This is a genomic window from Levilactobacillus humaensis, from assembly GCF_024345185.1.
In the GTDB taxonomy this organism is placed as follows: domain Bacteria; phylum Bacillota; class Bacilli; order Lactobacillales; family Lactobacillaceae; genus Levilactobacillus; species Levilactobacillus humaensis.
On sequence record NZ_BROB01000010.1, the window covers coordinates 57672 to 99614 of the forward strand.

Annotated in this window: 43 protein-coding genes and 1 tRNA gene; 10 read left to right on the forward strand and 34 right to left on the reverse strand. The window is 51.4% G+C overall.

The features are described 5' to 3' along the window. Positions 1-47 precede the first annotated feature (47 nt). Entirely contained in the window at positions 48-698 is a 651-nt protein-coding gene (gene rpoE / locus OCU14_RS04600; protein WP_261810001.1) for a DNA-directed RNA polymerase subunit delta, read from the reverse strand. 44 nt (positions 699-742) lie between these two features. Further along, positions 743-1183 (reverse strand): YwiB family protein, encoded by a 441-nt coding sequence (locus OCU14_RS04605; RefSeq protein WP_057878861.1) that lies wholly within the window; start codon positions 1181-1183, stop codon positions 743-745. Between the two features lie 515 nt (positions 1184-1698). Between OCU14_RS04605 and OCU14_RS04610 the strand changes: the two genes are divergently transcribed. Genes OCU14_RS04610 through yidA (OCU14_RS04625) form a run of 4 tightly spaced genes read left to right on the forward strand, consistent with a single transcriptional unit; the run spans position 1699 to position 5564 of the window. Next, complete coding sequence (locus OCU14_RS04610; protein ID WP_261810002.1) at positions 1699-2520, forward strand: lipoate--protein ligase family protein; 822 nt, start codon at positions 1699-1701, stop codon at positions 2518-2520. A gap of 28 nt (positions 2521-2548) precedes the next feature. Further along, on the forward strand, positions 2549-3928 hold the full coding sequence (locus OCU14_RS04615) for an HD domain-containing protein (protein ID WP_309296921.1): 1380 nt from the start codon (positions 2549-2551) through the stop codon (positions 3926-3928). Continuing rightward, positions 3918-4727: a sugar-phosphatase gene (gene yidA / locus OCU14_RS04620; protein ID WP_261810003.1), complete on the forward strand. Its 810-nt coding sequence runs from the start codon at positions 3918-3920 to the stop codon at positions 4725-4727. Before OCU14_RS04615 ends, yidA (OCU14_RS04620) begins: the two co-directional genes overlap by 11 nt. A gap of 27 nt (positions 4728-4754) precedes the next feature. Beyond that, a complete protein-coding gene (gene yidA, locus OCU14_RS04625; RefSeq protein ID WP_261810004.1) occupies positions 4755-5564 on the forward strand; it encodes a sugar-phosphatase in 810 nt (269 codons plus the stop codon). Between the two features lie 278 nt (positions 5565-5842). Here yidA (OCU14_RS04625) and OCU14_RS04630 read toward each other — a convergent pair whose 3' ends face one another. The 23 genes from OCU14_RS04630 to trpS all read right to left on the reverse strand — a co-directional run bounded on the left by OCU14_RS04630 (position 5843) and on the right by trpS (position 27932). Then, positions 5843-6580 (reverse strand): class I SAM-dependent methyltransferase, encoded by a 738-nt coding sequence (locus OCU14_RS04630; RefSeq protein WP_261810005.1) that lies wholly within the window; start codon positions 6578-6580, stop codon positions 5843-5845. Between the two features lie 25 nt (positions 6581-6605). Beyond that, complete coding sequence (locus tag OCU14_RS04635) at positions 6606-6965, reverse strand: DUF3899 domain-containing protein (protein WP_261810006.1); 360 nt, start codon at positions 6963-6965, stop codon at positions 6606-6608. Between the two features lie 607 nt (positions 6966-7572). Continuing rightward, positions 7573-8553, reverse strand: coding sequence for a ribose-phosphate diphosphokinase (locus OCU14_RS04640; RefSeq protein WP_057878868.1), 981 nt, complete (start codon positions 8551-8553; stop codon positions 7573-7575). Positions 8554-8636: 83 nt separating this feature from the next. Further along, positions 8637-10016, reverse strand: coding sequence for a bifunctional UDP-N-acetylglucosamine diphosphorylase/glucosamine-1-phosphate N-acetyltransferase GlmU (glmU, locus tag OCU14_RS04645; RefSeq protein WP_261810007.1), 1380 nt, complete (start codon positions 10014-10016; stop codon positions 8637-8639). 11 nt (positions 10017-10027) lie between these two features. Beyond that, positions 10028-10867, reverse strand: a complete 840-nt coding sequence (gene purR, locus OCU14_RS04650) for a pur operon repressor (protein ID WP_083488559.1) — start codon at positions 10865-10867, stop codon at positions 10028-10030. Positions 10868-11112: 245 nt separating this feature from the next. Then, the gene (locus OCU14_RS04655) at positions 11113-11910 is read right to left on the reverse strand and encodes a metal ABC transporter permease (protein ID WP_261810008.1); all 798 of its coding nucleotides are present in this window, start codon (positions 11908-11910) and stop codon (positions 11113-11115) included. Continuing rightward, positions 11903-12601, reverse strand: coding sequence for a metal ABC transporter ATP-binding protein (locus tag OCU14_RS04660; protein ID WP_261810009.1), 699 nt, complete (start codon positions 12599-12601; stop codon positions 11903-11905). Before OCU14_RS04660 ends, OCU14_RS04655 begins: the two co-directional genes overlap by 8 nt. Further along, complete coding sequence (locus OCU14_RS04665; RefSeq protein ID WP_261810010.1) at positions 12598-13533, reverse strand: metal ABC transporter solute-binding protein, Zn/Mn family; 936 nt, start codon at positions 13531-13533, stop codon at positions 12598-12600. The genes OCU14_RS04660 and OCU14_RS04665 overlap by 4 nt, the downstream gene beginning before the upstream one ends. Positions 13534-14291: 758 nt before the next feature. Continuing rightward, positions 14292-15230 carry an alpha/beta hydrolase gene (locus OCU14_RS04670; RefSeq protein ID WP_261810011.1) on the reverse strand — a complete coding sequence of 313 codons (939 nt, stop codon included), beginning with the start codon at positions 15228-15230 and terminating at the stop codon, positions 14292-14294. Positions 15231-15361: 131 nt separating this feature from the next. Continuing rightward, the gene (locus OCU14_RS04675) at positions 15362-15949 is read right to left on the reverse strand and encodes a uracil-DNA glycosylase family protein (RefSeq protein WP_261810012.1); all 588 of its coding nucleotides are present in this window, start codon (positions 15947-15949) and stop codon (positions 15362-15364) included. A 15-nt stretch (positions 15950-15964) separates the two neighbouring features. Continuing rightward, complete coding sequence (ispE, locus tag OCU14_RS04680; RefSeq protein WP_261810013.1) at positions 15965-16819, reverse strand: 4-(cytidine 5'-diphospho)-2-C-methyl-D-erythritol kinase; 855 nt, start codon at positions 16817-16819, stop codon at positions 15965-15967. Positions 16820-16928: 109 nt separating this feature from the next. Beyond that, positions 16929-17165, reverse strand: coding sequence for a Veg family protein (locus OCU14_RS04685; RefSeq protein WP_057878876.1), 237 nt, complete (start codon positions 17163-17165; stop codon positions 16929-16931). Between the two features lie 99 nt (positions 17166-17264). Then, complete coding sequence (gene rsmA / locus OCU14_RS04690; protein ID WP_261810014.1) at positions 17265-18155, reverse strand: 16S rRNA (adenine(1518)-N(6)/adenine(1519)-N(6))-dimethyltransferase RsmA; 891 nt, start codon at positions 18153-18155, stop codon at positions 17265-17267. Beyond that, positions 18145-18717: a ribonuclease M5 gene (gene rnmV / locus OCU14_RS04695; RefSeq protein ID WP_261810015.1), complete on the reverse strand. Its 573-nt coding sequence runs from the start codon at positions 18715-18717 to the stop codon at positions 18145-18147. The genes rsmA and rnmV overlap by 11 nt, the downstream gene beginning before the upstream one ends. Then, a complete protein-coding gene (locus OCU14_RS04700; protein WP_261810016.1) occupies positions 18704-19483 on the reverse strand; it encodes a TatD family hydrolase in 780 nt (259 codons plus the stop codon). The genes rnmV and OCU14_RS04700 overlap by 14 nt, the downstream gene beginning before the upstream one ends. 101 nt (positions 19484-19584) lie before the next feature. Next, on the reverse strand, positions 19585-21615 hold the full coding sequence (metG, locus tag OCU14_RS04705; RefSeq protein ID WP_261810017.1) for a methionine--tRNA ligase: 2031 nt from the start codon (positions 21613-21615) through the stop codon (positions 19585-19587). Positions 21616-21786: 171 nt separating this feature from the next. After that, a complete protein-coding gene (locus OCU14_RS04710) occupies positions 21787-22635 on the reverse strand; it encodes a DUF72 domain-containing protein (RefSeq protein ID WP_261810018.1) in 849 nt (282 codons plus the stop codon). 11 nt (positions 22636-22646) lie between these two features. Further along, complete coding sequence (locus OCU14_RS04715; RefSeq protein ID WP_057878882.1) at positions 22647-22973, reverse strand: hypothetical protein; 327 nt, start codon at positions 22971-22973, stop codon at positions 22647-22649. Positions 22974-22984: 11 nt separating this feature from the next. Further along, the gene (locus tag OCU14_RS04720; RefSeq protein ID WP_261810019.1) at positions 22985-23683 is read right to left on the reverse strand and encodes an NAD-dependent protein deacylase; all 699 of its coding nucleotides are present in this window, start codon (positions 23681-23683) and stop codon (positions 22985-22987) included. A gap of 23 nt (positions 23684-23706) precedes the next feature. Continuing rightward, complete coding sequence (locus OCU14_RS04725) at positions 23707-24672, reverse strand: IpaB/EvcA family protein (RefSeq protein ID WP_261810020.1); 966 nt, start codon at positions 24670-24672, stop codon at positions 23707-23709. 16 nt (positions 24673-24688) lie between these two features. Further along, positions 24689-25960: a hydroxymethylglutaryl-CoA reductase, degradative gene (locus OCU14_RS04730; protein WP_261810021.1), complete on the reverse strand. Its 1272-nt coding sequence runs from the start codon at positions 25958-25960 to the stop codon at positions 24689-24691. Positions 25961-25971: 11 nt separating this feature from the next. Beyond that, entirely contained in the window at positions 25972-26892 is a 921-nt protein-coding gene (locus tag OCU14_RS04735) for a Ppx/GppA family phosphatase (protein ID WP_057878886.1), read from the reverse strand. Between the two features lie 20 nt (positions 26893-26912). Further along, a complete protein-coding gene (trpS, locus tag OCU14_RS04740) occupies positions 26913-27932 on the reverse strand; it encodes a tryptophan--tRNA ligase (protein WP_057878887.1) in 1020 nt (339 codons plus the stop codon). A 418-nt stretch (positions 27933-28350) separates the two neighbouring features. On the opposite strand from trpS, the gene helD reads away from it, so the two are divergent. Together helD and OCU14_RS04750 are read left to right on the forward strand one after the other, a co-directional pair. After that, positions 28351-30657: an RNA polymerase recycling motor HelD gene (gene helD, locus OCU14_RS04745; RefSeq protein ID WP_261810022.1), complete on the forward strand. Its 2307-nt coding sequence runs from the start codon at positions 28351-28353 to the stop codon at positions 30655-30657. A gap of 178 nt (positions 30658-30835) precedes the next feature. Further along, a complete protein-coding gene (locus tag OCU14_RS04750) occupies positions 30836-31198 on the forward strand; it encodes a hypothetical protein (protein WP_261810023.1) in 363 nt (120 codons plus the stop codon). A 50-nt stretch (positions 31199-31248) separates the two neighbouring features. On the opposite strand, the gene OCU14_RS04755 is transcribed toward OCU14_RS04750, so the two are convergent. Next, positions 31249-31710: a hypothetical protein gene (locus OCU14_RS04755; RefSeq protein ID WP_261810024.1), complete on the reverse strand. Its 462-nt coding sequence runs from the start codon at positions 31708-31710 to the stop codon at positions 31249-31251. A gap of 587 nt (positions 31711-32297) precedes the next feature. Further along, positions 32298-33479 (reverse strand): cation:proton antiporter, encoded by a 1182-nt coding sequence (locus OCU14_RS04760; protein WP_261810025.1) that lies wholly within the window; start codon positions 33477-33479, stop codon positions 32298-32300. 205 nt (positions 33480-33684) lie between these two features. Between OCU14_RS04760 and OCU14_RS04765 the strand changes: the two genes are divergently transcribed. Further along, complete coding sequence (locus OCU14_RS04765; RefSeq protein ID WP_261810026.1) at positions 33685-33960, forward strand: hypothetical protein; 276 nt, start codon at positions 33685-33687, stop codon at positions 33958-33960. 297 nt (positions 33961-34257) lie between these two features. Beyond that, positions 34258-34533: a hypothetical protein gene (locus OCU14_RS04770; RefSeq protein WP_261810027.1), complete on the forward strand. Its 276-nt coding sequence runs from the start codon at positions 34258-34260 to the stop codon at positions 34531-34533. A 58-nt stretch (positions 34534-34591) separates the two neighbouring features. Here OCU14_RS04770 and OCU14_RS04775 read toward each other — a convergent pair whose 3' ends face one another. From OCU14_RS04775 to OCU14_RS04785, 3 genes are all read right to left on the reverse strand, one after another. Continuing rightward, positions 34592-34864, reverse strand: a complete 273-nt coding sequence (locus OCU14_RS04775) for a hypothetical protein (protein WP_261810028.1) — start codon at positions 34862-34864, stop codon at positions 34592-34594. Between the two features lie 411 nt (positions 34865-35275). Further along, complete coding sequence (locus OCU14_RS04780) at positions 35276-36610, reverse strand: dihydrolipoyl dehydrogenase family protein (RefSeq protein WP_261810029.1); 1335 nt, start codon at positions 36608-36610, stop codon at positions 35276-35278. Positions 36611-36767: 157 nt separating this feature from the next. Further along, positions 36768-37928 carry an MFS transporter gene (locus OCU14_RS04785; RefSeq protein WP_261810030.1) on the reverse strand — a complete coding sequence of 387 codons (1161 nt, stop codon included), beginning with the start codon at positions 37926-37928 and terminating at the stop codon, positions 36768-36770. Between the two features lie 151 nt (positions 37929-38079). Here OCU14_RS04785 and OCU14_RS04790 point away from each other — a divergent pair, with 151 nt between their 5' ends. Both OCU14_RS04790 and OCU14_RS04795 read left to right on the forward strand, forming a co-directional pair. Beyond that, positions 38080-38526 (forward strand): DUF3290 domain-containing protein, encoded by a 447-nt coding sequence (locus OCU14_RS04790; protein WP_261810031.1) that lies wholly within the window; start codon positions 38080-38082, stop codon positions 38524-38526. A 3-nt stretch (positions 38527-38529) separates the two neighbouring features. Further along, entirely contained in the window at positions 38530-39168 is a 639-nt protein-coding gene (locus OCU14_RS04795) for a DUF421 domain-containing protein (RefSeq protein WP_057879065.1), read from the forward strand. 58 nt (positions 39169-39226) lie between these two features. Here OCU14_RS04795 and OCU14_RS04800 read toward each other — a convergent pair whose 3' ends face one another. From OCU14_RS04800 to OCU14_RS04815, 4 genes are all read right to left on the reverse strand, one after another. Then, positions 39227-39376, reverse strand: a complete 150-nt coding sequence (locus OCU14_RS04800) for an LPXTG cell wall anchor domain-containing protein (protein WP_261810032.1) — start codon at positions 39374-39376, stop codon at positions 39227-39229. Between the two features lie 289 nt (positions 39377-39665). Next, entirely contained in the window at positions 39666-40535 is an 870-nt protein-coding gene (locus OCU14_RS04805; protein WP_261810033.1) for a C39 family peptidase, read from the reverse strand. A 19-nt stretch (positions 40536-40554) separates the two neighbouring features. Next, positions 40555-41469, reverse strand: a complete 915-nt coding sequence (locus tag OCU14_RS04810; RefSeq protein WP_261810034.1) for a C39 family peptidase — start codon at positions 41467-41469, stop codon at positions 40555-40557. 210 nt (positions 41470-41679) lie between these two features. Further along, positions 41680-41752, reverse strand: a tRNA-Thr gene (locus tag OCU14_RS04815). Positions 41753-41943: the final 191 nt, after the last annotated feature.

The following is a 41943-nucleotide window of genomic DNA, read 5'->3' on the forward strand; positions in this document are numbered from 1 at the left end:
AACATACTAACTGTTTTTCGACTGTAGGTCAAGCAAACATTTTCAATTTACTTTTGATCGCTGTCTTCTTCGTCATCGTCGGCTTCATCATCGTCATCAGAGAAGTCGAGATTGTCGGTGTCATCGTCGTCCGGGGCTTCCATCTGAGAAAGCTGGTCTTCGATACCATCTGGGATGTCTTCCGAAGCATCTTCTTCGTCATCGTCATCGATGCCTAAGCCGGTCTGTAACTTGCCCAGGTCTGGCGTTGAACCGGTTGAATCGTCATCATCGTCGTCATCACTGGCGTACGAGGTGTCGTCATCTTCTGGATCATCGTCATCGTAATCGATTACGTCGTCGTCATCGGTCGTGTCAGCGAGGAAGGCGTTAACCTTCTTACGCTTCTTACGCTTAGGTTGATCTTCATCTTCCTCAGCGTGAACCGTCGCTTCATCGATGGATTCAAACGGATACCAAGTTCGCAGTCCCCAGAGGTTATCACCCAGAGAAATGAAACTACCATCGACATTTAAATCCGTATAGAATTGGGACAGCCGGTTACGAACTTCTGCGTCACTGTCGCCCAAATAGGCTTGCACGGCGTTTGCTAAGTCGGCAAATGCCATCACGTCACCGTGTTGAGACAAAATGGCGTGAGCAACTTCGATCATTGATAATTCCTTTTTATTCTGGCCCTCAAAGACTTTTAATTCCAAACTGGTGCACGTCCTTTCCACAGTCTACGAAATATGATACTCGTTTATGCCGTAAATTGCAATCGAATCTTGTAGTTCCCGACTAATTCTTCACCAGCATAGAGCAGGTAGTCAATCTTAACGTTTCCGCTAAATGGTCGCTCCTGAAAACTGGTCTCCAGATATGGCGTCACGGTCTCGATTGGCATGATGCCATAAGGCGTCTTGTAGCGCGCCGTGACCCGTTTGCCACTGATGAAATGTAACCGAAGCTCGGCCTCCGCGTTTCGCGTCAGGTGGACCTCACCTTCTGGCGTGAACTTCATCGTCACGGGTGTTTCCTTCCCCGTCTCTTGATCGGGTTCCAGGTAGCGAAGATAGAGATTTAAGCCCATCTGAACGAGCTGACCCTCCACATCTAAGCGGTAGTCGGAAACGTCTCCATCCTGTTTAATATGCGTTTCCAAGTGAATCATCACGGGCACCCCCGTTGATAACTGATCCATCTGCACACTCCCTTTCCGTGAATTGTCTGCGTTAATTATAGTTCATTTTTCATGGAAAACCTATTCTTTATACTTTAATTCAAGGTGAATTATATGCGAAGAATCTCACCTTCGGTGGGCAGGGATGACACCCTGTGGGGAACGGGCGAAGCCAAAGAACGGTCTTCGCCCTCGCCTGCAAGCCCCACCAAACCCGTGGGTCTCGCAGACGTCCCGTGCTGTAAGGCCGGAAACCCACCGGCCAAAACACCACCGACACAGGGTGACATCCCCGCCCGCCTACGGCTACGATCCAGCACTCAAGGTAATCTTAAATACCCTACCGTAATCAGCAAACTAATATTAATCGCTAATGATATTGGTATTGATCATTCGTAGTAACTATCAAGTTTTCTCCAAACACACGGAGCACAAATCTAGTCTAACCCCACCCCTACATCCCCAACCATGACGGGGCCTAAGTTTTCTAGTATAATGAAAACATTGAACCTAGACGACTGAAAGGGGGATGTCTCTTGGCACCATTTAATTTAGCGACCAACCGGATTCAGACGCTGACGACAGCCATTGCGGCCGAACAGAAGAATCAGGCTTTCGGCTACACCAATGCCCTGCTGGATCTAATCCCCCGGCTTAAACAGCCCATATTGCACTTCTGGACCATGCCGCCAACTGTCATCATGGGGATTAAGGATAAGCGGCTACCATACCTTACAGACGCTGTCAGCGCCATTCACAGCTATGGCTACGACCATGTTCTCCGGAATTCCGGCGGATTAGCCGTGGTGGCCGACGGCGGCATTCTAAATGTCTCGTTGTTTCAGCCCTTAACGACTCCTGCCCTTAGCGTGGCTGGGGCCTATGACCAGATGCTGGACCTGATGGCAGCCGCCTGGCCGGAACTCGACCTGGCCCATCACGAGATCACCCGTTCCTATTGTCCGGGTGACTACGATCTCAGCGTCAACAACCGCAAGATTGCCGGGATTTCGCAACGTCGAAGTCCGCACGCCATGGTGACCATGCAGTACCTCAGTGTCACCGGTGACCAGCTCACCCGGGGAAGTCTGGTTCGCGATTTCTACCGTGCGGGTCTTGGGGACCATCCCAACAATTGGAACTTTCCCGACGTCGATCCCGATGTCATGACCACCGTGGCGGATCTCCTGGGTCTTCCATTCACCGTGGAAGACGCCCAGCAACGGATCCTTGGGGCCTGCACCACGGCTGGACTCGACATCGGCCAAGGCAAATTAACCGCGGCCATGGCGACCCCTTGGTTTCAGGATCGTTTAGCCCACGCGACCGCCCTCATGGCGCGCCGCCAACCCATTTAAACGTTTAAATCAAGAAGGAGGAATCACTGTGAGTTACGCAACTGCTCGGTTACCCCGAGAAAAGGTCTTTCGCGACCCCGTTCACAACTATATTTACGTTCAACATCAAGTTATTTTAGACTTAATCAACACCCGTGAATTTCAACGGCTACGGCGTATCAAACAACTCGGAACCGCTTCGCTTATCTTCCATGGGGCCGAGCACTCGCGTTTCACCCACTCGCTGGGGGTCTATGAAGTCACCCGACAGATCTGTGATAACTTCCAACGCAACTATCCCATGGAAATCCCTGGTGACGGCGGTTGGGACGACCGTTATCGGTTAACGGCCTTATGTGCCGCTCTCTTGCACGATATCGGCCACGGCCCTTATTCCCACACCTTTGAACACATCTTCCACACGGATCACGAAGCCATTACCGCCGAAATCTTGACGTCACCGACCACCGAGGTTAACCAGGTCTTACGGCGCGTCAGCCCGACCTTCCCCGAAGAGGTTGCAAGTGTTATTCAAAAGACCCATCCGAACCCCCAGGTGGTTCAGATGATCTCCAGTCAAATCGACGCTGACCGCATGGATTACCTCCTGCGTGACGCCTATTTCACGGGAACCGAATACGGAACCTTCGACATTACTCGAATTCTGCGGGTCATGCGCCCTTACAAGGACGGGATCGCCTTTGCCATGAACGGGATGCACGCCGTCGAAGACTACATCATCAGTCGGTTCCAGATGTATCAGCAAGTGTACTTCCACCCGGTTTCCCGGGCCATGGAAGTCATCTTGGATCACCTGCTGGCCAGAGCCAATGAGCTCTACCAAAACGGTAATGAGGATGAGAGCTTCGTGCCCCATTTACTCTTACCATTCTTCAATCACGAGTTCGATCTCAAGGACTACCTGAACCTCGATGACGGAGTACTGACCACCTATTTCATTCACTGGCGTGATTCCGATGACGAGATTCTGGCCGACCTGGCTCACCGTTTCCTTGATCGAAAACCCCTGAAGAGTGTGATCTTCTCTGAAGAGACACAGGACCTGATTCCGCATCTCCGCGACCTCATCGCCTCGGCTGGATTCAACATCGACTACTACACGGCTACCGACAACAGTTACGACCTGCCTTACGATGATGCCTACGACCCGCGGGTCACGCATCCCCTAACGCAGATCGAACTTCAGGAACCGGATGGATCACTGCGAGAACTCTCAACAGTATCGGACCTGGTCAACGCGATTCGGGGTAAATTCTCTGGGGACCAACGTTTCTTCTTCCCTAAGGAAATGCTTAGCCCGGATAGTCACGATCCCGAGTTGTTCCAACCCATTTACGATGAATTCAAACAATACATTCAAAACAACCAGTTGATTCAGCCGAAGGAGACTGATCACCATGACCATTAAACTCATCGCCGTGGATATTGACGGCACCCTCCTCAACGAAAATGACGAGCTGACGCCTGGTACCATTCAGGCAATTCAAACGGCCCGTGACCGGGGTATCAAGGTGGTCTTGTGTACCGGGCGGCCGCTCACCGGGGTCACGCCATATCTGGACGCCCTTGGCCTGAACGGTGATGACCAATACGTCATCACTTATAATGGATCGATAGCCGAAACTGTCTCTGGTAAAGTGCTGACGAAACATTCACTCAGCTATAACGATTACGTTGATTTGGAAGCTCTCGCCCGAAAATTTCAGGTTCACTTCCAAGTTTTGACCCCCGATCACATCTACACCGCCGATCAGGACATCAGTCCCCACACAGTCACCGAGAGTCACTTCGTCCATCTCCCCCTCCGCTATCGAGCGGCGTCGGACATGCCTCGCGACCTCTTGATGCCCACGGCCATCTTCATCGACGATGCCCCCGTCCTTGACCAAGTTGAGGACCAATTACCCCGCGAGATTTACGATCGGTTCTACGTGGTGCGCACCATGCCCTACTTTATCGAGGTGCTCAGCAAAAATGTCAGCAAGGGCAACACGCTGGCCGAGCTCGCTGCGACCCTAGGGTTCACCGCCGCCGAAGTCATGGCGATCGGTGATCAGAACAACGATCTCCCGATGCTGACCTACGCCGGCCTCGGGGTGGCCATGGGAAACGCCAACGATGCCGTGAAGGCCGTCGCCGATACAGTGACGACGCCCAACACCGCCGATGGCGTGGCCACCGCAATTCAACGTTACGCCCTACCCTAACGACATGAAGGAGAATTGACGACTAACATGACAATTAAAATGATCGCCATTGATATCGATGGCACCTTACTCAATGAAAAGAACGAACTGGCTCCCGCCACTATCGCCGCGGTTCAAGCCGCTACGGCCAAGGGCATTAAGGTTGTGCTATGTACTGGCCGGCCACTGACCGGAGTTCAACCCTACCTCGATGCATTGGAACTGAGTGGTGACGACCAATATGCCATCACCTACAACGGATCGGTTTCCCAGACTGTTTCTGGGAAGATGATGACCAACCACTCTCTCAGTTACAACGACTTCATCGACTTGGAAGCTCTCGCCCGGAAACTCCAGGTCCACTCCCAAATCGAAACGCCCGACTACATCTACACACCCAACAAGGATATCTCGGCCTATACGATCGCCGAAAGTATGCTAGTGAAGATGCTCATCCGTTACCGGGCCGTTGGTGAAATCAGCCGCGACCTAACGATTTCTAAGGCCATGTTTGTCGACCACAAGGACATCATTGACCGCGTCAATGCCGAGATTCCACAAGAATTCCGGGACCGGTTCTACGTCGTTCAAAGCACACCATTCTTCGTTGAAATCATGAACAAGCAAGCTAGCAAAGGGAACACGCTGGGTGAACTCGCAACCAAGCTGGGCTTTACCGCCGATGACGTCATGGCCATCGGGGACCAAGGTAACGATCTGACCATGATCGAATACGCTGGTCTCGGGGTTGCCATGGGTAACGCCATCGACGAAGTTAAGGAAGCAGCACAGGTCACGACGCTTACCAACGTTGAAGACGGTGTCGCAGCCGCCATCCATAAGTACGTCTTAGACTAAATTTGTTTGGGTGCCGCCTACGGTGGACAAGGTTCCGTCCTGTGGGGCCCGGAAGAAGCCAAAGTGCGGTCTTCTTCCTCGCTTTAAGCCCCACCAAAAACGTGGGTCTTAAAGTCGTCCCGTGCCGTAAGGCCGGAGGTTCACCGGCCAAACACCACTGACACAGGATTCCACCTTGTCCTCCTCCGGCTCAAACTTAATATGCTACATGTAAAATAAATAGACGCGTCACTATCAATTATTTCTGGTAGTGGCGCGTCTATTTTCTTGTCATCACTTTATTTGATTGTCGCCGTTTTTCCTTTAACCGCCCGAATCACGTAACTGCCCTGCCAAGGCCCGGTCCACCAGCCATCAAACCCAGCCGACTTGGACAGCAAGACCTGACAACCAGCAGCCTCCAAAAAATTTTGGTAGCCGCGGCGGTGATGTTCTGTATCAACAATGAGCAGTTCACCACCCGGTTTTAAGACCCGAACGGCTTCCTCTAACGCCTGATAACGTTTAGCTTTGGGTTTAATATTGTGCACCGCAAAGCTGGTAGTGACGACGTCAAAACGGTTGTGATCATAAGGCAAATCCACCATATCCGCCGTCACCAAGGTTACGCGATCGGCAACCCCCAAAGCTGCCATATTTGCCATCGTTGCCTGTTGGGAATTCTGTGATTGGTCTCGTGACCGCCAGAGATCGACGCCCACGGCCCGACCGGTTACCGACAACTCTTGGGCCACGCGGCCCAATACGGCACCATGCCCACACCCCAGATCCAGGACCTGAGCGTTCGGGTCAATCGGAATCTGACTCAATAACCGTTCCCAAATGCTTTTCTTTCCCCGTAGTGATGTGTGTAAGAAGATCCCGGTCCCAGCCACGAAAATTAAACCAACAACGATATCCCAAAACCGTCCTATCGCGCTTTGTTCCCAGAAAAAACTACTGAAGAAAAAAAGCGCCGCAACCAAATAAAACATTGGAATTACGGGCGCATCAATACCAGACGTCACTCTTTTCATTTTAATTCGCTCCCCTAAGTGAATTTTATAGCAGTGTTAAAATAATGCCGATAATCACGTACACCCCACCAGAAACCAATCCGTAACGGGCAAATCCATTCACCACGATCGGCGAGTTTTTCACCGTCGCCACGTGACGCACGTCGATTTTCTTTTCGCGTTCCTCTTTGGTTACCGGATCCCCTTTACGTCGTCGCCGACGCCACCCGGTAAACAAATGACCCTTGGCTAATACCCCAATCATCCCCAGGACCAGCAGTGCCAGCCCAATCATGAAGAGTAAGTTGCCAATGACCATTAAGGGTTGTTTCAAGATGCGCATTACTAACGCAACAATCAGTCCCACAGCTAAGGTGCCTGTGGTCCAGCGCTGCCAATTTGTCATGGCAGTTGCTCCCTTCAAATTTTAAATTTACACGTGACTTCCATTGTGTCGTCCGCCTACGGCAACCAGACGCCACCCTGTGAGGCAGACCTGAAGCCTGAGAAACGGTCTTCAGGACAACCTTGGCCCTCGAAAAACACGAGTTTCAAAGTTGGCCGTGCTCTAAGCCTCGGCTAAGACCACCGACACGGGGTTCTGTCTGGTTTTCTCCGGCTAGGAATAGTGTACATCCCAAAAACATCGGTGCCTTCTAACCACCCTGATCACGTAATACTGATAATTATCCAGCAATCGAAAGTCGAGTTTAAACGCATTCAGCTGGTCAGTCGATCTTAGCCGGAAGTGGACAGGGACGATACCCTGTGTCGGTGGTGTTAGGTCGGCGATTTATCCGGCCTTACACCACGGGACGTTCTCGAGACCCACGTTTTTTGTGGGGCTTGAGAGCGAGGTTGAAGACCGACCTTTGGCTTCGACCGTTCCCCATAGGGTATCGGTCCTGTCCACCGCAGGCGGCAAAAGATCACCACCACATGTAGTTAGTCTAACCTATTTTAGCAAAAAAACTTGAGCCGTGTGCACCACGACCCAAGTTTTTTCAGTTTCTTTATTGTTCTGCGGACCGGAAACGGTTCTTGAACAACGGGCTAACTGGCCGGTTTTCGTTAATCCGCTTGATGGCTTGGCCAATCAGGGGACCGACGGAGATTTGTTGAATCTTGTCAATTTGCTTGTCTGCCGTTAATTGAATGGAGTCCGTCACCACTAATTTCTTAATTGGGGACTTTTCGATTCGTTCAATGGCTGGACCCGAGAGAACGGGGTGGGTACAACTTGCGTAGACCTCGGTAGCGCCGGCATCCATCAGGGCTTGTGAACCCAATGTGATCGTTCCGGCGGTATCGATCATGTCATCAATCATGATGCATCGCTTACCCTTGACATCCCCGATAATATTCATGATCTCGGCAACGTTGGCTCTAGGCCGCCGCTTGTCGATAATGGCAATTGGGGCCTTCAAGAATTCTGCCAATGCCCGGGCACGGGTGACCCCACCATGGTCTGGTGAGACCACAACAGCGTCCTTGTCTAACCCGTTGGTCAGGAAATAATCGGCTAACAGTGGGGCACCCATCAAGTGGTCCACTGGAACGTCGAAGAATCCCTGAATTTGAGCGGCATGCAAGTCGAGAGCCAGTACCCGCGTTACGCCAGCCGTTTGTAGCATGTTTGCCACTAATTTGGCCGTAATTGGTTCGCGAGACCGGGCTTTTCTGTCCTGTCGGGCGTACCCGTAATATGGAATGACCACGTTGATAGTGGCCGCACTTGCCCGTCGTAAAGCATCAATCATGATCAATAATTCCATCAAATTATCGTTGACTGGTGCCGACGTGGATTGAATCACGTAGACGTGACAACCACGGACACTTTGCTCGATATTAATCCGAATTTCACCGTCACTAAACCGATCCACCGAAGTTTTCCCTAATTCAACACCAACCTCGCTAGCGATCTTTTCCGCTAACGGCTTGTTAGAGTTTAACGCAAAAATCTTTAGTTTAGGGTCAAAATATTGCGTAGCCATAATTTCCTCCAATAGCAACTAAACTGCCAGAATTTACTATAATAATTTTATGCTATCGTGTCGTGAAACACAAGACCCTCGCTCTAATCTTCACCGCGATACGGGAGTTTCTGGTAATAATTAGGCTTATTGGTCTGGCGTTGACGCGCGATGGCCATGTCATATTGCTTTAAGTCGTCTGTAATTGTTGATCCAGCAGCCACAAAACTGTGGTCCGCCACATTCAATGGGGCGATCAAGTTTGAGTTTGACCCGATGAAGGCGTCATCCCCCACGACCGTCTCGTGCTTGTGTTGCCCATCGTAGTTCACGAAGATGACCCCACAGCCGATGTTGATGTGCTTACCCAGCTTGGCATTACCCACGTAAGTCAGGTGACCCACCTTGGTGCCCTCGCCAATCGTGGCCTTCTTGACCTCGACGAAATTCCCCAAGTGAACCTTAGGCCCAATGTGTGATTCTGGGCGTAAATGACTGTTAGGGCCAATGTCACTGCCACTAGCCATCGTAGAATCTTCCAACAGAGAAGAAGTGACGGTGACATGGTCAGCTAACGTTGAGTTCCGGATCTCGGAGTGAGCGCCGATGTAGCAATCCTCGCCAATGACGGTAGATCCCTTCAGGACCACGCCGCCTTCAATAATGGTGTCGGAACCAATCTTGACACCGGCATCAATGTACGTCGTGTCGGGATCGATTAACGTGACCCCGTCGCGCATGTGTTGTCGGTTGATCCGGTTACGCATGATCTTCGTGGCGTTGGCCAAGGCAACACGGTCGTTAACCCCCATGGATTCATCGAAGTCCGCCATTTGGTAAGCGGCCACGATATCTCCCTGTTGCTTCAAGATTTCGATGACGTCGGTCAGGTAGTATTCACCCTGAGCGTTGTCGTTAGACGTTTGGTGTAAGGCCGCAAACAACTTTTGGTTGTCGAAGACGTAAACCCCAGTGTTAATTTCATGGATTTCCTGTTCCTCAGAACTGGCATCCTTTTGTTCCACGATCTTTTCAACGATACCAATGTTGTTCCGCACGATCCGACCGTAACCGGTTGGGTCTGGGGCAACAGAGGTTAAGACCGTTGCGGCCGCGTGCTTGGCTTCATGGTAGGCAAAGAGGTCTTCAAACGTTTGAGCCGTAAATAATGGCGTGTCCCCACTCACGATAAGCGTGGTGCCGGCTTCATCCTTCAAGAGTGGTTCGGCCTGTAAGACGGCATGGCCCGTTCCCATTTGTTTGGCCTGAAGTGCGTATGCCGTCCGGTCACCTAACGTGGCCTTGACGTCATCGGCACCGTAGCCCACGACCGTCACGATTTGATCCATCTGGGTCTTCTCTACCTGCGTGAGAACGTGGTCCACCATGGCTTTGCCGCAAACCTGATGTAAGACCTTGTATAACTTTGACTTCATCCGCGTGCCCTTACCAGCCGCGAGGATAATCGTATTTCTCGTGTTCATTCCGATATCTCCTAGTTTAATTGATTATTTTCGGCACCAAAAATTTGGGTCAAATAGTTCCCTGGTGTCACCCGGATCTGTTCGTCCTTTGTGTGGATCTTTAAGAGTGACGTGTACTTGGTCACGGTCCGTTGTCCCTCGAAGTCGCCTTCCGCAAACACGGCAACCCCGGCGAGCTGTGAATCGAATTCATCAACTAATGAACGCAACCCACCCACGGTACCGCCGCCCTTCATGTAGTCATCGACTAGCAGAACTTTGGAACCGGGCTTAACGCTACGCTTGGACAAGGCCATCCGTTCGATACGTTTCGTCGAACCGGAGACGTAGTTCACGCTGACCGTGGACCCTTCGGTAATCTGAGAATCATGCCGCACAATGACAAAAGGCACGTTCAGATAGCTGGCCACGCTCTGGGCCAAAGGAATTCCCTTGGTTGCCACCGTAACGACCACATCAACCGACTGGTTCAGGTACTGCGTCGCCAAGATACGGCCAATTTGCCGCAAGGCAGCTGGCCGGCCGAGGATGTCGGACATATAAACGTAGCCACCCGGCAGGTAACGATCGGCTTCGGACAGTTCCGTAATCATTTCGGATACGAATTGTTCGGCTTCTTCTTTTAAAATGTACGGAATAAACCGTGCACCACCGGCAGCTCCGGGAACGGTCTCCAGCAACCCGGTTCCCCGCGTCTGAAAAGCCCGTTTCAAGATCGTCAGATCTTCACTGATGGAAGACTTGGCCGACCCATATCGCTCTGCAAAAAAGGTCAAGGACACCAATTGATGCGGACGTTCTAACAAATACCGGGTCATATCGACCAGACGGTCACTTCTTCTGACTTTCAACCTCTTCACCTCAACTATTATTTAGTATTAATTGTACCGCCAATTTTAGCATAAATGTTCGGGTTTTTCGTTACATTTCGGTGAGAATTAGGAAAAAGAGCCAAATTTTAAAGAATGTATGGATATTTGGCAGCTTTCAACGTATTTTTTGCTTTTCACGATTCAATACAGGTGATTAACTAAAAATGACCCACCACAGGGGTGAGCCATCGATCTTTTCACATTCATTTTCTTAGATTGTCCCCTTATTCCGCCGTCTGAAGTCGTTGCCAACCCAGTGCGACAAAGTAGAAGATGGCCTCAATGGCCGCGATAAAGAAGGAAACCGGGTAATTCGTGAAGTAACTCAACGTCAGTCCGCTCCAGACACCGATCAGGGCCAAGGCAATGGCCAAGACCATCATCCCCCCCACGGTGTGGGCAAAGTACTTTGCCGTCGCGGCCGGTAAGGTCAACAGGATAAAGATCAACAATGACCCGACGATCTGGGCCGCGACACTCACACTCAGAGCCACTAAGACTAAGAACGTAATTGATAAGGCATTGGTCCACAAACCTTTAACCCGGGCCCCGGTATGGTCAAACGAATCAAACTTCAGAAACCGGTAGAGCACAAAGACTACAATCAGCACCACGAGAGACAACCAGAGCATCTGGCGCACGTCACTGACACTGATGCCAATGACACTCCCGAAGAGAATGCTGGTGGCATAACTGGCATTCTTGTTGGCCAGAGATAAGAACAGAATCCCCATCCCAATGAAGAGTGCCGAGATGGCGCTGGTGGCTGCCTCCCGACGTTCCGAACGAGCTGAGAGCTGGCCGACAATGACCGAACTCACCACGGTAAACAGCAACATCCCATTGAGCGGTGCCCAACCGGCGAAGACCCCGAAGGCCGCGCCAGAGAACCCAATTTCAGACAGGGTGTGCGTCAGAAAGGACATGTTCCGGGCGATCACGAAGACCCCCATAATGCCACAGATCACGGCAATAATGGTCCCGGCCGCGAAGGCGTTGCGCATAAATTCATAACTAAACATTTTCGCCCTCCCAAACCTTGTCGTCTGTCAGCTGAGAAATTGGCCCCTGTTCAACCTTGCCGGGGGTCATCATGAGATATTGATGCGTATATTTCTGAGCCATGGGAATATCGTGGGTCACGAAGAGCACGGTCAGATTCAACCGTTGATTCAATTCGGTCACGAGGTCCAACAGCTCCGTCTTGGTCACGGGATCCAAGCTAGCGGTCGACTCGTCCAAGATTAAGAGGTTAGGCGCCTCCACGAGGGCTTGTGCCAGGTAAGCCTTCTGCTTTTCCCCACCCGATGCCTGGCCAATGGGCCGGTTCGCTAATTCAGTTAAGCCAGTCTGTTCAATGATGCGTTGAACCTTGACCCGCTCCTTAGCCGACAGCCAAGGTAACTTCCAACCGGTCAGGTTAAGCCCGATAAAATCCCGAATCGTCAGCGGATAATCGGCATCGATGTTCCGAAATTGAGGAACATAGCCGATCCGCACGTCGTTGACGCTAGGCAGATAGGTCACCTTGCCTTGCGTTGGCCGTAATTGATGCAGTAAGGTCCGCATCAAGGTGGTCTTGCCGACCCCGTTCTTCCCGATAATACTCCACACCTCACCTTGGCGAATCGTCAGGTTCAGGTCGCTGAAGACGGGATTGTTCGGGAACGTCACGCCGAGATGGTCTAATTTTAAAATAGGTGCATTGGTCATGCGCGACCCTCCTGTTCTTGAATGCGTTGCACCTGGCGATACTGCTTGAGCATCCAGGTCCTATAACTCTGGTGAACCGGCATGGTCTCGGTCACCTTGACCACGGGAATGTGGTGTTTCTTGGCGAGTTGTACCATCGCCGTCACATTTTTACTGGTATTTTGCGTATTTTCAACGAAAAAGGCAATCCGATGATGCTTGATCTGATCCTGCAGTTGGGTGATATCTGCCGGTGTCGGGTCACTATCTTCCTCGATTGACTGGGCAAAATGCGAATCACTAACCCGGTAACCCATGGCACTCAGCGCCAAGTCAAAGACGGGTTCACTGACGGCCACGCGCTGATGATGGCTATTCTTAGAAATAGCGGTCGCCAACTTAGGCAGTTCATCTAGCTGAGCCTCATAAGCTCGTCCGCGCCGGCGGTAATCGGCGGCGTGCTTCGGATCAATCTTACTGAATTGGGTCACCAAGTGCCGGGTCACCTTCACCATCGTGGTTGGGTCGGTCCATAAGTGGGGATTATCCCCGAGTTTCTTACCCATCAGATGACCAATCGACAGGGACTTGGTCTGAGCGTCGTTATTAGCGGCTACAACCCGGTCCATCCAGCTATCGTAACCTAGGCCATTCTCAATGACCACATCGGCCTTAGCGACCGCCTTAGCCGTCTTCACGTCCGGCTCATAACTCTCGGCGTCGATGCTGGGACTGTTGATCACCGTGGTGACCTGACCCTGGTTGCCCAGGATCGCCTTGGCCGCCTCACCGTAGAAGCCCAGTGTGGCCACGACTCGAATTTTATTGCTTTTGTGTTGGACCGTCGGGGCTGCCGAGCAGCCACTCAGGGTGACCCCTACTAAAATCAGGGCCAATAAGACCATGATCCCGAACCCACTAAATTGTCGTTCCCTGCGTCGCAAACTCGTCATCTCTTTTCTCGCTCATTTATGTAAATGGTAATGATTACCGTTTAATATCTTACCAGATAATGTAAGCTTGTCAACCGGGTTTAAGACTTTCCTAATGTTACCTTAATCGTTTGAAATTGTTCACTATCATAGTTGCTATCATGGGTCGCCTGCGGCCACCAGACGCCACCCGGTGGGGCAGACCTGAAGCCTGAGAAGCGGTCTTCAGGGCAACCTTGGCCCTCGAAAACCACCAGTTTCAAAGTTGGCCCGTGCTCTAGGCCGGGACAGAACCCCGACCAAGACCACCGACACGGGGTTCTGTCTGGTGACCTCCGGCTGGAGATCATTAGCAAGCAATGAGATGTATTTCATGAAAAAATCCATAGCTGGCGGCGATCCGTCGATTCTGAAACCAAAACTACTCGTGACAACTTACAGTCATTAAAATCTGGAACTTTGCAAGATTAATCACACCATTCAGCACCCCCGAAAAACCATTCTGAATGTCGTTGAAGACTGCTCCCCTAGCCGGAGGAGGCCAGAGATGGAGCCGGCCGTGGTGAGAATGTTAGACCGAGCGGTTTATCTCGGCCTTACATTCTGGGCGACTTTGAAGACCCGCGCCTCTGGCGGGGCTTCAAATCGAGCGAGAAGCCCACCGGGCTGAAGCGTCCCCACAGCAGGCGGAATCCCTGGCAGCCGCAGGCGGCCAATTTACCGCCACATTAATAATCCCACTGACCAAATCAAAGTCAGTGGGACCATTTGTTTAACACTTAATCAACATACTTTTCCAGAAACGTCTTAACCAAGTCATCATACTTGGCCGGGTCCTTCGCACGCGTGGCAATGTGACCAGCCTCGTTATCGCGGTACCGTTCCTTAGGACCAGCCGCCGCTCGATACAACACATCCAGATTTTCCACCGGAACTGTCTCGTCATTAGCCCCCTGAATAAACAGAATTGGCAAATGCGTCTTCTGAAGTTGCTGGGCGATGTTTCCATCTGAAAGCCGATAACCCTCGGCTAAACGGGAATACTGATCAGCAATTGGCAGGATTGGGTAAACCGGCAGATGATATTTATTGCGAATCCGGTAGCGGGCTTCCGCCAATACGGACGCGTAACCAGAATCGGCCACGACGGCCTTCACGTTATGTGGCAGGTCTTCCCCGGCAGTCGCCAACACCGTGGCAGCCCCCATGGAAATCCCCAATAACACAATTTCACAGTCTTCACCATAGGTGGCAATGACTTGATTAATCCAACCATTATAGTCGAACCGGTCCGGCCAACCGTACCCGATTGTATGGCCCTCACTATCCCCGTGGGCCCGGGCATCGGGCATCAGAACGGTATATCCCCAGTCATGAAAGGTCTTAGCCCAGGGAATCATCTGTTCGCGGGCATGGCCCAAGCCGTGGGCCAAGATAGCCACCTTTTTGGTCGGTTGGGTGGCTTCGATACAGCTGGCCCGCAGAATCAGTCCGTCTAAACTCGTCTGGGTCCACTCCACGGGATTGTGTCGCAGATACCAGGCGTTGTCCGCCGCGGTATTTTCCGCGATCGCTCGTTGCTTCGTCTTGCGTCGGTTACGGCTAAATGATTTCGTTGCGGCCTGGTAGACCACGGCGGCACCACCGAGAACCCCAACTGTGCCAACCGCGGCGGCGATTGCCGTTGCCCCCAGCCACTTCTGCCAACTCTTTGCCATACTGCCTGCCCCATTCCTGACTCGCGTCAAATTTGTTACCTCCACTGTACCTAAAAATGTGGGTCGGTGCCACTATTTACCGTCTATTTGCGTACAAAAAAACTCGAGAACACCGTCTCGAGTTCGTTAAGTCAATTTAAATGGATCAGACGCCCCACGCGTTGTTGTAGTTCTGGCACCACGTCTGTCTCAAACCAAGGATGCTGATGAAGCCAGCCCAAGTTGAGCGGTGACGGGTGAACTAGCGGAAAGTATGCCGGCAGGTAATCCCTGAAGGCAGCTACCGTCGCCGTCAAATTCTTCTGACGCTGAGGCAGATAGGCCTTCTGTGCGTACTGGCCAATCAACAGGGTTAGTTGAATCTTGGGCATCAGCTCTAACAAGGGCGCATGCCACTTTTCCGCAAAGCCCTTGCGTGGGGGTAGATCACCACCATGTGCGTGCTTACCCGGATAATAAAAATCCAAAGGCAACACCGCAATCTTACCGGAATGGTAGAACTCATTCTTCGTGACGCCCATCCAATCTCGCAACCGATTGCCACTGGCATCATCCCAAAACGTCATCGACGCCTGGGCCTGCCGACTGGGCGCCTGGCTGACCAATAAGATTGTCGCATTGGGCTCCACGCGATATAAGGGCAACAGACCCTGTTGCGTCAATTCTGCGTTCTGTGGATCCTGTTGGATCGCGTTAAAAAGCTCCTCCGCTCTGCTCATTAACCACTTACCCCCTTATGGTAACGGCCGGACTAAATAGACTTCTCGACAGAAGCCTTTCATTCCGTTAAAGACGCGCTGTGCTCGGGACTGCTTACTACAAAGTCCAAACACGGTGGGACCAGTCCCACTCATTTGTGCCACGTCGGCCCCGAACTTCATCATCTGTTGCTTCAACTGCGTAATTTCGGGATAGCGATGGGCCGTCAACGGTTCCAAGACGTTACCCATCACCGCACACATGGCGTCAATGTCCTGATCACGAATCCCACGTAAGAGGCCGTCAATGTCGGGATGTTCCAAATTATCGTAACGAATCTGTTGCAGAATGCTGGGTGTCGACACGCTCACCTTGGGCTTGGCCAAAACCACCCAAGCCGCTGGTAACTTTGAGAGTGGCGTGATGCGCTCCCCGCGCCCACGAACATGTGCCGTCCGGCCATAAACACAGTACGGCACATCAGAATCAATTTCGAGTCCCAGCTTAGCCAGCTCTTGCCAGGAAAGTCCGAGGTCCCAGAGTTGGTTCAGTCCGCGCAAGACGGCGGCGGCATCCGAAGAGCCCCCACCGAGGCCAGCCGCCACGGGAATATTTTTTTTAATGCGAATATTGACCCCCTCATCGATATGAAAGCGAGTCTGTAGTAAGTGTGCGGCCTGGTATGCCAGGTTCCGCTGATCGTTAGGGAGGAAGCCGCTATCCGAGGCCACCCGAATTCGTTTATGCTTGGTTAGCGTTTGAATCTCTACGTAGTCCGCCAAGTCCACGGAAGTCATGACCATGTTCCACTCTTCCGCACCATCCTGATGATGATAGGGCGTATCGAGCCCGAGGTTAATCTTGGCAGGCGCCTTTTCAATCAGTTGCATGAGCTCACCTTAATTCCAGATAGACCGAGTCTACCGTTCTCGTGAATATAATTAAGCCCATTATACTATGGTTTTAGGCAAAATAAAAAGGCCTGACCGGCCCAATTATTTATTCATCGAAATCGACTTCGATGTTTTTGGTTAAAATATCGGTATAGCTGTACGAAACCCGCTTGAACGAATTTTCATCCTGGTCTAAATCCACAACGAAAACAGCCGGATAGGTTTCCCGAAGAATGCCATGCCGTTCTGTCGTCTTCTTACGCCCAGCCTGAGCAATCACCATTAACTTGTCGCCAATGCGATCGTCCAGTTTGTTCTTAATGTTCGCTAAACTTGTTGGCATGCCCTTCACCTCTGTGAAACAATTATAGCATGGTTTCACAGAAATTGCAAATTATACCACAACCTACTTTAAACCGCAAGAATCCACAATTGAAAAGGGTTACATAAGTCCTTCATTGTGAAAAGCGTTGGTTAATTCGATAAAGTTTATCAGGGTTAACCGTTCTGGCCGTAGTTGCCGAGAGACACCGACCGTTTCCAGAACGGATTCCAGGCGTTCACGCACCTCGGGTTGCTTACCAAATAAGCCTTGTAAATTGTTCCACAGCGTCTTCCGGCGGTGAATAAAGCAGCCCTTAACAAATTTGAATAAGGCTTCTTCTTCGTACGGTTTAACTGGCAGTGGCTCTCTGGGTGTCAGCCGAATAATCGCGGAATCCACGTTAGGTTGTGGAATGAACGCCGTGCGCGGCACCTCAAAGGCTACGGCCACGTGGGCCTTGTACTGCATCACCACGGAAAGGGACCCGTAGGCCTTGGTTCCGGGTTCGGCCACCAAGCGATCGGCAACTTCCTTTTGCATCATAACCACGATCTCATCGAAGGCCACCCCACTCTGGAGGACCCCCATCAGGATTGGCGTCGTAATGTAATAAGGCAGGTTAGCCACTAGCTTGACGGGATGACCCGGTTCAAACTCCTCGTGAATAACTTCGGCGAGGTTCGCCTTTAAGATATCTTGATTGATGATCTTGATGTTATCGTAATCTGCCAACGTTTCGTCTAAGACTGGTAGGAGGTTTTCATCAATTTCGAAGGCCACGACCTTACGTGCGCCCTTGGCAATCTGTTCGGTCAAAGCCCCAATCCCAGGGCCAATTTCAATGACGTTATCGTCTTCCGTGACCTCGGCGGCATTGACAATGTTCCGCAGGATGTTCAGGTCGGACAGGAAATTCTGACCCAGGCTCTTCTTGGCCACTAACCGATAACGGGTCAGGATGGCTTTTGTTCTAGCTGGTGATCCAATCTCTGGCGCACTATTGTTCATGGGCGTTCTCCCTTTCTCGAATCTGTTTGACGGCTGCCGCAAAGTCTGCGGGCTGGATGCTAAACATCCGGAGCCGTTTTTCAAGTTGTTTGCCGTTGACGTACCCAATCTGGAGAAGTTCCCCCAGTTGCTCACGGCGGGCCTTAGACCCGGCCCCACCAATGAGTCCGGCGGTCATCAAATCTTCATGCGTGATGAGGGTAGGTGCCGCATCGGTTTCGGTGTAGACGTGGTCTAACGCCGCACGAATGGCCTCAGGACTGGCGTGTTCCACCCCCAGCGAACCTCCGGCCTTATCCGGTCGGCCGGCCGCCTTCGGTAAGAAGGCATGCTTGGCGTTGGGCACGGCTTCGGCCACAATCTTACGGATCTTTTCACCGGAAAAGTCAGGATCGGTAAAAATGATGACCCCCCGTTGATCGGCAAGCTTAGCAATCAGTGCCAAGGTGTCCTCATCGATCGCGGACCCTCGCGTTTCAATGGTATCCGCGTTGACTGCGCGATTAATTTGTTTCGTATCGTCCTTGCCTTCGACGACCAGGACTTCTTTAATCTTTTTCATTAATGTGATAAAACTCCTCTGCGTTGTGGTAAGTAGCGGCCGCAATTTCTTCCGGCGTCGTCTCACGTTCCTTGGCCACGGCTTCCACTGTATAACGGGTGAAACCGGGCTCGTTCTGTTCGCCACGATGTGGTTCCGGCGTCAGGTAGGGCGCATCCGTCTCGACCATCATCACGTCTAGTGGCGTGGCCCGAACCGAATCGTGAACCTCGTGAGCGTTCTTAAAGCTGGCCACCCCGGAGTAAGAGATGTGCATCCCCAGATCCAGGAACTTCTTCAGCCATTCGGGATCGCCATTGAAACTGTGCATGACGCCCCCGATGTCGCGGATATCGGCTTCCTTAATGATACGATAGGTATCTTCAAAGGCATCCCGGTTGTGGACCACGATCGGCTTGCCAATTTCCTTAGCGATCGCAATCTGCCGCGCAAATACCTTGCGCTGAACATCCTGAGGTGACGTATCCCAGTGGTAGTCTAACCCAATTTCGCCAAGCGCCACGACACGGTCATCGGTCAGCTGTTCTTCTAACAGTTTTTCCTTGGCCGCATCATAATGCTTGGAATCCTCGGGATGCCAGCCCACCGCCGCGTACAGTTGGGGATATTGGTGTGCCAACTTAATCGCATCGGCATTCAACTGGGTGTTGGAGCCGATGTTGGTCATCTTGACGACGCCCAGGTCCGCCGCTTGTTTCAGGTAGCGTGGAACCTCCTGAATGAATTCCTCACTGTTTAAATGGGTATGTGAATCAAAGATTTTCATCATGATCCTCCTAAGTGTGTGGCCCGATTAACGCTAAAATTGAAAACGTGGGTCGGCGTCTCATCGACCCCCCGCCCACGTTTTTCATGTTTTTACTAACTTTATTCGACTGATGATCCGTTAACCATACTGTCTGGCAGCGTTAAGAGTTGGACCTTGCCGTCGTGTTCGGCAGAAAGTAACATCCCTTGGCTAACTTCACCACGCATCTTACGTGGCTTCAGGTTGGCAACAATGACAACCTTCTTACCCAGTAAGACTTCTGGTTCTGGATACCACTTGGCAATCCCCGACAGAATCTGACGGTTGCCTTGGTCCCCAGCATCCAATTGGAACTTGAGGAGCTTGTCGGCACCGACAACGTGATCGACCGCCTTGACTTCAGCGACCCGCAATTCAATCTTTTCGAACTTGTCGAAACGAATTTCAGGCTTGTTCAAGGTGAGCTCCGTGTCGTTTTCGGCAGCAGCCTGTTGGGCCTCGGCTTTGGCGGCCATGGCGGCGCGACCCTTGGTCTTTTCAGACTTGGTCATTTGACCTTGGATGAAGTCAACTTCTTCCTTCACGTCGATCCGTGGGAAGATTGGTGTCCCCTTGGCCACAACCTGAGCTCCGGCTGGTAAGTCGGCCAATTGTAGGTCGCTCATCGTTAAGGTTTCAGGATCCAAGCCCAATTGGGCAAAGATTTCCTTAGGAGCGTGAGTCATGACGGGACTGATCAGCGTGGCAATCACCCGCAGGCTAGCTGCCAAATGAGCCATAACGGCGGCCAATTCAACGGCCTTGCTGTCATCCTTGGCTAAATTCCAAGGTTCCGTCTCGTCGATGTACTTGTTGGTCCGGGCCACTAACTTCCAAATTTCAGCTAAGGCATCGGCAAAGTGCATCTGATCCATCAAATCATGATAGTTGGCGATAACCGTCTTAGCCGTGGCTTCGAGGTCACCGTCAAATTCAGTAACGCCAGCCTTGAACTCAGGTAGCTTGCCGTCTTCATACTTGTTAATCATGGCAACGGTCCGGTTCAACAGGTTCCCCAGGTCGTTGGCCAGGTCATAGTTCAACCGGTCCACGAAGTCTTCTGGGGTAAAGGTCCCATCATTACCGTAAGGCATGGCCCGCATCAGGTAGTAGCGCAGGGCATCGAGACCGTAACGGTCAACCAGCGTCTCGGGGTAAATCACGTTTCCCTTAGACTTGGACATCTTGCCGTCCTTCATGAGTAACCAACCGTGGGCAAACAATTCATCGGGGGCTTCGATCCCTAACGCATGTAACACGATTGGCCAGTAGATCGAGTGGAAACGAACGATTTCCTTACCCACCATTTGAACGTTGGCTGGCCAGAACTTCTTGAAGAGACCTTCATCATCGCTGGCGTAACCCAGTGCCGTAATATAGTTCAACAGGGCATCGATCCACACGTAGACCACGTGCTTCGGATTACTCTTGACGGGCACACCCCAAGTAAAGGTGGTCCGAGAGACAGCAAGGTCTTCCAGACCTGGCTTGATGAAGTTATTGATCATTTCTGTCATCCGAGATTCTGGTTGGATGAAGTGAGGATGGCTGTGGTAGAAGTCTAACAGCCAGTCCGCATACTTACTCATCTTGAAGAAGTAAGACTGTTCCTTAACGAGCGAAACCTCATGACCGGATGGCGCCTTCCCACCGATAACCTTACCGTTATCGTCGTGGTAGACTTCGGCCAGTTGGGTCTCGGTAAAGTACTCTTCGTCATCCTCAGAGTACCAACCTTCATATTCGCCCAGGTAGATGTCGCCCTGCTTTAAGAGGCGTTCAAAGACTTCCTGCACGGCGGCCACGTGTTCCTTGTCCGTCGTCCGGATGAACTTGTCGTTGGAAATTTCCAGCGTCTTCCAGAGCTGCTTGATGCCATCAGCCATGCCGTCCACGTATTCCTGAGGTGATTGGCCTTGAGACTTGGCCTTGTCTTCAATCTTCAGGCCGTGTTCATCGGTTCCCGTTAAGAAGAAGACGTCGTAACCGTTGCTCCGCTTGTAGCGGGCAACCGTGTCACAAGCAATCGTGGTGTATGAGTTACCGATGTGTAGCCGCCCTGATGGGTAGTAGATCGGCGTCGTAATGTAAAATGTTGGTTTATCTGCCATAAATAAAAATGCCTTCCCTCACTCTAAATTAGTCCGTAATTTTGGGGTTAAATTTTAGTGTAAATTCTAATTAAGTATAGCATAAACCCCGGTTCAGCCATAGCGCTTACCGGGGTTTTAAGGTCTAAATTTAACTGAAGCCGCTCACTTTTAGTGATGATTCCCAGACACCTAGAAGAGGTCCAGCTGCTGTGGGGCCAAATTGTCCCAGTGCAGGCCTAAGATCTCCTGCAAACGCTGGGCATTGGGGGCCGCATCTTTGCCGGAATTGTTATTGAAGATGACACAGACATTCTGGGCCTGCGTCGCCACCTGTTTCACCAGTGCAGCCACTTCTTGGAGTTCAGCCTCACTGTACCGATAGAGGGTTCGGGTCTTGCGCCAGTTAGCACCCTGATTGAACCAGCCCTCTTTGTTGCGACCGTGAAGGCGAATCACCGCCAACTCGGAAGTGGTCACCGTGGTCACCAACGGAATCCCGTTGTTTAAGTTATGTGGTTCGTCGGTGATGACGTTGGTCAGGTGTAACGACTGTAAGTAGTCAGTGACATCCTTGGTCATCCCTGGCGTCTCGAACCAGCTAGGACTACGGAACTCCACCGCAACCGGCAACTGTTCCATTTGTACCCGCACGTCACGGAGGTACTGAATGTTGGCCGTCGTCCGATTGAAGTACGGCGGAAATTGAAAGAGCACCGTTTGGAGTTGTTGATGGGCCACCAGGGGCGCCACCGCACGCTTGAAGTCATCAAACGCGGTAACCCGTTCGGCCGTGGTGGCAGGTGTGGCCCGCTGGTCGTGTTGCGTCATGATCTGATTGGCCTTCAAGATGTACTGAAACCCCTCTGGAACCGCCGCCTGCCAGTTGGCTACGGTCGATTCGCGGGGAATCCCGTAGAACGGCGTATCCAATTCGACTATGGGAAAGTTCCCGGCATATTCACTGAGCGTGACGGGACGGTCTTCCCCACCAATCAGGGCGGGATGCTCTTTCCACGTGGTTAACCCAATCGAAATCATTTTGTCACCTCTTACTTAAAACGTTCAAACTGCTTGATGAGCTCGGCTTCCGGGGTCGTCAATCGCCCACTCAATTGACTAATTAGCCGTTTACCAGCTAGGCGATCGTTATATCGAATCCCGGTCACACTGAGATCGATCAGGGCAAATAACACAGCCACCAGTGCGGCTTGGCGGCGCGCAAAGGTTACCGTGAGCAGGGTCACCAGCTGCCCACCGAAGGCCAGCTGAATGATGCTGTAAATCAGTAAGGTATCCGGAATCAACTGTAAAAAGTTTAGCCAGCGGAGACGCCTCACGAGTCGCCTCAGTTGGATGATGACTGCTTGATGGCTCATAATTTCACCCTCTAGACCTTGAGCTCACTGAAAAACTCAGTTGCATCGGCTTGAACCATATCATAGTCAAAGCCAAGGTTTAATTGTTCCTGATTGACCACGACCACATCGGCCTGGTTGTTACGGTAATCCAGTAGCCCGGCAAACGGGTAAACCCGCATGGAGGTCCCGACAATGACCACCAGATCCGCTTGTTCCATGGCGCCCACCGCCAGCTGAACGTTCAACTGGTTGAGGCCCTCATCGTAGAGCACCACGTCCGGCCGTAACCAGCCGCCATCCGCCTCATGATAGGGCGACTTCAGGTAGTCATGCCAATCCACATGTTCCCCACAGATTTGGCAATAGACATTGTACAGGTTCCCGTGGAACTCTACCAGGTCCTTGGTATCCGCCACCCGGTAAAGATTATCGATGTTTTGGGTGATAACCGTCGCGCGATCCTGCTGGGTCAGCGCGGCTTGCTTGGTATGAATGACATTGGGTTGCGCATCTGGATAGTACAGGTTCTGCTTGACGTAATCATAGAAAACTTCCGGTTCCTGAACCAAACAGGTGTGACTCAGATAATATTCCGCATTGCGATGCCCGGTATACAACCCATTCTTGGATCGATAATCCGGGATACCCGACGGCGTCGAAACGCCTGCCCCGGTTAAGAACACAATGTGCTGAGCATGATCAAAGGCTGCTTGTAAGCGTGCTTCCATCCCCATCATCCTTTCTTAAACGACTAACGTAAAATATAAGGCATCTTCAATTCCTTGAAGAGATCTTCCACTGTCATGCTGTAAATTCGCGTGAAGTAATCTGGCGTATCTTCCTTAGGTGCCGGTGAAGGCAACACAAAGGCATTCTGTTCGTCAGACCGGTTAAAGCCGACGTAGCCCCGCCGTTGCGTGGTCTTCTCGTGCATATCCGAATGATAGAGTTCGAAGATTTGCTTGACGGACAGGCTCAGTTGCCGTTTGGACAGCACACTGGTCAGCGTGGTGAATTCGGTATTGTGTAAGGCTGGTAAATGCCAGGCTTCGAGCTGTTCATCGAAGGCCTTGAACAACTTAACCACGTTGCGCCGGAAGGTAAATGGCGAGTCGACTGGCTTGGCCATAATCACGGCATACAGGCTCTTGGCGGCCTTCAGACTAATTGGATAATCCTTGGTAAACTGGGCCATGACGGCTTCGTCATCTGGACCGAAGAAGACCAGGGCATCTAACAGCGTCAAAGCCCGGAGCGTCATCTCATCGTCGAGTGGCGTTGGTTCTGGCTTGATCGTGGCCTGGACCCCTTTCAGGTAAAGGTCCTTGATTTCAGGGGTAATTAACCCGTGCTTCTGTTGCTCCTTGACCACGACCACGTGGCTCACAATGTCGTAGAGTTCAGTACCCATGATCATCAGTTGTTCATCCAACTTGGGTTGCCCCGTCGTCAGTGAGAAAAAGACCTGGGGGAAGCCGGACAGGATCATTAGCAAATGTACCAATTCGTGGGACGCCGTGTAGTTTGGTGCCGTCAGATCCGCCACTTGAATGGCAATGTCCTTACCCATTTGCATCTGTTGGGCCTGGTCGTGACGCACGTAACCAGACTGCAGGCTACCGATGAATTGAACCTCAACCTTCCCTGGGTACAGGGCGTTGACTTGGTCTAAGAGGCTTTGAACGGCCTCATTTAATTTCACATCTTCTGCTTTCATAATGTTTAGTTGTCACCTATTTTCTTAGATTTTCTTGTCGAACAGCGGTTAGGGCCGCTTGGGCCTGGGCCATTGTTGGCTGCTTAATGGCCTGCAACCGAGCCACCACTGCGGGTAGCTCGGTGTTCGTGGCACCAACAGACAGGGCGAGTGACTTTACCTGCAGGTGCATGTGACCGCGTTGAATCCCTTCGGTCACCAGTGCCCGGAGCGCCGCGACATTCTGGGCCAAGCCTACCGCCGCCACGATACCCATGAGTTCGGTCGCCGTGGGTTGACCGGCCAACTGCTGGTTAATGGCGACCAGCGGAAAGACCCGTGTTGCGCCACCAACGACACCCAACGCCAGGGGAACCGTCAGCTCCCCATGAAGTTCGGTGCCCTGTTCACCCAGCCACCAGCGACTCAAGCCGCGGTACTGGCCACTCTGACCCGCAAAGGCGTGGACGCCACTCTCGACGGCGCGCCAATCGTTTCCCGTGGCAATCACCACGGCATCAATCCCATTCATGATGCCCTTGTTATGGGTCACGGCTCGGTAAGGATCGACCTGCGCGTAGTCACTGGCCTCACAAATTTTCTCGGCAACCGTCGCGCCATCAACCGTTTTGGTGGCCAACTGGGTCACCGGCACGGCCACTCTCGCCGTAACAAGACTGTGTGTGGCGTAGTTACTCAGGATACTCATTAACACGTCCACTTTCAAGTGGGCCTTAATATAGTCAGCGACCGCCTCACAGAGGGTGTTAACTAAGTTAGCCCCCATGGCTTCCCCGACATCGATAAAGACGTCCAGGGACACCCAGTGGGGTGGCAACCGTCGGACCCGGATACTCCGGGCTCCGCCACCGTGTTTCGTCACCAGTGACGGGTGGACGTCATTTGCGACATCCAAAATAGTCTGGCTCTTGGCCTTCAGCCAGGCCTCCAGACCGGTGCTGTCGGCGACGTGATTGAAGACAATTTGCCCCATCACCTCGCGCCGGTCGACCGTGGTCACAATGCCCTCGCGACTAGCCAGGAGTCGACCCCCATTACTGGCGGCGGCAATCACCGAGGGTTCTTCCGTTACCATGGGCACAACGACCTCATGGCCGTCGACCCTAAGATTGACCGCGACCCCTTCTGGCAACCCATAGGTCGTCAGATAATTCTCAATCAATTGATCGTCACCGTTCTGACGGCGCGCCGCAATCGTTGCCAGCTGACTCACCGTAAGATGCGCCAGTTGGGCCAGCTGATCACGCCGGGCCCCATAAGGTAACCGATAAAATGGCAGTTGTGTCATCCACTGACCTCCTATCGTTGACTAAGATACTCAGAAATAATCCCTTCACGCACGCCGCTTTCAGAGAACACGACGCGATCGGAGTCTAACATCTGTAAGAGTGTCACCAGGGGAAGCATCCCCCCGATGATGATATCTGCCCGGTCTGGTTCCAATCCAGAGATCCGTTTCCGATCGACCAAGCCGCCTCGTAATAACCGTTCGAAGGTTTTTAAGACCTGATCGGTGGTGAGGCGATAACCGTGGATATTCTCCACGTGGAGAATCTTCTGTTGTTGCCGATTCATACGCGCTAACGTTCGGTTAGCCCCACCCAGTAAAACAAGTGGTAGATGTTTGGCATCGTTTAGCCACCAAATATCTCGCAGACGTTCCCGCAGGAAAACCTGAGCGGAGAAGAGATCCACCGCCGTCACCCGGTCATCGAGCCGGAATTGTTCGGACAGATTGACCGCGCCAAAGGGCACACTGATCAGGTTGGCATCGCGGCCGTCCTTCACGTGAACCAATTCGCAGCTCGCACCCCCGGTATCTAAAAGCAAACAATCCTTGACCTTGAGCCGGTTAACCGCCCCTAAGTAGTCATAATAGGCTTCCTGATCGCCAGAGAGAACCTCGAGTTGAATGTCCGTTGCCTCGGCTACCCGATCGAGAAAGTCCTTACGGTTACGGGCTTGGCGCACGGCAGCCGTAGCAATACCCCGCACGATTAGATTGGGTAATTGTTCGTAGTAGGGCCGAAATGACCGCAGCGCTCTGATCGTCCGATCCATAGCGTTGGGCTGTAAAATCTTTTCGGGACCCATGCCTTCTGAAAGCCGGCTATCAACCTTGACACGATTCACTTCGCGATAGGTGCCATCTTCATGAAGTTCATTGACTGCCATGCGCACTGAATTCGATCCCAAATCAACAATGGCTAAATTTTGCATGGTCGTTCCTCCGTTTCAGTCTAACCGAAGTAATCAATCCCAATGGCATGACGGACTTCGCGTAACGTCTGTGCAGCCACTTGGTTAGCGCGTTCGCTCCCCTGCTTCAAGATGTCGTAGACGGCATCTTCGTTAGCAGCGAATTGTTCCCGCCGTTCACGGATTGGCTTCAATTCGGCTTGAAGAACGTCATTCAAGTAGCGCTTGATCTTCACGTCACCGAGGCCACCGTGTTGGTACTGAGCCTTCAGGTCTGCAACGTGTTCCTTGTCCTGAGCGAAGATGTCCAGGTAGGTGAAGACCGTGTTGCCTTCGATATGACCCGGATCCTCGATGTGAATGTGTTCGGGATCGGTGTACATCGACATCACTTTTTTCTGAATGTCATCGGCGCTGTCACCTAAGTAGATGGCGTTATCCAAGGACTTGCTCATCTTGGCATTGCCGTCTAAGCCAGGGATCCGCCCCTGACCCTTAGGTGGGAAGTAGCCTTCTGGTTCAACCAGAATATCTTCACCGTAAACATTGTTGAAGCTCCGCACAATTTCACGGGTTTGTTCCAACATGGGTTCTTGGTCTTCACCAACGGGCACGGTGTCGGCCTTGAAGGCGGTGATGTCGGCGGCTTGGCTCACTGGGTAGATGAAGAATCCGGCGGGAACACTTTCACCAAAGGCCTTCTGTTTGATTTCATTCTTAACGGTTGGGTTCCGGTTCAAACGAGACACCGTGACCAGATTCAGGTAAGCCATGGTCAGTTCGTTTAAGGCCGGGATCTGTGATTGCACCAAGATGGTGGACTTGGCTGGGTCAATGCCGACAGCTAAATAGTCCAAAGCCACTTGTAGGAGGCTGTGGCGAATCTTCTCTGGGTCACGCGCATTGTCCGTCAATGCCTGCATATCAGCAATCATGATGTAAGTCTCGTAATCGCCCGTATTCTGTAGGGCAACTCGGTTGCGTAATGACCCCACGTAATGTCCAATATGTAATTTACCAGTTGGTCGGTCACCAGTTAAAATAACGTGCTTTTTATCCATTAATGTTCTCCCTTTCTGAAAAAGCGCCCCATTGGAGTCGGACTCCAATAGGACGCTTACTGCGCGGTACCACCTAACTTGTGGTCAGTATTGACCACCACTTTCGTCGTTAACGGGGACCCCGCGATAATTAATTATCGGTTAAATGACTAAATCCCGATCCAATTCGCCCGTAAAACCGTTTCAGCACTAGCGGTTTCTCTCTGCGATGAGGCTACTCCTATCGCGATTTCTATTCCTTTATTTTAGTGGTTTTCCATGGGAAAGTAAACCGTTGCCCCTCACAAAGATTTTGATATTAGCCGTTGGCGTCAAGGCCCGTCATCCCTAGCCTTTGCGCACTCGCTTTAATTGACATTCCCGCTTAAAATGACTAAACTTGTAAAGCAATTTAGCCTAGTCAAAGGAGGCGGTCAATTTGACCACCAGTGAGGAATCACAAGAACAGCGGCGAGTCGATCACGTTGCAGGCCGGATTGGCGCCCGCATCGAGAAGACCGAAGCCGACTATACGGCAGCTCACCAAGAGCTCCGCAACGTGCTGAAGAATTACAGCGAAAACACGTCGGTTAACTGGTTTGAAGTCGATGACCGAATCGAAACCAGTGCCGAACTGCAGCAACAACGGGCCTTGGTCTCCCGGCTAACTGAAAATCAGAACATCATTCAAGACCAATTAGATACCTTTAAAGAACTCCAGCGGTCGCCTTACTTTGGCCGCATTGACATCCAGGATCCGGATGAACCCACACCGGAATCTTTGTACATCGGGACAGCCTCATTCGTCGATGACGACCAGAACTTCCTGGTTTACGACTGGCGGGCCCCAATTTCTAGTATCTACTATAACGGCGTTCTCGGTCAGGTGGCCTATGACACCCCGGCCGGTGAACAGCACACTGATCTGCTAAAGAAACGGCAATTTCTGATTCAAGATGGGCACATTGAGAACATGTTTGACACCAACGAAACCGTTGGGGACGAGATGCTCCAACATGCCCTAGGTGAACAAAACGATGCCACCATGCAGAACATCGTGGCCACCATTCAACGTGAACAAAATGACATTATCCGCGATACTACCAGTGATCTCTTGGTGGTCCAAGGGGTCGCCGGTTCCGGTAAAACCTCTGCCATCTTACAACGGATTGCCTTTCTGCTCTATCACAGTCGGCGGGACCTCGAGGCCGATCAGATCGTGCTCTTCTCTCCCAACCGACTGTTCAGTCACTATATCAGTGACGTTCTCCCTAGCTTGGGAGAACGCAACATGCGTCAGGTTACCCTGGCCGAGTTTCTCACGCAACGGTTCCAAGGACTGACAGTCCAAACGCAATTTGACCGTTACGAGGATGACCAGACGCAGCCGATTAACCGCCACCTGCGGGCATTTCAAGAGAGCGCGGCCATGATGACTGCGATCCATGATTACTGTTTGAAGAGTTCGCCAGCAACCCTGCGTTTCACCGATATTCGTTTCGACGGTCGGGTCTTCTTCAGTAAGGAAGAAATCCGTGACATCTACGACAGCCTGCCGAATGCCGCTGCGCCCGCCGACCGGTTCCTCCGCACCAAGAATGCCCTGGAAAAACGACTGAAACACCGAATTGCCACGGAAGCTCAGTCCGATTGGGTCCGTGACGAGATCGACCAACTCAGTGACGAGGACTACCACAACCTGTTGGGGGCCAAGCACCTCGGCCAATTTGAACAGTTGGACGATGAGATTGACTTCATCGCCAGAGAAATCGTGCGCCGGCGCTTGCGTCAGGTCGACGATGCCATCTACAACGGCTACTTTCTCGATGTATACAGCCAGTACACCGACTTTCTCAGCCACTGTCCGTTACCGGAAAATGTGACGGCTGAAGAGTGGCAGAACGTCATTGCCACCTACCAACACGATATCGAATTTCACCGGCTGGCGTTGACGGATGCCGCCCCACTCCTCTATCTCCGTGATCTCCTGATCGGCGGCGGTGCGAACCACCGGATGCAGCACCTGTTTGTCGATGAGATGCAGGACTATTCAATGGCGCAACTCATTTACCTGCAACACGCCTTCCCGCGGGCTAAATTAACCCTGCTGGGTGACAGTGAACAGGCGCTCTTCAAGGCCGTTGAGTCACCCGAGAGCATCTTAAAGAAACTGGATGCTGCCTTGAATGTCAAACGGTCACGTTTGATTACGCTCCGTCGGTCCTATCGGTCGACGTATCCCATCACCACGTTTGCCAAGGCGCTTCTGCCCGATGGCGATCAGATCGAGGCCTTCAATCGACCCGGTGATCTGCCTCGCGTCGTCATTCGTTACGATGAAGAGGCAGCTTTCAAGGCCTTGGCTCACGAAGTCACGACTGAATTGGCAACGAATGGCACCGTAGCTATTCTAACCAAGAGTGCCGGTGAAGCCCGCCACGTCTATCAGGAGCTCCACCGCGACTTCGACCTGAGCCTGCTGACGGACAACGACCTCTCGCTCCCTAAAGGACTGGTCGTCCTGCCCATCTACCTGGCCAAGGGACTCGAGTTCGATAGCGTGATCGCCTACAACGTTTCCGCCGAGAACTACCCGGATGACCAAATGGCCGGGACCCTCTACACGATTGCGACTCGGGCCATGCATCACCTGACCCTGCTTAGCATCGGTGCGGTCTCGCCGTTAATTGCCTCGGGGAAGATTCCACAGGCGGATTTGACGATTGAACATGAATTTCAGAATTAACTTGAACTTTGAGGAATGCGGCGGTTGTCGTATTTCTCTTTTTTTGACACCAAATTTATATTGACGAAGAGTATGCCAGATGGCAGGTGGTTCCGCTTAACTCGCCTTCTGACACACTCTTTGACATTGACCTCTGAAAACCAAAAGTGCAAACTACATTTAGGGGAGATGACATCTCATGCATTCTTTTTCAAAATGGCGACCGTGGATCGCGATTATCACAGCTTGTATAACCGTCGGTGGACCACTGGCGGTCGTGATCAATGGGTACATTTTAATGGCCCAAAATGATGTGGATCATCCAGACGTTTTGGTTCTCTTCGGTATCCTCGTTTGGGGCATTGTTGGCCTGATCGGGGTCATTGCTTATGGGATTCCCTGCCACCGTGTGGGGTGGCAGGGGCTAAGTCGCTTGCAACGCATCCTATTCTCAATCTACGGGGTCATCTTCATCATTGGCCTCTTGATCTGGTTGGGATTTTTGGGCATTGTTCCTTACGACTGGGTCGACTGGATTGTCTATGGTCGAATCGGTTACTAGTGCAATTTAAAAGGAGATTGACCTTTATTGGTCAACCTCCCTTTTTTCTGTTAATACAGGCCCTTAGGCGCCTTCGTCGTTCTAAATGACGCGTGCCGACCGTAGTCATGGTATCCCTTCGAGAAATGCAGGTGCTTAGCGGTAACACGAATTTTATAGGTCATGCGTTGTCCCGCAAAGGCTACCGTACTGCCCTTAGGTGAATATTGAATACCTGTTAACCGATAAATATGATGGCCAAGTGCCTGATATTTCAGGTTCTTTAGACCATAGCCCGGTAACCGGTAGTACTTGTGCGACGCATTGTCATACCCAAACATATTCCCCGAACTCCGATGCTTGGTATAAGTGATATACGCCTTGTTATCCCCGTTGCCATTGTGAAACCAGGTCCGCCGTAAAACTTTCGGTGTTCCTTGATGCCACGTGTTCGCCTGAGCCGTCGCGTAGTCGGTCATCCCCATGCCGAATGCAACGACAGCCAGTCCAATCATAAAGCGCGATGTTTTCAAGTGCTGTTCCTCCCCTAAACCGTTCTGCTCATGTACTCTTTCAATTTACACGGGCGACCCCTAAAAAGCAAGAACTCTTTTATTCACAAGCGGAGAGTGCGACAAAAGGCGGTTAGTCAATGAGCATTAACGTCGATAGACGGATAATCCTGGTCTTGGATTATTTGTCTATCGGGGGTAAGCGGAGTTGACTGCCTTCTGTCGCACGTTTCGACTACAGATGTTCGGACCGCAAAAAGTGCCTGAGGCTTCTGTCTCAGACACTCCTGCTAATTAAAATTTGAAAACAGTCGTCAAACAATTCAAGTTATCATGCTCAAATTCCACGAGTACGGCCATAACTGACAGCTAAAGTCTCACACTTTCCTACATAAGCAAGAAAAACTCACGTAGCCGGAGGAGGCCAGGGATGGAGCCGGCCGTGGCGGTGGTGTTAACTGGCTGGTTTTGCCAGTTTACAGCACGGGCGACTTTGAAGACCCGCGTTTCTGGCGGGGCTTCAAAGCGAGCGAGAAGCCCGAGCCCCAGGCTGAAGCGTCCCCACAGCAAGCGGAATCCCTGGCAGCCGCAGGCGGCCTTCTTAAATTTTAAATAGCCTGTTCCGGAGCCCCTTGAGGCATCCGTTTCAAAGCTTGCTTCAACAGGAGTGGCGCCACAACCGTGGCCAAGACAATGACCAGAATCATCACGGAGTAATTGGCATCCCCGAGTAATCCGGCCTGATGCCCAATCTGGGCGGTAATCAACCCCATTTCACCTCGGGCAATCATCCCGGTACCGATGACCGTGCTACTGGACCAGGAGAAGTGACAGAGCCGAGCCCCGAGGCCACAGCCGATGAGCTTCGTGAGACAAGCCAACACCGTGAGACCTAGGATAATCCCAACCTTTTCGCCCACGTGATCCAGCGTCATATTTAACCCGACACTGACAAAGAATACCGGAATAAAAATAGCATTCCCCAGCGGTTCAACATGGTCGGCCAACACTTCCCGATAGGGCGTGTGGGCCACGGCGATACCGGCAAAGAAGGCCCCGATAGCCCCGCTCAAGCCGACAAGGTTCGCTAACCAAGCCATGCCTAAACAAATCACCATCGACATAATTGTCACACTAGAAGCCATGACTAGCCGTTCACTCAGGTGCATCAGGTATGGGGCTACCCATTTGACCAGGACGTAGGTGCCGCCGAAAAAGGCGACCTGTTCCAATAAGACAATAGCCAAGGCCGGTTGCGACCCCGCGGCCTCAATCCCCTGACTGGCCAACAGGCTAATCATCAGGGAAAGTAACACGACGCCCATGATATCATCGGCGACGGCGGCTCCCAGAATCGTGGCCCCCTCCCGCGTAGTCAGCGCGTGATATTCCTTGAGCACAGCCACGGAAATCGAAACCGAGGTCGCCGAAAAAATCACGCCAATGAAGAGTGACTCGAGGCCAGTGAAGCCCCACCACCATGAGGCAAGACCCATCACCGAAATCGGTAGAATCACACCCAGGGTGGCCACAATAATTGCCGGACGCAGGTATTTCATCAGGAGTTGAAGATTACTCTCGAGGCCTCCCAGAAACATTAGGATCACGACGCCAATATCGGAAAATAAGTTAACGAGACTGTTCAATTGCACCCAGTTGAGCAGTGCAGGGCCAATGATGATCCCGATCAAAAGTTCCCCGATCACAGCCGGGACCCCTAAGCGGTTGGCAAAGTTTCCCGCCAACGTGGTTAACACCAAAATCAAACACAACGTTCCCAAAAAAGCCATGCCAATCCCTCTCTCTAAATTCTAATTTAAGTTCCATGATACGCCACTTCTCAGAGAGACAAAAGACACAACTTCACATTCATCAGTCATGACGACTAATCCTTCTAATAATCGTTCATCCCCTTGACGCCCCCCCGAAAATGGGGATACTAAAGTCATAGTCGTTCGATCAAACGGCTGATTCAGGGGAAGGGTGGCGACAGCGATGTCGAAAATTTTACAGCCCACGTTCGGTGGGGGTTTGAAGATGGGGATGCTTGATTTCTTCGTGTTCCTATTTGGGGCAGTAACCTTGATTTTGAACCTATCAGATCAGACCAATCATCTCATCTGGGGTGGCGTATTCGTGGTATTCGCGCTATCCACTCTGTTCACCGTGTTGGGTCTCTGGCGCGGTAAACTCTACCATGATTTTGAAATCTTCTCGGTATTGATTTTGCAGATCGTGTTTACTGGCTTGCTGTTAAACTTTTTACTTTAGACACCACGACTGAGAACCGGTTCTAGTGACTGGTTCTCATTTTGTTTACCTTGTGGGACGATTTGTGACCCACAGAACCGAATTTTAGCCTAAATAGGTAATCTTTTTACCTATTTTCAAACAGCCGAGTGTCCCCATTTGACGGCATTTCAGTTTGGGCTTATCATATAAGTATAGGTTGTTACATGTGCGTAACTTTTAAGTTATGGACAACCATCCTGAACTAATTTGAGAAGGAAATCGAGAGTTAATTCGGGCTCACTGTCATATTTTTTATGGAAAAGGAAAGTGGATACATTGTCAAAACTCTTACGGCCTACGCTTAGCGATATTCTCAAGGTGGGCATGGTTGATTTCTACGCATTCTTGCTTGTTGCGGTTGCTCTTTTAATGGGGTTACCCGACGGAACCAGCCGGCTACTATGGAGTATTCTTCTGGCAATTTTCATTATTTCTGATGCCTTTACCCTCACTGGCTTTGCACGTGAGCGGCTCTATCGTGAATTCGAAGGTATCTCAGCTTTATTCTTACAGCTGGCATTCACGGGCATCATCATCAACGTCTTACTCTAATAAACGTTACAAAAGGCGTACGGGCTTTCGATCCGTACGCCTTTTACATTGCCAAAATTCAGAGAGCCAAAGCCAGAATCGCACCGCCCACAACCACACCCGTCAACAGGAAGATCATGTCAATGCGTAGGCTGGTATCCACCTTTTCCAACGCCGTTGTCGCGTAGATCGACAAGGCAAAGAGTCCTAGGCCCAAGGCGATCGACAGATAGAACTTCAGGTTCGTGCCGTGAATAATAACGCCATAGCCCCATAATCGAATGGCTAAAACGAGAATTGCTGCCGCTATCGCGGTCATAATCGAATAGACAAAGTGCCGTTGTGCATCCATGATCTTCCCCACCCTTTCCTCAGGTCACCGCAAGACACGCCTCTTGAGTTGCAATGAGTGTAGCACGGGGGCCATGAGACGGCTGGCCTTGGCAACCCAAACCGGTTGGTTCGGACTTTAACCGAAACTACTGGTAAAGGGCCGCCTGCGGCTGCCAGGGATTACGCCTCCGGCTAAGATCGATATTTACCATAACTTGGGTGAATTTCAAATCCATCAAAGCTCATAAGCTTATCCCTAACAAATTGTGTGTTACCGGTGGTCATGATTGCCTTTGTACCTATTAATTTCGGAATTCCAACAACCATCGCTTACATAAACCTAAGTCCCAAAACCAAAGAAAATCATCAGCGATCCCTTTCGATCGCTGATGATTTTTGCTTTTTCAATAGAATTTAAACCTCATATTTTTTAATTAAAGTATCCCAAATCAGAAGCCAACGTTGGGTAGGCCATAATGGTCTGGCTAATATCAGCCGAACTCATCTGGTTCTTAATCACAAAGTCGAGGTAATTAATGACCTGTTCGGCCTCCGTGCTCAAGACAGCTGCCCCCACAATGTTGTGGGACGTACGATCAACCACGACCTTAATCCGGGCGTGGGGATCCTGAATCCGCTGGTAACTGTACCAATGCGTCAGATCCAAGTCCTTAACCTGATAGCGATCGGATTGGTCCACTGCTGTTTCCGGACTAATCCCTAGCTGAGCCAGCTGGGTCTTCCCATAAACGACTGACGGAATGACCGGGTACACAATGGCTGGCGAATCGCAGGTGGTCAGCGTTTCTGCTAGATATCGGCCTTCGAAGCCAGCCACCGGGGTCAACTTCGGTTGTGGCCGATCCACGACATCACCCAGGGCAAAGACGTGAGGATTGGTCGTCTGGAGTTGACCATTTACCGTGATCCCATGAGCTGTTGTGGCCACGTCAATCCGGTCCAAGTGAAGATCATCAATGACGGGACGCCGCCCAGCCGTAGCCAGAACCATCCCTGTCGTCCAGCTCTCACCCGTGGCAGTGGTAACCAAATACTGATCATCAGCGGGAGCCACGGTAGTAATGTCGGTATCCAGTTGCACATCAATGCCATCCGCGACCAAACGGTCCAGCAGATCGTGAACGAGGTCCGCGTCAAAGGCTCGCAATGGGCGATCACTGTGATGAATCAAGTGAACGTGACTACCCGCAGCATTCGCAATGGCGGCTAATTCCACCCCAACGAATCCAGCCCCCATCAAGATCATATCGGCTGGTAGAGAATCGAGATCGAGAAATTCATTACTGGTATTCAACCATTCGGACCCTTGGATTGCCGGGATCCGGGGTTCTTGACCGGTCGCAACAATCCAGTTGGCCGCATTCAGTTGGTCATCACCAACCGTTAGTGTGCCGTCCGCATTGAAGCTGGCCGTGCCATGGAAAGTCGCAATCCCTGCCGATTTAAGACCGCCATGAGTGCCACTGGGAACTTTCTCCGTGTAGGCCCGCTTGGCAGCCATCAGCGCTGGCCAATCAATCTGAGGAACGCCACTCAAGCCATGACCTTGTAAGGCTTCACTGTGGGCTTGGGTTTCAACCGCGGCCATGAGAATCTTCTTGGGATCACATCCCCGGTTGGGACACGTCCCACCCCAGAGATCCTTTTCCACCACCGCAACATTCATTCCTCTGGCATGTAGACCATAGGCCGCAGCTAGGCCACCAGGGCCACCACCAATGACAACGATATCGAATTCTTGCATCCGCCAAAACCTTCCCTTCTTGTAACTAACGATTTAAGTTTAGCACGCAAAGTTACGATTCCGGAGAATTTTGACTGCGAAGACTGCCATTTCGACCGTCCACGACCAACTGCCAACTGGTGTAGAAGAGAACCCCAATTCCGGTAAACAGGTAAACTCAGCCCGCCGTGAGGTGTTGGAAACAGAAGCCGTAGACGAGTGTTCCCAGTGGCACGGCCAGTTGAAGCAGTGTCGTAAAGGTCGAGCCCACCCGGCCGAGTAGTTCGGTTGGGACAGTCATCTGAAGGTACACCGACAGCGGCGTATTGATGAAAGCTAAAACAGTTCCAATGGTAAAGCCCCAGGCCAAAAGACCTATTAGGAGTTGTTGCCCATTTAAGGTGCTGAGGAAGGCAACGCCAAGAAGTCCGATTCCAGCACCGATAGCCAAACACAACCGCAGGATGACTAACAGCACCCGCTTAAATGATGGCAAGACACTTAGCAGAAGATTCCCAACCAACAATCCGGCGGCAAAGCTACTCATAATCAGACTCAAGCGGGCGTTACCCATATGGCGTTCCTGAACCACGGCATATGGCAGGCCCACATCTACGGCACTAAATAAGAAATTTAAGACAACACCCATGACGACTAAAGCCCGCAAGGCGAGATGGTCCTTGATATAGACCAAGCCAAGTCGAAACTTCTGCCACTGATTCGCCGTCGCCTCTGACGCCTCCTCGACTGTCACTGGGACAGGATAGAAATGCATACTGGCGGAAATCAACCACACCAGAATCTCCGTCCCAATCATCACCCGAACGGTACCTTCAAAACCCAGCCAAGCATACAGAGCGGCCGCTAAGACTGGTGAGAGCAATTGGATTCCCGCCGTCGCAGCCTGCTCAATCGTTGCCAAAGTCTTCACGTGTTTGTCGTTAACCAACTCGTGAATTGAGGCTGTATAAGTCGTATTCGTCACTTTGTCACAACAGGCTTGGACAACGAGTAATCCCACGGCCAACGCCATTGGGAAACGCACGTAGGGCACCAGAAAGGCATACACAACTAAGGCTAAAATTCCCACACCTTTGCTCGTCAGAATCAGCTTTTTATGATGGTGGGTATCGACTAGGTTTCCCACAGGAACGACCAATAGGAGGCCAATTATCGGATAAATAATGGCCCCCAGGCCAAAACTAATAGCCGAGTGTGTTCGGTGCAACAGCATCAGTCCCAAGGCAAAACTGAAAGTATCACCACCCAGGGTGCTGAGAATATCACTACTGGCCGCCCGAAAAATTTGGATGACGGATTGACGATTGGTAATTTCCATGGGAGTCCCCTCTTTCTAATCTGCTTATCAGTATACCGCAAAATGAGTTTCAGATTAGAGAACGATGTGAGTTTTATCAATTTTCTCAGTCACCGCTTTCCTCTATTCGTGATAAAATATATTGCAGAAATTATTTTAAAGGGGGAACACGATGACTTTTTATACATACGGTTATCTCACGACCCATCACAATACTTGGCAGTATGCTCGAATTGCCCTATTAATTGCGCTCCTTGTCATCTTTATTGGCCTCTTCGTCCACTACCTGCGAAATCAATGGAACGTGAAATATAAGGATCTGAGTATTATCACTGGGACCTTATTATTGCTGGTGTTGGGCTTTCAAATCAACAGTCTGCTCTCGCTTCGATCCGCAAGCCAACAAACCGGCCAGATTACGGCTACCGTTCAACAGGTGGCAACGACCCTCAAGGTTAAACCGTCTCGACTGAGTATTAACGCCACCTCAACCGGAGACAACCTCCTGGTGAAGGCCCCAGATGGTTACTATCGGTTGAACTATAACAGTGATGGCTCGGCCTTTGTCCTGGAGAAGATCACGTTGGAACAGCCCAAGATCACGCTGATAAAGGAGTAGCCCATGTTTGTTTATTCGGATGTCTTTATAAAATTAGTTGTTGGTTTCATTTTTATGACGCTATTGATTAACTTCTCTGGGAAAGGTAACCTGGCACCCACCTCGGCTATCGATCAGGTTCAAAACTACGTCCTTGGGGGAATTGTTGGTGGGGTCATCTACAACTCGGCGGTCACCCTGCTTCAATTCATTATTGTCCTGCTGATTTGGTCTCTGCTGATCCTAGTCACGCGTTACCTCAAGATTCACGTACAAGCCGTCGGCAAGTTCATTGATGGTGGCCCCATCACGGTGATTCGTGATGGCAAACTGCTGGTTCACAACTGTCTAAAGGCCAACCTCTCCGCCAAAGAGATCGATTTCAAACTCCGAACGGCGGGCGTCTATCAGATCGACGAGGTCAAGCGAGCCATCGTCGAACAGAACGGCAGCCTGACCATCCTGCGCCAGGGAGACGGGTCGATCCGCTACCCCATCATCGTGGATGGTCAGATTGACCAAGACGTGTTGGAACTCATGAATCATGACGAGAATTGGTTACTGGAACAACTGAAACAACACGGTGTGGCCAACGTACGGGACGTTTATATGGCGAAATATGAGAATCATCAATTTGAAATTACGCGGTATGATGGCCGCTAACTGAAATAAGAGGAGTTGACAATAATCGTCAACTCCTCTTATTTAGATGCGTCACAGTCTAACGTTTCCGACGACGCAGCGCCCAACTCAAGCCGATCGCGCCAATCAAGGTCCCACCTAACCAGATGAGTTCCGTTTGATTGGCGTCACTGCCCAAAATGGTCAGAACAGCTTCAGGCCACAACGCGGGCGTTGGTAACAGATGCATCTCCCCAACTCCTTTCATGACAACCAGTCCCACACTTGGATCGACTCCCCATGGTCGAGTAGGTTATTCGCAAAATCCGCGAATCGTGGGATTAGCTGGCATGATTTTCGTTTCTGTCCCTAGTCAATTAGTCCTTAATCAACGACCATTGCCGACCACTTTCGGTCAGCGATCTTTATGCTAGCAGGTCCCCACACGAAATCCAAGGAAAATTTAATTGGCCATTCAAAAAAGGAAGTCTCGTCTACAGACGGTGCTTCCTTTCGTTTCGAATCGTGATAGTCAACTTCTACCGTACCACGACCGCTCGTGAATGGCGACTGTGATAGACTGACATAAATGTCTGTGTCTTCACCCAGAAAACCTTGTCCGGCCACTGCTTCTGCATGTATGGATCGGCTACCCGGAAGGCGCCACGCTTATAGCCAACCAGCGTCAACACGTGGTAGTTGTGCCCATTCCCCATGTGCCAAGAACCAGCGAAGACAACAGCATTGCCGCGCTTCACTTCGCGGATCAACGCCGATTTTGAGGACCCAGAGATGTTGGCAGCATGCGAATCATAAGTCCGAGCGTACTTGGCCAGTGGTGCCGGATAAATCGTCCGAACCTCACCAGGCTTACTGTCGGTGTATGGACTCCCGACGAATCCCTTCGTTGGTGTCTTGGCCTTAGGCATCCGCTTAATGATGGTTTTGAGACTCTTCTTGGTCGCAATCCCCTTAACTGACAACGCCATCTTCAGACTGGCCGCCTCACAGGCATTCGGCGCATAGAGTGGGTATAGCTGACTCGTGTATGTATAAGGTAAAACCACCGTCTTGGGCGTCTTTAATTTACTGACGTTTACCCAGCCATAGTTGTGACCTCGTCGACTAATCCGAAAATAAGTCCGCTTCCCCGCTGTCGCCGTTTGGTCAACCTGCACCAGCTTGCCCGTCAAGGCCTTCCCAGCGGTTCGCGTTGGTTTGTCGCCAGTTTGATAGGGTTTGGCCCACAAGCGCGTTTGTTCTTTGGTAATCATGCGCGAATTTTCGGTCCGAGCCGCCTTTATTTTATAAGTCGTCGCGGCCTGCGCCGTCAGGTGAGTTCCGCCGATGCCAATTAAAATGACTGGAATTACGAGACTTAATCGCAATAACCCATTCAATTTACTCATCGTTTACCCCTCTTAGATGCTACTGAACTGCCACGGCAAAATGCTTATAGTTGTAACTCCGCTTAAACTTCTTGGCACTAACCCAGTATTTGCCCTGGTTCGGGTCTGAGACGTGATAGTACCCTGACTTATAGCCATCTAATAACATCACGTGACTATTATCGATACCCGTTCCCCAGAAATAACGATCATACTGTGCCTTGGCAAAGTGTAAGGTAACGTAGACCACCACCGGGTTGTGTTGCCGAATCTGACTCCGTAATGTGGCAACACTGGCACCGCTGATGTTCTTAACTGTGGTGTACTTGTTCCCCCATTTGGCTAATGGCTTCGGAAAGATGGATTGGAAAACGCCAGGTGTCACCTTGTAGGGACTCCCGGCAAAACCAGTGTTGGGATTATTAGTCTTACTCTGTGGCAAATGCTTCATGAAAGCGACTAATCCCGTCGACTTTTGGACTCCTTTGTAATGGAGACCCTCCAGCAGACTAGCGGATTCACATCCCATACAGGCCTTAACGGCATTCTGGCTGATGTAAGGGGCGTTCAAGTTCACCTTGCTGGGCGTTTTCAGATCCTGATGAAGTACCCATCCTGCATGGCGTTTATTGGGCACATTGGTCGCCTCGGTAACGTAGTCATACCGATAGCGTTTTCCGTTGGCCTTCTGAACCCAGGCCGTCTGACTAGCGATCCAGGCACTCTTCGAATAGTTCTTCAGGTAATGTGTCGGGGTCATGGTTAGCGTCCCTTGGCTATCCGTTTTGAAACTATAGAGGTTTCCCTTAGTGTTCCCGGTCACCCGACCAAATTTGGTGACCTTGCCCTGTGACACAATGGTGGCGCTTCCCGTTGCGGCCTTGGCCGGAACCGACAGGCTGGCTAGTCCTAGTGTTAAGACGGCTACGGTTAAGAGTTTAGTGGTTATTCTCATCTTTTATTTCTCCCCTGGTTCCTGAATTTCGGCTGGCGTATCAATTGACGCGTCCGCCTCCGTTAAACGTGCTCAATTATTTTTCATATAGATTGAGTATACCGCTGTCTTTCCTGATTTGACAGAGTCTTAATGGCGCGAGCAGTTAACTATAGAAAAAGGGTCCCTCACTGCAACTAAGTTGCGATGAGAGACCCTAACGATGCGGTAAGCCGCTTATTGGATTTGAACCAACGACCTCTTCCTTACCATGGAAACGCTCTACCTTCTGAGCTAAAGCGGCATATTTAGTGACCTGGTGACGTCGACGACATCACTTATCACCCTTTCATTATCCCTGTTTTTCGGAATTTTGACAATAAAAAAAGAACCCTCACAGGGTTCTTTCGTTCGCGTGGCAACGTCCTATCCTCGCAGGGGGCGATCCCCCAACTACTATCAGCGTGCTGAAGCTTAACTTCCGTGTTCGGCATG

Bases quoted from the DNA above. Each gene is read 5' to 3' on its own strand.
- OCU14_RS04800 (WP_261810032.1), bottom strand. From the start codon at position 39,376: ATGCATCTGTTACCAACGCCCGCGTTGTGGCCTGAAGCTGTTCTGACC.
- OCU14_RS04710 (WP_261810018.1), bottom strand. From the start codon at position 22,635: ATGATTTCGATTGGGTTAACCACGTGGAAAGAGCATCCCGCCCTGATT.
- OCU14_RS04670 (WP_261810011.1), bottom strand. From the start codon at position 15,230: ATGGCAAAGAGTTGGCAGAAGTGGCTGGGGGCAACGGCAATCGCCGCC.
- OCU14_RS04715 (WP_057878882.1), bottom strand. From the start codon at position 22,973: ATGAGCCATCAAGCAGTCATCATCCAACTGAGGCGACTCGTGAGGCGT.
- OCU14_RS04605 (WP_057878861.1), bottom strand. From the start codon at position 1,183: ATGGATCAGTTATCAACGGGGGTGCCCGTGATGATTCACTTGGAAACG.
- OCU14_RS04730 (WP_261810021.1), bottom strand. From the start codon at position 25,960: ATGACACAACTGCCATTTTATCGGTTACCTTATGGGGCCCGGCGTGAT.
- OCU14_RS04630 (WP_261810005.1), bottom strand. From the start codon at position 6,580: ATGAAAAGAGTGACGTCTGGTATTGATGCGCCCGTAATTCCAATGTTT.
- metG (WP_261810017.1), bottom strand. From the start codon at position 21,615: ATGGCAGATAAACCAACATTTTACATTACGACGCCGATCTACTACCCA.
- OCU14_RS04665 (WP_261810010.1), bottom strand. From the start codon at position 13,533: ATGACGAGTTTGCGACGCAGGGAACGACAATTTAGTGGGTTCGGGATC.
- OCU14_RS04675 (WP_261810012.1), bottom strand. From the start codon at position 15,949: ATGAGCAGAGCGGAGGAGCTTTTTAACGCGATCCAACAGGATCCACAG.
- OCU14_RS04780 (WP_261810029.1), bottom strand. From the start codon at position 36,610: ATGCAAGAATTCGATATCGTTGTCATTGGTGGTGGCCCTGGTGGCCTA.
- OCU14_RS04795 (WP_057879065.1), top strand. From the start codon at position 38,530: ATGTTTGTTTATTCGGATGTCTTTATAAAATTAGTTGTTGGTTTCATT.
- OCU14_RS04785 (WP_261810030.1), bottom strand. From the start codon at position 37,928: ATGGAAATTACCAATCGTCAATCCGTCATCCAAATTTTTCGGGCGGCC.
- OCU14_RS04750 (WP_261810023.1), top strand. From the start codon at position 30,836: ATGCATTCTTTTTCAAAATGGCGACCGTGGATCGCGATTATCACAGCT.
- OCU14_RS04790 (WP_261810031.1), top strand. From the start codon at position 38,080: ATGACTTTTTATACATACGGTTATCTCACGACCCATCACAATACTTGG.
- rnmV (WP_261810015.1), bottom strand. From the start codon at position 18,717: ATGAAAAAGATTAAAGAAGTCCTGGTCGTCGAAGGCAAGGACGATACG.
- glmU (WP_261810007.1), bottom strand. From the start codon at position 10,016: ATGAACACGAGAAATACGATTATCCTCGCGGCTGGTAAGGGCACGCGG.
- rsmA (WP_261810014.1), bottom strand. From the start codon at position 18,155: ATGAACAATAGTGCGCCAGAGATTGGATCACCAGCTAGAACAAAAGCC.
- OCU14_RS04700 (WP_261810016.1), bottom strand. From the start codon at position 19,483: ATGAAAATCTTTGATTCACATACCCATTTAAACAGTGAGGAATTCATT.
- yidA (WP_261810004.1), top strand. From the start codon at position 4,755: ATGACAATTAAAATGATCGCCATTGATATCGATGGCACCTTACTCAAT.
- OCU14_RS04760 (WP_261810025.1), bottom strand. From the start codon at position 33,479: ATGGCTTTTTTGGGAACGTTGTGTTTGATTTTGGTGTTAACCACGTTG.
- OCU14_RS04640 (WP_057878868.1), bottom strand. From the start codon at position 8,553: ATGGCTACGCAATATTTTGACCCTAAACTAAAGATTTTTGCGTTAAAC.
- OCU14_RS04685 (WP_057878876.1), bottom strand. From the start codon at position 17,165: ATGCCAACAAGTTTAGCGAACATTAAGAACAAACTGGACGATCGCATT.
- OCU14_RS04810 (WP_261810034.1), bottom strand. From the start codon at position 41,469: ATGAGAATAACCACTAAACTCTTAACCGTAGCCGTCTTAACACTAGGA.
- yidA (WP_261810003.1), top strand. From the start codon at position 3,918: ATGACCATTAAACTCATCGCCGTGGATATTGACGGCACCCTCCTCAAC.
- OCU14_RS04725 (WP_261810020.1), bottom strand. From the start codon at position 24,672: ATGAAAGCAGAAGATGTGAAATTAAATGAGGCCGTTCAAAGCCTCTTA.
- OCU14_RS04735 (WP_057878886.1), bottom strand. From the start codon at position 26,892: ATGCAAAATTTAGCCATTGTTGATTTGGGATCGAATTCAGTGCGCATG.
- OCU14_RS04720 (WP_261810019.1), bottom strand. From the start codon at position 23,683: ATGGAAGCACGCTTACAAGCAGCCTTTGATCATGCTCAGCACATTGTG.
- OCU14_RS04660 (WP_261810009.1), bottom strand. From the start codon at position 12,601: ATGACCAATGCACCTATTTTAAAATTAGACCATCTCGGCGTGACGTTC.
- OCU14_RS04775 (WP_261810028.1), bottom strand. From the start codon at position 34,864: ATGGATGCACAACGGCACTTTGTCTATTCGATTATGACCGCGATAGCG.
- OCU14_RS04655 (WP_261810008.1), bottom strand. From the start codon at position 11,910: ATGTTTAGTTATGAATTTATGCGCAACGCCTTCGCGGCCGGGACCATT.
- OCU14_RS04635 (WP_261810006.1), bottom strand. From the start codon at position 6,965: ATGACAAATTGGCAGCGCTGGACCACAGGCACCTTAGCTGTGGGACTG.
- OCU14_RS04765 (WP_261810026.1), top strand. From the start codon at position 33,685: ATGTCGAAAATTTTACAGCCCACGTTCGGTGGGGGTTTGAAGATGGGG.
- OCU14_RS04805 (WP_261810033.1), bottom strand. From the start codon at position 40,535: ATGAGTAAATTGAATGGGTTATTGCGATTAAGTCTCGTAATTCCAGTC.
- ispE (WP_261810013.1), bottom strand. From the start codon at position 16,819: ATGCAACTGATTGAAAAGGCGCCTGCCAAGATTAACCTCGGGCTCGAT.
- trpS (WP_057878887.1), bottom strand. From the start codon at position 27,932: ATGGATAAAAAGCACGTTATTTTAACTGGTGACCGACCAACTGGTAAA.